The following is a 47,405-nucleotide window of genomic DNA, read 5'->3' as shown; positions in this document are numbered from 1 at the left end:
AACATTAAAGAGTCTCTAGTGGAGAATGTTCAAAAAGTATGACGGACTGCTACGGGAGGTTTCCCCAGATGAAGCCGTTCCTCGGGTTCAGCCTTAAGGGCCCCAGAGGAACACGGTGAGAGTCCAGAAGGCGGGTATTCAGAGTCCGAACGCCCCGCCGCTGACCAGGATGATGGCTCCCAGGGCAATGAGCGCAGTCGGAAAGAGGATGCTCTCCCAGCGCTCGAGGGCTTCAGCGATGGGTCGTCTGGATGTGATCCATCGGGCAGTGAAGACCAGGGCAGCGACCAGGATCAGGAAGACGATGCAGAAGGCAAGGACTGCAGACCAGCTGATACTGACAAACACCGGTACGTAGACTCCGATATTGTCCCCGCCGTTGGCGAAGGTCACCAGCGCCACGGTGCCGACAGAGACCCGCTTATCCTTCAGCTGGAGCTCGTCGTTGTCTTCCTCGCCGCGATTCCGCCATGACCGCCACGCCGCCCAAACGCCCAGGCCTAAGGGGATTAGTCCGAAGTAAGGCAGTAGTTCTTCGGGTAGAAGCACGTCTGCGCCTATGGCTATCAAGACGGCAGCGCCCAGAATGGCGATGAACCCCAGGTATTGGCCCATCAGTATTCTCCGGGTTGTCCCTGGTTGGCCCTGGCCTCGGCCGAAGAACAGGGACAAGATGATGATGTCGTCGATATTGGTGGCGATGAACAGTACAACGGCCTGGGCGGCAGTCAGCATCAGTGGTTTAGATCTTCCGGTGCGCAGTCGGGAAGTGGGCACTGCGGGTCGATGCAGGCAGCGTCCTCATTGACAGCCAGCGTGGTCTCCAACAGAGAGTTCAGCGCCCGGGCAAGATGGATATCTGCGATCTCATATCGGGTTTGACGGCCTTGGGGTTCAGTGCTCACGATCCCGCAGTCTCGGAGACAAGCCAGGTGGTTCGACACATTGGTCCGGGTCAAGCCGAGGTCGCGGGAGAGTTGGGCTGGGTAGCCGGGAGATTCAAGCAAGGAGAGCAGGATCCGGGCGCGAGTTGTATCCGCCATAGCTCGGCCGAGGCGGTTCATCACATCAAGGCGAGCAGCAATAGTCAGCATATGCTGACTATACAGCGAACGCTGAACCATAAGAAAAAGCCTAAGCGAGTTTCGTCAGTGATAATAAGTCCATGAGGGTAGGTGAGCTCGCGGCGCAGACTGGTGTGAGCGTTCGATCTCTGCGTTACTACGAGGAGAAGGGGCTGCTCGCACCGGAGCGCACTTCTGCCGGCCACCGTGTCTACTGCGCCGAAGATGAAACGCGTGTTCTCCAGATTCAGGAACTCTTCGAGGCAGGCTTTTGCAGCTCGGTAATCCAGGAACTGTTGCCGGCACTGGTCGATCCGAACAGAAACGACCAGGCTCTGGCGGCGTCGTTGGCTGCGGCGCGAATCAGACTTGAAAGTGAGAAACAGGCTATCGACGCCGAGCTGGAAGCTCTTGAACAACTCAGCGCCAGACTGGGACTTGCACCTCACATGCACGTCAGGTCTGATGATGGGCCCCATGACTCAACAAGACGCCCCCAAACAGCTCCGTTTGATCATCGAGACAGACGACTTCGATGAAGCCCTCCGGTTCTACCGTGACGTACTGGGCATGCCGGAACAGCCTGCCTTCGCCACCGAGGGGGAAGATCGGGTGTCCATACTGCACGCAGGAATCGCGACGGTCGAGCTTGCGACCCCCACACATGTCCGCGCCATCGACGCCATTGAAAAAGCTCCCACCCCTGAAGGTCCGAGGTTGCGGATCGCGCTGGAAGTCCAGGACACGGAAAAAACAGTCCGTGCGGTTGCCGCCTCCGGGGCAGAACAGCTGTCGCCCGTGGTCCACACTCCGTTTCAAACCTTGAACGCGCGATTCTTAGCTCCTGGTGGTTCGCAGGTGACGTTCTTTCAGGAGCTTGAGTCGCTGGATGAACGCACAGCAAGGGAGGGTTTCTCGACGGATGATCAGCGCGCCCGCTCGTGAAGGTCCCTGAGGGTTAACTCACTTGAGTCTGCTGAATCCCTCGGTCTGTTTGGCGGGTCCGGAAACAAGAACGACGTCGTCGGCCGCGAGCACTGTCTGCGGAGTTGCCGGTGCCCAGGAGCCTTCTTTCCGCACGGCCGTGATCGTCACTCCGTGTTTGGTTGTCGTGTTCAGCTCGCCAAGCTGCTTACCGACGAGCGCGGTGGGAGGGTTTGTTTTCGCCAGCGCAAAATCTTCGTCAACCAAGACATAGTCTTGCAGACTTCCACGAACCATGTGCGCCACGCGACGGCCCATGTCCTGTTCCGGAAACACGATATGCCGGACGTTGAGCTGGGCGAGTATGTCTCGGTGGGCCTCGCTGGTGGCCTTGGCCCAGACTTCGCGCACCCCGAATCGCAGCAAGAGCGAGGTAGTAAGGATGCTTGCTTCCAGATTGCCCGCTACGGCGACGACTGCATGATCGAACTCATGGACAGAAAGTTGACGAAGCACGTCCTCCTTGGTGCCGTCACCGGTTACCACGTGAGTCAGTTGGCCGTTGAGCGACTGAACAACGTCTTCGCGGTTGTCAATGCCGAGCACCTGGGTGCCGTGGGCCATGAGTTCCAGCGCCAGTGCACGGCCGAACCGACCAAGTCCGATGACGGCCACAGAATCCGGTGCCGCGACATCGGTTGGGCTGGTTCCGCCGAAGAGTTTGAAACTAGCCAATGATGGGCCTTTCTTTAGGGAGTTCGTAGTGCAGACGACGTTCGCGCAGGGCGAGTACTGAGGCGAAAGTGATGGGGCCGATCCTTCCGATAAACATCAGCAGGACCAGTATGATCTGCCCTGCCGCCGGAAGCTCTGCGGTGATGCCGGTCGACAGGCCGACCGTGGCGAAGGCTGAGAAGGTCTCGAAGAGTACCGCATCCAGTGGCAGTCCGGAGATCACCATGAGGGTGCCGGTGCATCCGGCGATGAGTGCCATGGCGAGCATCACCACAGTGATGGCTTGGCGGTGTACCGCTCGGGAGAGTCTCTTTCCAAAGACGTTGACTGCAGCCTCTCCACGCAATTCGGCGATGATAATGAACAGCAGGACTCCGATAGTGGTGATCTTGATACCCCCAGCTGTGCCTGCTGGCCCACCGCCGATGAACATCAGAAGGTCCATTCCAAGCCAGGTGGTCGCCTCCATCTCTCCTATGTCTACGCTGTTGAACCCGGCAGTACGAGTCTGCACGGATTGAAAGAACGCAGCCAGCACCTTATCTGGCCAGCTCAACGGCCCCAGGGTTCTAGGATTTGACCATTCCAGAGCTGTGACCAGAGCAGTGCCCAAGAAAAGTAGCAATGCGGTACCCACAAGTACCAACCTGGTATGCATTGACCATAACCGGGGCGTGCGTATGTGCTTGCGCAGCTGGACGATGACGGGGAAGCCGAGACCGCCCAGAATGATAGCTGCGGCCATGGGCAGACAGACAATCGGGTCCGAGACGAATCTCATCATCGAGTCGCTGAAGAGCGCGAAGCCAGCGTTGTTGAAAGCGGAGACGGAATGGAATACCCCCAGCCAGAGCGCGTCACCGAAGGTCTCTTCGTAAGTCAGCCAGAAGCGCAGCGTGAGGATGAGGGCCAGAACTGCCTCGATCGAGAGGGAGATCTTCACGATCCCGGTGACTACCGAGCGCATATCTTCCAAGCCTGCGCTTTTGGACTCGGCTGCCGCGACGAGTTTCCTCCGGAGGGAGAACTTTCGTAACACGGCCAGACCAATGACGCTGGCGAATGTCATCACCCCGAGTCCACCGAGCTGGATGAGCACGAGGATGACGGCCTGACCGAACCCGGACCAGTAGACGGGAGTGTCTTCGACGATCAGTCCCGTCACGCACACAGCTGAGGTTGCGGTGAACAGTGCGGTTAAGAAGCCTGCACTGACCCCGTCCGCAGTTGCCTCCGGCAGCATGAGAAAGCCAGTTCCTGCGCAGATGACTAGGAGGAAACCAAGGAAGATTGATTGAGCTGGGCGGAGCCCTCTATTTTTGACTGCCCCCGCAGGAGAAGGGCCTTTATTTGGCACTCGCGAAATCGTAGACCTGTAGAACACCTTTGGCAAGACCAGCATCGACCTGTCGCTGTTTGCCGCTGTGGCCCGCGCTATGAAACTGTCTGCGCCTTCGTGATGAGGCGGCTTGATGAGCATGAAGCGCATCGAGAGACTGTCTACTCCGTGGGAGCGGGAGCAGTGGCCCCAGAGGCCTGGCCATCGCCGCATCAGCTGGGAATGACAACCACCTTCCCAGCAACCCGACCGGTGTTCGCTTCGGCATGAAGAGCAGGTAACTCTGCGAGCGATATCCGTCGCGTCACCTCCACGTGAAGTTCCTTCTTATCCACGAGTGAGACGAGCTCCGTCAGCCGCTCTCGATTGCTCAACACAAAAACCGTTGCCGACCGTACCCCACGAGTCTCGTCGCTGGGCGTAGTCATCCATGCGGTAGTGCTCACAACGACTCCGCCGTCGCGCACCAGCCCGACCAAAGCGGCAAACTGTTCCGGCTCGATCGGAGCGAGATTCAGCAGAACATCAACCTGTTCAGAGACGGCGTCGCGGACGTTCGTCTCCGTGTGATTGATGATCTCGTCTGCGCCCGCTGCGCGCACTGCACTGTTGCTGCGCGGACTCGCCGTGGCGATCACATAGACCCCGGCGCGCTTAGCGAGTTGAATGGCATATTTGCCGACGACGCCTCCCGCGCCGACGATCAGGACGCGCTGTCCTGCTGATAACGCTCCATCGTCAAACAGCGCTTGCCAGGCAGTTAGAGCCACCGACGGCAATGCTGCCGCATCGGTCAGCGGAATGCTCGCAGGAGCAGGTGCGATCGCACTTTCAGGAGCGACGACGTACTCCGCTGCACCCCCGTCGCGTTCCATGGGGAGGAAGCCAACCACCGCATCACCGATAGCGAATCCTTCGACACCTTCCCCGATGGCGTCGACCGTACCGGAGACGTCGTAACCGGGCACATGAGGCAGTTCAATCGGGATCGGCAGGAAGCCAGCTCGCATGCCGTCGTCGGCAGCGTTGAAAGCTGAGGCTGCGACCCGCAGTCGCACCTCTCCTGCTGCCGGGGTTGGTTGGTTGATCTCTACTAGGCGGAGGACCTCTGGTCCACCCGTCTCTTTGAACTGTGCTGCCTTCATGTCCATCTCCTCTCTTAAAGTGCTTCGAATTCGAAGCAAGTAAGAGAAATGTAGCACTACTTCGAATTCGAAGCAATCCCTAGAATGGGAGCATGACTGATACCCCCGTTTCCTTGACTCCCACCCAGCTCAGTGCTTACTTCGCCTTCACAGAAGTGAGCAGCCTCTTGCGGCCTGCTGTTGAGAAACAGCTGCGTGACGTTGGGGCGCTGAGCTACGTACAGTTCCAGCTGCTTGCACGTCTTGGTGATTCACCGGATGGCACGCTGCGTATGACCGACCTCGCCGATGGAGTGGTGTACAGCCGGAGTGGATTGACCTATCAGGCACAGCTCCTCGAGCAACGTGAGCTCATCACTCGCTCTCCCTCACCTGATGATGAGCGCAGCACTGTGGCTGCTATCACGGGTGCTGGCCGGGAAGTGCTGCAGGAAGTCTTTCCCGGCCACATCCGGGTGGTGCGTGAATTATTGTTCGCGAGCCTCTCGGAGGCTGATGTCGATGATCTCGCGCGAATCCTGGGAAAGGTGGCTGGGCACCTCCGAGCCGCCCCGCCGCGCTCAGCCGCACCTCGTCGCCGACGATGAAGTGCCGGGCGCCCCTAGGTGCCTATCCGCGGATCTCGAAGAACAACTGGAGGTGGGTGTGGATGGCCTCCAGCATTTCGGCCCTCGTGAATAACCGCGAACGCTCCTACAATCGAGACATCGAAACGCAAGAAAGGACGGGCTGATGAGCTCGGCTCCGGTCATTGAGTGGCTGATGAAAGGTGATCCGGCAATTCGGTGGCAGGTGATGTGTGACCTGTTGGATGTCCCGGAGAGTCAGTGGTCCGCAGAACGGCTCAAAGTAGAGACGGAGGGCTGGGGGATGAGGCTCTTGGCTCTCCAGGATGAGGACGGTCAATGGGACGGGGGATCGTTCCTCCCGCAGGGATTCACATGGGAGCGGATGCGTCGTGAAGGACAGCCCTGGACCTCCACGTGTTGGGCGCTTACCCAACTCCAGGACTTTGGACTCGATCCAACGTCTGAGGGTGCTCAACGCTCGGTCCAGCTGGTAGGTCAAAATTCGCGCTGGGATCACGCTGGGCAAGAGTATTGGTCGGGTGAAGTCGAGGAGTGCATTAATGGTCGCACGCTGGGGCAGGGGGCCTATTTCGGTGTCGAAGTGGAAGCAATTGCGTCCCTTCTAGTAGGACAAAAGCTGGGAGACGGTGGATGGAACTGTGAACGTGAGAGGGGTTCGCAACGTTCGTCTTTCGACAGCACCATCAACGTCTTGGAGGGGCTACTCGAATTCGAGCGGGCCTCTGGCGGCACACAAGCCTCCAAACGGGCCCGTTTGAGCGGTGAAGAGTACTTGCTGAGCCGCCATCTGATGTACAGACGCACAACGGGGGCGTTGATAAAAGATGAATATCTCGAGCTCAGCTACCCACCGAGGTGGCACTACAACATACTCAGGGCGCTGGAGTACTTTCGTATGGCAAATGCTCACGACGGCACCGAACCAGACGTGAGAACTTCCGAGGCGGTGGAACGCTCAGGTCATTGCAACGTGGTGATGGCAGGTGGTGCTTGGGAAGTAGCTACCGAGGCCGTAGCTGGTTCCCGATGGATTCTGGACCGGGGAAGCCTTCGAGATGGGTGACGCTGAAGGCACTTCGAGTACTCTGGTGGTGGGACTCCGCACAGTAGGCAGGATGAGGGGTCGTCTCAAGGCGGAGTCTGAAATCCCCGGATTGCCGGGCCATCTTCCCGGACTTCCCTCCGGAGTCCCGCACAGCCTCTCATGCACTCCAGTCGCGCACTCGAACCTGAAGGCGTCATTGAACGACCTCGCGCAGAACTTGGGAATGTCAGGGTTGGCCGATGTGCGCCAGTCGGTGCATAAAGGCTGATACTGCTTCAGCCTCCTCGGCCTTTAGATGGCGCCCGAAGTGACGTTGCAAACCCCGCAGGTGGGTGCCCGCTACTTGCCTGAGAGTTGCCCGCCCTTTGCTGGTCAGTACCACGTATGTCACTCGCCGGTCAGAAGCGGAGGCGGTACGTTCAATCAAGTCGCGGTCTTGCATCCTGTCGATCAATCGAGTCAGTCCCCCGGTTGTGTAGAGCAGAGCCTGGGCCAGTGTTGACATGCGTAAGGGGGTATCCGCAGCTTGCTCCAGCCGGTGAAGCACGTCGTACTCAGCCAGTGTGATCCCATGCCAGGATTTCAGGTCGCGCTCCAATAGGCGCATCAGCCGCGTGTGTGCTTCCAGGAAATTCGTCCACACCTCCAGGCTCAGAGCGTCAATACGCTCCGAGTCATCGGGGTCGACGGTCGGACCAGGTGCCTCTGTGTGATCAGTCACGACATAGATCTTAATGCTTGGAACAAGAAAAAAGATCGTCGATACAGTATCTGTAGGTACAGATAAAATATCCAGGAGGATTAAATGGTCGATTCCACCCCGTCTGCTGCGCGGACTGATGCTAAAAACGCTCTTGATCGTCGCTCGTTTCTGCTAGGAGTGGGGGCGACTGCCGGAGTCGGCATTCTTGGTACGGGAGGCTACGCAGTTGTGCGTGAACGCCAGGCCGATCCCGCTGCCCGGTTTCAGGAGGGCCAGGCTGTGGTGTTCCGCCGCGCCCACGTCGTGACTCAGGACCGGGATCTGGGCACCATCGCTGACGCGGACGTCCTCATCCATAACGGCGTTGTTCAAGCTGTGGGCCCGGGGCTCAGTGTCCCTGATGACGCGGCAGAGATCGACGCCGCCGGGGCTGTGCTTATGCCCGGAATGATTGATACTCATCGCCACATGTGGCAGTCCGTATTGCGCGGGGTCGGTGCCGACTGGACTATCACGAACTATTTTCAGTGGATCTACCAGCAATGGGGTGAACTGTGGCGCCCCGAGGATGTCTACGCCGGAAATTACCTCTCTATGGTCGAAGCCCTCGACTCCGGTGTCACCACCAGTGTGGACTGGTCCCATGGTCTGCGGACCCCGGAGCACGCCGATGCTGCAGTCGAAGCTCTCTTTGATTCCCAGGGACGCGCCCGCCTGGCGTATGGAAACATTTTCGACTTGCCCCAGAACTGGGTTCCTTCCGGAGATATCGACCGGATGCTCGACCAACACTTCCCTTCTGCCTTCAACAGCACTGAAGAGTTGGTGACGTTGCAATTGGCTTGGGACGGTGGAGGTGAGGATCCGGAGTTCCCCGAACGGCCGGCTTGGGAGTACGCCGTGGACCGTGGACTACCGGTGACCCTGCACGCCGGAGTGTGGGGCTACCCCCTCGATGTGGCGATCAGGAATCTGCACGACAACGGTTTCCTACTGCCGACCAATACCTACGTACATGCCGCCAGCCTGCAAGCGGACTCTTATGAACTGCTCGCTGAAACCGGGGGCAATGTCTCGATCTCTGCTGAGTCCGAGCTCAACGCGGGACAAGGCTATCCGCCTACCGGGGAGGTTCGATCGCATGGCATACCGATCTCGCTGTCTATGGACACCTCGCTGTGGTGGAGCGCAGATATGTTCGCCGCGATGCGCGCGACACTCAACGCCGAACGAGGTCTTGCCCACATGGAAGCCCACGAAGAGGATCGCACAGTCATCAACAACGAACTCCGGGTCAACGATGTCCTCGGCTTCGCCACCCAAGGCGGTGCTGACGCGCTACAAATGGGAGCACAACTGGGATCCATCACCCCTGGCAAAGCAGCAGACTTGGTGATGCTGCGCGGTGAAACGGCGTCGATGTCTCCTATGTCTGAACCAGAGCACCACATCGTCTTTCAGGCGCAGCGCTCAGAGGTCGATACGGTGATGGTCGGAGGCCGGGTCGTGAAACACGAGGGACGTCTGGTGGAGCAGGAAAGCCTGGACCGGGCCCGCCGCCTGGCCGGGGACTCCCTGGACTATCTGCGAGAACAGATCGGGGAGGACGCCTGGGAGGAAGCAGTCAACCCGCCTGCGTTCGAAACCGAGGAGGCCGACCACTCAGTGGAGTGACGGCAGAAGACCGTCCTGACGGTGTAGGGATACTACGCCGACGAAATGTGCCAGGTTGTAAAAGGTAAATTGACCAGGCACCGGAAGCAACTTTTCGCCGCGGCTGGCGATACATGTGCAGTACCCCTGAGCTCCTTCTCCATGGATGGCGTTCTGCCCCATAACGTTCCTGGGACGCGGCTCGTTCTCCGACCCAGCCTCAGGCTCCGTGGTGAAGATATACCTCGCCGACCTCTAGCCTCGGGTCAGTCCTCGTGGCGGGAAACTACGCTGCCTTCATCACGCGGGTCAGGCGCGCGCTGGCAGGAGGAGCCTGTAGGGCGATCCAGGACCGTCTCTTGAATCACGCTCGAGATGAGCTGTAGTGCTAGGTCGGCCACGTTGAGGAGCTCATCCCGGGAAGCACCCAGCTCGGCTCGAGTCGAGAGCCCTTGCCAGATCGTCTGTATCAATTCTGCTAAATCGAAGGGATTCACGGTCTGCGAGAGAGAACCGTCCAGGGCTGCTTGTTCGAGGCGATCGCGCAGGCGTGCTTCGTCTGCACGTTGCAGATCGGCGACGAACGCGCGGACGTCCAGGGTTGCCGAAGTGTCGGACATGACGCCACTGTTGGTGAGGCAGCCGGGGTGCCCTTCATTGGTTCGCGTAAATTCAGCCACTGACTCAAGGAGCAAGCGTTGGATCACGCTAGTCACCGTGGACTCGCCCAGCGCCCGATCGTAGATTGCGCTGTAACGCAGAGCGTAGGCGCGGACCGCCTCATCGAAAAGTTCGGCCTTCGTTCCGAAAGATGCGTAGAGGCTTGAACTTGAGATGCGCAGCGCCGCGGTGAGCATGCGAGTCGAGGTGCCTGAGAAACCGTGTAACCAGAACAGGTGGGCCGCCTGTCGCAGTGCGTCGTCTCGATCGAACTCGCGGGGACGGCCGGGAGGGCGTGGTGCCATATTGACTATTATAGATCGATTGCTCCAGAATAATATTATGGAGCGACCGATACAGAAAGTTATTGAGGTTGAGGGCAGCTGGCTAACGGTCGATGTGTACGGGCAGAAAGACGGGCCGGCGATTATCCTGATCCCAGGAGTCATGGCGGACGCTGCCGGATGGGCTGCGGTGGCACAGCACCTCAAGGGGTGGGGGACCATCGCCGTAGTGAACCGACGTGGACGCCACCCAGCCGGCCCGCTGACCAGCGGCTACGACATCCACACCGAGGTGCGTGATGCCGAGGCTGTCTTGGGCGAGTTCTCCGATGTGCGCACCATCTTCGGCTGGAGCTACGGCGGCCTCATTGCCCTTCATCTCGCAAGTGCAGTCCCGGTTCCACACCTGATCGCCTACGAACCCATCATGGCTCCTTTCGGAGCATCCGCATTGTCGGAACTTAAGCTCGCTCAGGACACCGGCGACCTCGACCAGAGTGTCGAGATCGCGCTCAGGCAGGTCGCAGGCATGCCCGATGAAGTCATCGAATCGCTGAGATCCGATACCGTGCTCTGGGCGGGACTGAGGGACGTGAGTTCTCCGATCTACAGCGAGACGCATGCGATCAATGATGCGCCAGTGCCGACGGAACTAGCTCGAGCAGCCTCACGAGTCGACTTCATTGTGGGGGAACGTAACCGAGGTCGGGCGCCGTATGGCACGACCTTCGACAACGTGGTTCGCCACGTTCGGAGTGGCACGGTCCACGAGCTACCAGGGCAAGCCCATTTGGCGCACCTGGAAGCACCGGCTCAGCTTGCCGGGCTGGTCAATCGCCTAAGCACCGCTGAATGACTTGATCGACCGACACGAAGACTTTCAGAGGTCTATCGGGGCGTTGCCCTACGCTAGCGGAACGTTGGTTCGAATGGAGAGTTCAATCAGCGTTGAGGACAGAGGTTTGGGCTGGCACTGTCGCCCACGTGGCGAGGACCGGGAGCATGTGGGCAGTATGAGATCCCGCTTCGACGGTGTACACGACGAGCCGTTGATCCGGGTCCTGGGGGCTGATGACGGATTCGATGTTGAAACTGAGTGAGCCGGCGACGTCGTGCCTGACGTGTTTTTCCAGAGACGTGCGAAAGCTGACGCGTTGGTCGTTCCACCAGCGCTCGGCATCTTCATCGTTCTCACGGAGTTCATTGATGAGCTGGATGAGGTCTTGGTCCTCGGGTCGGCGACCCGCCTCATAGCGGATCGACCCGATGGCGGCTGCAGCGAAATCTGCCCAGTTGGTAATGCGGTCTCGAGCAGCAGGGTCGCGGAACAGCCACCGGATGAAGGATGTCCCCGATGTCGCTTCCCAGCCCAGGACCTCGCGCAAAAGACCGTTGCTGGCAAGGATCTCCGAGCGTCGCCCGAGGAGCAGCGTCGGTACATGATCGAGTGTGACCATTAGACGCGCCATCCCCGGGTCGATCCGCGGAAAGGGGTCGGAGGCAGCCGCGCGACGCTTTGTGGACGGGGCTGCCAGATGGCGGAGGTGCGCCGCTTCCAGCGTGTCCAGCTGCAAGGCTCGGCATAGCGCTTCCACCACGTCATCGGTGACATTGCGCTGCCGGCCCTGTTCGATTCGGCTGTAGTGATCTGGACTCAACCCAGCGATGAGTGCCAGTTCCTCCTTGCGGAGACCAGGCACCCGCCGCGGCCCAGGGAAGGTCACTACACCGGCCCGTGCAGGGGAGAGCCCGTCACGCCGGGAACGCAGGAAGGCCCCTAGGGGAGAACGGTCTAAGGCCATGCCACCAGAATACGCAGTGGATCATGGACCCTGTGGTGGGTGTGGGCGTGCGAAACCTAGGCACGGCGTGCCCTGGTTGCGGTGGCGAGGGTCTGGTGAACTGTCGAACATGACCTCAACCAACTCACCAGGCAGTGTCATCGTCACCGGTTCTACGAGCGGAATCGGTGCAGCTACTGCTCGATCTCTCGCCGCTGAAGGGTGGCACGTCGTCGTGACCGGACGTGACGGCGAACGAGGGGCCTCCCTCGTCGACGAGATTGTCGCCGATCGAGGCCACGCGGTCTTTGTGCCTTCCGATCTTGCTGCGGCGCCAGAGGAACTGCGGCGGTTCGCGGCCACGGCGGTGGACGCGGCGGAGGGGCAGATCGATGCGATCGTCCATAACGCGGCAGTGTGTCCGCCGGTGGACACGTTCTCCCTGACCGATCATGACTTGGAATCTGCCCTCGCCGTCAATCTCCGGGCACCTCACGTGCTGACCGCTGCACTGGCACCAGCCATGGTGGAGCGGGGTGCCGGAAGTATCGTGGTGATCGGGTCCTGGATGGCGCATGTAGGTCATGCGTTTGTGGGGATGTATTCGGCAACGAAGGCAGCTGAAATTCAGCTGGCCCGAAGCTGGGCCGCTGAGTTCGGGCCCAGTGGTGTCCGAGTAAATACCGTTTCTCCCGGTGCCACCAGAACTCCCATCAACGCAGCAGATGACGATGTGATTGCGCGATTGACGGCGCCGACACCAGCCGGGCGCCCTGGCACGCCGGAAGAGATCGCCTCAGCGGTGACATGGCTCCTCTCCGATGATGTGACGTATCTTCATGGTGCAGAGTTGGCTGTAGATGGCGGGATCACTTCAACCCGATAGCACTGCGAGGTCGTAAACGCGCTGAGAGAGCCTATCGCAGACCCTGGGAGTGCCCGCTAGACGAATCCGCCCATCCTCTAACGTGCACTCTGGTGGTCAGCGAAACGGCTCCTCATCTCAGTGAGAGGAGCATCGTGTCCGAACTGCCGTTGCGCCCTACGACTGTGAAGCCTGCACGGGCGTAGAGGTGCCGTGCCTGGTTGCCGTCCTCGACGCTGAGACTGATACCGGGGAAGTGGAGGCTGCGAGCCTGGCTGATCAGTTCCGACAATAGGGCGCTGCCGATACCCTGGCCGCGTGAGCCGGAGAAGGTCGTGATGCTCAGTTCGGGGGTCTCTGCGTTCACGAATCCGTATCCGGGGTCCTCCTCTGTGAGGAATACTAACCAGGCCACGGCTCTGACGGTCTCTCGGTCTTGGTCGGCAAGTCCGAAGTCGCGGCCGGAGGGGAAGTTTGTGAAGTAGTGGGAGATCTCAGGTGCCGCGTCGACGTCGTCGAACGTGAACTTGGGTCCGTTCCAGTTCATGTTTGCGAGCGTCGCTTCCCGCAACAGCGGCCGGTCCGCCGAGGAGAGCCGCCGAATCTTCATGACTAAAACTCTAGCGATCCTCCACTCGCATCGTTCAAGCCTTCCATATGTCCGGTTATATTAATCAGGGATCGGATGCAACTTTTTCGCCCCTGCGGGCGACTCATGAGCAACAACACCGTGGTGGTTTCCACGGAACGAGCAATGAGATGAGGACCGATGAGACGAGAGCACCAGACCATCACGATCCGCGCCGCCGCACTGACAGCTGTTCTGGCCCTGGTGGCCTGCGGTTCTGAGGAGCAGGCAGAGTTCGAGGATGTGGATACCACGGCCAGCCCTGAGGCTGTCGAAGAGACTGGGCAGGCTGGCGAGGACGAGGCAGAGTCCCCGGACCCTCAGGACGACACAGACTCCCCGGATCCTGAGATGTCGGAGGCGGAGGGGGTCACCACGACAGCTACCTTCCTCCCGCATTACGCATCGGTCCGGGCCTCAGGTGAGGTGACGCTGGAGGCCACCATAGGCCCGGTCATCCGCGACGGGGACCTCGCGTCCCTCTCTATGGAGTTTGACTACTTGGAGGGTGAGGAGGAGTTGAGCACTATGAGCTTCCTCCAAGGCCTGGCCGGAGTAGCTGATGGCAACTTATCCGGGGGACAGGTGCGGTTGATCGACCCGGAAGCGATGAGTGTGGCTGAGCTGGCCAGGGTGGATGGGGGCGAAGGGAGCATAGCTGCGGCGTCTGGCTCCTCCGGTGACGGTTTCGGAGACCGGGCTGAGACTGGCGAGTCGCTGAATTGGTTTGGCATCTTCGCCGCACCCGAGAGCGACACCGCCAGCGTGTTGCTTCCGCACTTCGGTCTGGTCTCCGACGTGCCGGTAGTGGAAGGTGACCTGGACGAGACCAACTCCACGGAAGAGCGCTTCGACTATTCCGATATCACCGGGGCGAGTCATGAGCTGGTCACCTGGCGTGACACCCCCGAGTACACCATCGAGATCGAAGGGGATGAGACGACCGTCAGCCTGCCCTCGGACGTGCTCTTCGACGTCGACTCCTCTGACCTGTCCTCCGAGGCTGAGGATGCGTTAGAGGCAGCAGCACAGGAGATGGCCGGCACCGACGGCGGTGAGCTGCGCATCGTGGGGCATACCGATGACGTGCTGGACGAGGAGTACAACCAGACACTGTCAGAGGAACGAGCGGAAGCGGTGCATCAGCGGCTGCAGGAGGTGGCCGACCTCGAGGCGTTCGACGAGGTATCCGTGTCAGGGGAGTCCTTCCGCGAACCCATCGCAGAGAATAATTCAGATGAGGGCCGTGCCATGAATCGGCGAGTGGAGCTGCACTTCACCACGGTGACCAATCCCGAGGAGCAGGTGATAGAGGGAGAGCTGCCGGAACCCCAGGGACCAGTGGGGACCGCCGACGAGAAGATCACCGTCAACGCCGGTGACGGCGGACCCTATGCCAACGAAGACGTCATTCTCAGCGTGGAATCCCTTGAACGGCACGATGGTCTCATTGTCGCGGGGATTCGGGCCGAGTCCACTGAGGAGGGCGCGAATATTAATTGGCCCTTCGCTTTGGGAGCCGGGGGAGCGCACCGGGCTGGAGTGAGCCAGGTCAGTTCGGTGGACCTGCCCTACCTGGTGGCGGGAGACCATTGGGTCGAACCGCTGCGGTATTTCGTCACCGATGTCGAGGTCGATGACGAAGATCCCGAGGAGTCAGACATCTCAGGCAGGGACTTCCACCGGCTCACTGACGTACTTTTCGGATCGTACCGGGACTACAACGAAGGCGATTCGGCGGTGGCCTATCTGGTCTATCCCGATATCGGCGGCGAGGAGCTCACTCTGGAGTCACCGGGCGAACATGAGGGCACAGACTGGTTCCTCCGGCAGATTGGAGTCAACCCTTGGCGCTTCGAGGACATCCCTGTCACAGAAGCCGGCTCTTGACGCGTCCCCCTCAGCGCATCCCTAGCCGGTTAGGGGGTTGCCCAGGCGTCGTCGGAAGGCTGATAGCCCAGCGCATGTTCGGGCTCACCGTAGCTTGCCTTGCGGTATCGGTTGGCTGAGATGCCGTTGATGACGGTAAATCCCGTCACTGGTCCCTCCACTGAGGCGCGCACCAGCTCTGCGCAATCGCCAAAGCTTAGCCATGCGGCTCGATCACGCGGGGTCACATCCGGCCCAGTCGGAGGTTTTTCGGCGAAGTAGCCGATCCGCATAGCGACCACCTCAATTGGCGAAACGGATGTCACCCAGGAACCGATGGCTTCGGCCCATGCCTTAGTCGCGCCGTACAGGTTGGCAGGTCGCGGAGGATCGCTGGGCCGCACTTGAAAATCATCAGGATAGGCAGAGACTGCCTGCAAACTGCTGGCGAGCACGAGGCGCCGCACCCCGCTGGCAATGGCGGCACTAGCCACGCTGTGCACGCCGAGGACATTGGCCGGAAGGAGGTCCTTCCATTCCGCGTCTGCGTTTGGCACGGCAGCTAGGTGGACGACCGAATCGACCCCAGCTAATGCCGCACGGCAAGCCTCGGTATCGGTCACATCCAGGTCTTGATACTTCGTTCCCGCGACATCTGTGGCAACAACATTCCATTGTTCCGATAGCCGGTCCGTGACCGCGCTACCGATGCGCCCGGCGGCACCAGTAATCAATACCCGGCGTTTGTTGGACATAGCGATACCGCCTAGAACGAATATCTCAGCGCACACACGGACACGTCTCTGTCCACGGGCACGTTTGAACAGTGTGCTTTTTTGTTGAAGGTGCGGGATCGCTCAGCTCGATTTTCCGAGCAGGTGCAACGCTATTGCGTCGTCATGAGCGATCCCGCCCGCCCATTGGCTACCAGTAGGTACGCCTTCCTCCGACAGCGCGGCCGAGTGCACCCATGATCGAAAGGATGGCACCTACAACCACCAGGATGATGCCGATGGTCCAGAGGATGGGGATGTCGATGACGGCTCCCAGAATCAGCAGAATGATGCCCAGAATAATCACGAGGTAGTTCCTTTCTCTTTTGGAGCGCGGAATGCACCCCTTGCCAGTTGAGGTTACCGCCGTAAGTCAAGTGGAGGAAGGGGCAATCAACACGGGGTTACCCCAGGAGAGCGGGATTGAACTCTCCGGCGCCGGTGATCCGCTGATATTTATGCGGGCCGGCAGGTGCGAAACCCGGGTGGCGATCCGTGCTGAGTCGCAGCTCTAGAGCGTCGCGGGGGCACACCGCCGGCGGCGCGGCAGGGCACTGTCGGGTGATCGCGTCGTCTGCCCACCGTTGCTGTGACGGCTCCGACGTAGACGGAGCGCTGCTGTAATCCGTTGGTTGTCCAGCCGAACCACCCGCACCGCTGGAGCTGGCCACGACCATGAAGCGAGACCCATGCCCGAAGAAGAGTCCGAAAAGATACGGGACGAGTCCCTTGAGAACTACACGATCGGCCACTACCTGTGGACCGGCTGGCCGAGCTGTTCGGTGTGCCCGGAGACTTCAACATTCATTTTCTAGACCATATGTTGGCCCACCGCATCATCCGCTGGATCGGCTCCGCTAACGAGCTCAACGCCGGTTACAGCGCTGAAGGATGCGCTCGCATTCGCGGCATCGGCGCGTTCCTGGTCACAAGATCGACCGTATCCCGCGCGAGGGCGGTTCCATCGCCGGTTCGGTCTCGTTTTCCTTCCAACGGTTTATGGCCGATGATCCGAATGGCGCTGGTGAGGCCATGCAGTTGGCGACCCAGGGTCAGGCCCGCAGCTCCTTCGCCATGTTCCTCTTAGGCTCTCTTGGCGTGATCGCGATCAGCGCAAACTACTCCACAGGAGCTATACGATCAAGCGCCACTGTTGTGCCTCAGCGATCTCTCCTCTTGAGCGTCAAGGCGGCCGTGGCTCTCTTGGTGTGGGCTGCGGCGGTGGCCGCGATTCTTGTCGTGATGAGCCACCGGATGACGAGCTTTATTGCTGGGCCGTTGAGTCCGGGGGACAAGTTCGATGGTGAGATCGCTGCGATGTATGTCGCGCCCCGGGCTACAGTGACGCTGACGGCGTTACTGGGCTTCGGCTTGGGAGTGCTGTTGTGGAGCTCGGCCGGAGTCATCGTAATGGTGGCTAGTCGTCTTGTTTGTGAGGCAGATCGAGACGTCCACCCTTTACGACGTCCCTGGTGGCGCCGCCTGGGTAGAGACACCGTTGCAGGTTGATAACACCACTCTGGTAGATGTCCTCGTCAATCCGAGTGCTGGCGAGCTCAGCGTGGTTCCGACCCTAGAGTCCTGATAGGCCGGTATTGGACTGCTGATCTGGGTGGCGATCCCGCTGAGACTTGGAGCGCTGCGCTACACTCACCGCGATGCGTGATGACATAGGTAAGAGCGTGACCACGCCGGGTCTTGGAGCATACCGCTTCAGAGGGCGGTGACGCGGTCTCCTCTCCCTCGGGTTCAGAGTTGGCACTCCTGAGAGGCCCCCGCAATATTCCGCCGATGGGATGAGCTCGGCGTGGTTCGCCCGTTGTATGCTGAAGCACTGTAGAGCGCTCTGCGCCGTGACCGTTGCATTGGGGATTCCTCCGAACGCCGACGGGGTCCTCGGTCTGAACTGGACTGAGTGTGCACTGAGAGGTATGTCAAGGGTTTGTGTGGAAAACCACCGGTGGCGGGCCCGGGCCGGTGTCATGGGGGTGGTGGGGAGGAAATGCAGCGCCTGCACGGTACAGTGCCCAGATCTGACCAGCGTGGTCACCGGCGCATTGGGTCCGTAGCCTCCGGCCCTGCAGCGAGACTCATTCATCATTTCCTACTCGTTGATCCAAGAAATGCTGCCCCTAGAAGACAGAATACTGGCGAGTGTCATATCGACCGGCCTGTGGCACAGGAGGAAGGTCATGTGTGTGCGTCGGGGCGTAGGACATATCCGGCGTGGTGTAAGACACCGCGGTGGTATTGGCCGAACGCCCAGAATCCGGTGTCGTCGAGATAAGTGATGCGGTTATCGGTGAGCCAGAAGCGTCCGGTGTAGGCGTTACGACGTCCGTTGCGGGTTTCGGTGTAGCGCCCCTCGCGGGTGAGGTATTGAGTCATGTGCCGTCTAGCGTCCGTCCAGGCGCCTAGCCGTGGGTCGGCGGAGTCGAGTTCGTCGGCACCTGCTGGCCTCGTAGGTCTACCTTGGTAAACGATGATTTCTCCCTCGACGACGAGGGCAATCAGGTCCTGTGGTTGGACTATCAATGTCTGTCTGATCTGGGTGCTGCTGACAGGGCCTTTGATCACTGCGAAGGTGGCAGGATGACCCGGTGCCAGATCGAAGGCCCCATGTGCTGGCGGCTCTGGGTCATGGAAAACGGTGTTTACCAGCAGGGGCACGACTGAGGCTCCCCCGGCATTGATCAGGTAAGCGGAATCCTGAGCGATTTCATATGGGCTAATATGTCTGCCCTCCACTTGCAGATCAGCCAATGAGTTCTGCTCTGGGCTGGTATGGATTCGGGCGCCGGTGATGATGAGTGAAGATGTCAATATTTCCTGTGCTCCTTGCGCTGCTTTGGCTGGCGCTGTGGTCTGTTGCCCGGTCAGATGCCCGGGAGTTGTACGGCAGTGTTTTCTGCCCGTTCTTTTTGATTGGTCTGGGTCCATCCGCTGAGGAAGGTGAGCGCCTCTGCGGAGCGTGAGTTCGGCTCAGCGGTATAGATAAGCAACGTTTGGTCTTGCGTTCCGCGTACATCGAGGACTTGGAAGTGTAAGGAGAGTTCTCCTGCGGTGGGGTGGAGGAAGTGTTTGCGCCCTGAGCGTTGGGCGCGGACCCGATGCGAGGACCACCAGTGGCGAAAGTCCGCGTCCTTCATAGAGAGCTCGCCGATGAGCTGCGCGAGCGCTGGGTCCTCTGGATAGCGTCCGGCATCCATCCTGAGGAAAGCTACGCACTCCTTGGCGACTTTTTCCCAGTCCTGGTAAAGACTCCGGACTCGGTCATCGAGGAATGCCAGCCGGATGTGGTTGCGGTGCTGCGGGGCGAGAGCGTCGAAGTCTACGAAAAGTGCTGCCCCGAGGGCGTTCCAGCCGATGATGTCCATCCGTGGGCCCAGTACAAGGGCAGGTACGCCGGTCAAACTGTCCAGCAACACTCGGGTGGCTGTAGATACACGCTGCGCCCCGGGCGGAGACTTCTTCGCACGTGAACCCGGTGAGTTGGTGGCTCCAGCTGCGCTTCGGAGCAGGTATTCCTCCTCGTCAGGGCGTAGGTCGAGTGCTTGTGCCAGTGCGCGCAAAATATCAGGTGAGGCCGACTTCGCTCTGCCTTGTTCAAGACGAACGATGTAGTCCACACTGACTCCTGCCAACATAGCCAGCTCTTCCCGTCGTAGCCCTGGCACCCGGCGGTGACCAATGCTCGGTAATCCGGCGCCCTCAGGGCTGACCTTGGCCCGGCATGCTCGCAGATAGTCACCCAGCTCGGTCATGGTGTCTCCTTCGTCTTCTTCGTTCTTCTTCCCAACGTGCGTGGGCTGTGTGTGCTTCCCGTTGTGGCGAAGACGGCTCTAAGGTCGCCGCCCGCCACAACGGGAAGCACTGTGTGCTGGTGTCAGGAGTGTGTCTTCTTAGACCAGCACGTCGTCGTGATCGGTGGAGAGCGCCAGATCCCGCCAGGCCTGGGACTCAGTGCGCAGCTGAGTGATCTTGGTGTCCAGCTCTTGGAGGCAGTCGCTGCCGAGTTGGGCCCGCACCGGCGGATTCTCGGCGTCGGCCAGCGTCAGTACAGCTGCGGCTCCTTTGACTGGATCCCCGGGCTGGGCGTGATTCAGGCCGGGGACTGCTCCACGAACTGCTCCAGCGGTGTTCGCGTAGTCCTCGATCACGGTACCTTCGGTCCTCAAGCTCCGGTCGTCGAGGAAGTCGGTACGGAAATAGCCTGGTTCGACCACTGTGACAGCGATACCCAACCCTGCCAGTTCGGCGTGCATGGCCTCAGAGAGGCCTTCGACAGCGAACTTGGTCGAGCAGTAAATGCCGAAGCCGGCGGAGCCGCTGAAACCACCCAAAGAACTGAAGTTCAAAATCCTGCCTGAGCGCTGGGAGCGCATGATCGGCAGCACCGCCCGGGTGACGTTGAGTAGGCCGAAGACGTTCGTGTCATATATTGTGCGGGCTTCAGCATCGGAGGTTTCCTCCACCGCACCTAGTAGCCCTCGCCCAGCGTTGTTGACCAGAACATCGATCGAGCCGAAAGCCTCCACGGCTGAAGAGACGGCCTCGTGGGCCTGTGACTCGTCAGTGACATCTAGTGCTACCGCTAGCAGTCGCTTACCGTAGCCTGGCAGTGCTTCTTGCACCGCCTCGGGCTTGCGGGCAGTCGCCACGACATTGTCGCCGCGATCAAGTGCCTGACGAGTGATCTCCAGGCCGAAGCCGCGTGCGGCACCGGTGATGAACCATGTAGTCATGAATGTACTCCTTGGGTTGTAGGGACTATGCGTCCCATTGTGGATATCCACCGTGTAGGTGAGTCTTACTTATGGTGGCTGGCCTGGAAGGACTCAGCCAGGGAAAGAAATGCATAGGAAGTATCGGGTGCCGGTGCCCCGCCGCCTTCAGCTTGTGCTGACAACGGCGGGGCACCGGGCTCGAAAGAGCCAGGAACTCAGGTCAGGCTCCGCGCAGCACCTTGGTCTCCAGGTACTCGGCCATGCCGTCGGGGCCGAACTCGCGGCCGTTACCGGACTGCTTGTAGCCACCCCAGGGAGCTGACCAGTCGAACTCGACGTCGTTGATCAGCACCGTACCGGCCTGGATCTGCTCGGCGACGGCGCGCGCTGCCTGCAGATCCTCACCACCGACATAAGCGGCCAGACCGAAGGGGGTGTCGTTCGCGATCTCGACTGCTTCCTCGACCGTGTCGTAGGTGATTACCGACATCACCGGCCCGAAGATCTCTTCCCGAGCGATGGTCATGGAGTTGTCCACGTCCACGAAGACTGTGGGCTTCACGAAGTGACCGGCCTCCAGTCCTTCAGGCTTTCCGAGCCCGCCGGTGACCAGGCGAGCGCCTTCCTCAATGCCCTTGTTGATGTAGCCCTGCACGGTGTCCCACTGCTCTGCAGAGATCAGTGGCCCCATGGTGGTCTCCTGGGCCCGAGGATCGCCCAGAACGATGTTCTCCACCGCAGGCACCAGCACGGCGAGGAACTCCTCCAGCCGTTCCCGGGGCACCAAGGTGCGGGTCGGGGCACTGCACAGCTGACCGGTCATCGCCATCAACCATGTCATTGCAGTCTCAACAGCGATGTTAAGATCAGCATCCGGCAGCAGGATGTGCGGCGACTTTCCGCCCAGCTCGGAGACCACACGCTTGGCAGTAGGTGCGGCCGCCATGGCCACCTGGGTCTGGGCTGCCAGCGAGCCAGTAAATGAGATGACTCCCACGTCCGGATGCGAGCTCAGCCGAGACCCTATAACCGATCCTCGGCCGTTGACGAGGTTGAATACCCCGGCCGGAACGCCCGCGGCATCCAGAATCTCGGCGAGAATAATTGCAGTGTAGGGAGTGCTCTGGGCAGGCTTAAGCACCGCAGTGCTCCCGGCGGCCAGGGCGGATACGGTCTTGCCCACAGGCTGAAGCACCGGGAAGTTCCACGGTGTGATCAGGCCGGCGACCCCGAGTGGCTCCTTACGGACCTCGGTGTCTCCGCGCATCTCAGTGAACTCATACGACTTCAAAACCTCGATCGCGGTGGCGATCTGCACCCGACCGGAAGGCACGTGCGCGCCCCGGGCCAGCGCCAGCGGTGCACCCAGTTCCTCGGTCACTGCCTGGGCGAGGTCCTCGGACCGGGAGTCGTATTCGGCCAACACCCGCTCAAGTAATGCGATTCGATCCTGCGGAGTCGTCTGTGAGTAGGAGGTGAACGCGCGCTTCGCGGCGGCGACCGCGGCATCAACATCCGCCTCACCACCTAGAGAGATCCGGGCGTTAGGTTCCCCAGTAGCCGGATCTGTCAGTTCTAGGACTGATGGCTCCAGCGGGGCACGCCACGACCCATCGATATACAGTTCATGATGCTCACGCATGAGGTGAAGAACCAACTTTCATTGACAGGAACAGAGCCGCGCCACGAACCTATTGTCCAGCGCTTCCAAACCCTGATCTGACTCCATTCTGAAACTTGTCCAAGTTCCCAACCAGAGAGAGCATTTCCCAGGCACCGGCTGCGTAGGAAACCCCGTACCACCTACGCTGCCGGGGATGTCCAGGAGCATATGAACCGAGCGCTGCACAACGCGCATCAGTGCCACCACTGGGCTCCCACGCCTTTGACCCGCCCAACGTCGTGAGCACTTGTTAGGTGCCGCGGTCATTACGGAACCATCCCGCCAAGCTCATGCCCGGCGCGTCAGGCCGGAAACACCGCGAAACCCGTACGAATGTGGTGACTCCAAGATTTCGTATACGGTCTCCACTGGCTGCGCCAAGGAACGAATGGGTATGCGGGTGTCCATTCATGGCGGTGACCAACGGTGCGGGGTGCTGGGGTGGGAATAGGATATTAATAATGTCGCTGATAGGTGTCCTGTTGGGATCGCCCCTGTGTTGGAGGGATTGGAAGACAAGGTCTGGGCTGGTCAGGCAGACGACTCCGGCGGTGATGCCTAGGTCACCCAATGCGTGTTTGGCTGCGAGCACTTCGGGCATCAACGCTCCGGCGCCGACAAGCGTAATGTCCTCGGCGCCAGGGGTGTAATCGTTGATGCGGTAGCCGCCGGCTATAGCATGGCGTCGACGTCGTTCACGCAGGTGTCGGTCTTCAGGGATCTGCGCCAGGTCCGGGTCGATGGGGCGGGTGGAGAGCCGGAAGTAGGAAGAAGTGCCCCTTGGTTTGCCGATACTGCTCATCGCATGTAGCAGAGTCCATTCCAAGTCCTGGGGAAAAGCGGGTTCCCAGGCGACGCACCCTGGATGTTGGAGTCCGATGCCCGAGGTTGTCACTGATTGGTGGCACTGCCTTCGGGTGCCAGAGTCACACCGGAGGGGGCGCCCACGAGGATTGTTTACCTCCGGCGTAGATCCCGTAGGACCAGGGTTCTAGAGCTCGGCCGAGAAAAGTGTCGTATAAAACCCCGATGGGATCAACCGCTGTCTCCAGCGGCTCCAGGTAGTTCGTATTTCCCCGAGCAGGCCAACGAAGTTGATCTCAGCTATTCCTAGCTCGATGTGTTGTCCGGTGTAGGTCTCTGTCCATTTCAGGAGCCGTTGGGTGTCATCGGCAAACCAATCCTGGCGTTCGGCCGCGGACCAGACACCGTTCTTGTCTATCCATCCACCAAGGTTGGTGGTGGAGGAGATATCTGGACTGCAGGTAACGACCCTGGCAGCGCTACGCGGCGTGTCATGGTTCAGAGCAGTCAGCAAGCGGCCCAATGCGGCCTGTGTGGAGAGGGGTTTGCGGTAGGTTCGTCCCAACTCTTTGGGAAAGTCAAGCTTCTGCGGATCCCCTGCAGGTTCACGCTGCAGTGCCTGCGCTCGTTGAGCGAACAGCTTGCCCGGGCTCGTTATCCGGGGCGAATCGCTGCCATGGTTCCTCCAGCGCAACGCCGCAGTCGTGGGCGCGTTGATGCATCTGCTGCTCGGTGAGCAGCGTGGAGTAATTATATGGATGTCCCTGTGTGGGCAGACCCTTGCCTGTGATGGTGTAGGCGAAAACTACAGTGGGCCGTTGATCATCAGCCTGGGCGAAAGACGCCAGGAGCTGTTCCATGTCGTGCCCACTCAGGTCTCGGATCGCGACTGCCAGTAGGTTTGGGCCGAGCCGGCTCAACAACTGCTCGAATTCCTTGCGCTCATAGTCGTCTTCCACCTCCTCCACCAGGTGCAGGGCTAGATGATCCGCTTCCAAGCGCAGGAGCCGCTGGTACTCCTCATTGGGCATGGTCTCTAAACGATTCCGAAGGTGATGACCACCTGCCTGGGCAAAGACCTCGTTAATTAGTCGACCCCACTTCAGGGTTATCACTTGCCAGCCGGCAGCTTCGAAGATGCCTGCAAGACGCTGGGTCGGTATGTCTGGTACAACGCGGTCCAACGACTGCCGGTTCAAATCAACTACCCAGAGCAGCTCTCCTAGCTGGGGTACACCTGGGTCTGCCACTGCTTCCCAGATCGCACCCTCGTCCAGCTCTGCATCACTAAGAAGACTGATAAACCGTCCTGCTTCTGGTGTCTGAGGGAAATGCGCCCGGGCATAACGGTGGGCTATTGCCGTCCATATCGGAGCTGTTGCCCCTATGCCTACTTATCCGGTGGAAAAATCCACCGGATCCGGGTCTTTGGCCCGGCTGGGATAGGATTGTAGTCCGCCCAGAGACCGCAAGGTAATGAGATACGATTCATCGAGCTCCCCCAGTAGGTAAGTGATGGCGTGCAGCACCGGAGAAGCGTGCGGCGTCACAGATATTCGGTTCGTGGACCTAAGCTCACGGAACCACAGAGCGACCGCAATATCGACCATCGAGGCTGAGGACGCCTGGTGGCCCCCCACTTTCGACCCCGACTTATTGGGTCGGACCCGATTAGCATGGTCCACCATCGCGGTAGCCAACCACAGCACACGCTTTGAGACCTCAGAAAGTACTTCTACGTCTTCCGCGTGCGTAAAGGTTGGAACGTCACTTTTGAACTTCACTTACTTCTCCTATAGCAGCGAGAGTCATGAGACGACACTCCCGGGTTTGCTGACTGGGGGATGGGCATCTTCATTGCAGGGTCGTCCTTAGTTGTTTGGTGTTTCTTGCCTGACTGAAGGTCCGTTCAAGATCACGCTGATCGACTTCTGCTTCGAGTAGCTGTCCATTGTCTCTTTGGCGTGTTCGTGCCCCGTGCCGGAGTTTTTGTACCCGTCGAACGGCATTGCTAGCCAACGCTTCTCCGTTTCGTTGATCCAGATATATCCCGACCCCACTTCTGATGCTGTGATAAGCGGAGGGGGTCTGCGGTCCTCGATCATCCAGAAGCATCCGGTGTACGTGGTGGGGGCGCCCAATGCGTGCTTGGATCTGAATGAGCAGACTGACTATTCAGTGCGCGAGGGGCATCTCGTTTCCCGGCAGCTTAGGGGGACGATCCGCCGGCAGGTGGTGAGCAGGCTGAGACTGGCCCACGCTGGGTCGGAGAAGGCGAGTAGACACAATGTCAAAGAAAATCTACTCCGCGGAGTTCAACCTAATGCGATGATTATCTACGCAGACCACCCGGAGCTCTCCGAGGCGGCAAGCGCAGACCCGGTGGTTGGACCTGTGCTGGCCGCCACTCACGAGTCACCTTCTCAGTAATGGACCATTGATCTGCTGGTTGGTCAGGCTCATGTCTCACGGGCCACCTTGGCACGGCGGCTCACCGACTTACTGGGCTAGCCACCGATCTCCTATCCGACCAGCTGGCGTTATGCACGATTGCCGATCTCCTTGGACGCCATGACGCCACGGTCGAGTTCGTCGCACGCGATGTCGACTATTCCAGCGCCTAGGGCCCGGGGCAGAACTTGCCGCCGCGAGTGCCGCGTGCGCACCACTCAATACCGTTAGGCGCCTAGCAGACTGCGGCGTAGGCGATTATGAACCTCGGGTGCGTCGAGCATGGGTGCGAGCTTTCATCCTGTTGCCGCAGAGCGCCATGGAACACCATTTCGCTGTCCCGGGCCGGCTGTGATCGATGAGGAAAAGGTTGCATTCGATGTTGGCGCACGCGCGAAGACGCCCAGGCAGTTCCTCCATGACGTGCGACCATGCCATCACAGTCCGTACGCCGAGCCGTTCGTCGGAGGGGGCGTTGAGCTGCCATTGAATACCGTCGCTCGTGACCTCTGGCAGCAGCGCGGCCTTGCTCACGACAAGGTCGAGGTGCTCCACAGCGTCATCCTCCTCGCGGACCATGCTTTGCAGAGCACCGCGGGTTCGCCGTAGGTGCAGACGTTCGGCTTCCGTGCCGGTGCCCCCGAACCAGCTGAGGAGCTCACTGCCGGTCGAGTCGTCGAGCTGGTCGGTAGGCTTCCCGTCGACGACTGGGGCACTGTTGAGTACCGCCATCAGCAGATCTTCGTCCTTGATTACCCTCACGATGCGCGCCGACCCTTCTCTTGGTTTCATCGCTTGTGTGGACCATGCTACCGTTGTGATAACTATCAAAAAAATTTTTAGGGGTTAGTCATGGCACTTGTCCAACACAGCACTGTGTCCATCAATGGGCTGGAGGTGTTCTATCGTGAAGCAGGACCGCAGGACGCCCCGGTGATGCTGCTGCTCCACGGTTATCCCACGAGCTCTCACATGTTCCGGCACCTGATTCCGGCACTGTCTGATCAGTACCGCGTCATCGCTCCCGATCACATCGGTTTCGGTCGCTCGTCGGCTCCCTCTGCTGACGACTTCGGCTATACCTTCGATGCTCTCGCCGAGGTGACGGCCGCGTTCCTCGAGGCTCTCGGTATCACGAGGTACACGGTGTATGTCCAGGATTACGGGGCCCCGATCGCCTGGCGTCTGGCCCTGGCGAACCCGAGATCGATCGAGGGTGTGATCTCTCAGAATGGCAACGCCTACGAGGACGGTTTCGTCCCTGAGTTCTGGGAGCCCATCTGGGCCTACGGAGACAACCCGACAGAGGCCAATGAGGCGGCCCTGCGCCCAGCCCTGGAACGGGAAGCCGTGGAATGGCAATACACCCATGGAGTTCCGGACCCCTCCACTGTCTCTCCTGACACATGGGAGCATGACCTTGCGCTGCTGGCCCGTCCCGGTGTCGACCGGGTGCAGCTTGCCCTGTTCGCTGACTACGCGAGCAACCGCGCTTTATACTCCGAGGTGCATGACTGGTTGCGGACCTCCGGGGTTCCTGTGCTGGCTGTGTGGGGGAAGAACGATGAGATCTTTGGGCCGGCCGGTGCCACAGCGTTCGACCGTGATGCCCAGAAACCACGTATCGAGCTGCTTGATGGTGGCCATTTCCTCCTGGAGTCCCATCTGGATGAAGTCGCCCGAATCATTAGAGACTGGCGCGAAACCATATGAGTTCCTCGGGTGCCTCTTTGGAGGCGAGACAAGGGGCTCAGAGGTGGAAGAACACGCACAACATCATGCATCGCGGTGGCAACAGGCCGAGAATGCGCTGATCGCAATCGGGATCACTCTGGCTGTGGTGGTCTGGAACCACTCGTGGTGGGTGCTGCTGCTGACCTTCCTTGTCTTCGACCTCTCGGACTTGGGTATTGCAGCTCAGTGACGTGAGTGTCGACTGGATAATGATGCTGGCTGCCTGCTGGGGTTTCCATGTTGCCATAGACCGTGCCTTGGGCTTCGGCCTGAAACTCGGCCCCTTTACCCACACCCACCTCGGTATCATCGGAAAAGCCCCGCGCCCGGCTCATTAGCGGACACTCTGCGCTGAATCGGGTTATGGGCGTTGGGCGTCGAGATCGAAGCCAGACATTCCCTCATGAGCCGTTCAGGTCCCTCCGAAAGTCGAGGCGCGGATCAGACGCGGAGGCCGGAGACGAGCAGTCCCACTAGCCGGCGAGCATCGTATCGAGAGTCTTTGTCGGCGAAGATGCAAAGATTGCCGATGCCGCGCATCAGCTCATATGCGCCAACGTCCCTCCTGATCTCACCAGCAACGACCGCCGCCTCGAGCATCTGTTTACACACCGGGACAAGGCGATCGATGAAGTAATCATGCAGCGTCGCAAAGCTGGCTTGATTACTCCCCAGAGCCACAGCGAGCCCATGCTTGGTGACCAAGAAGTCTACGAAGAGATCCACCCAGCGGCCAAGCGCCTCATACGGTGAGGCGCTCTCTGCTAGCAGACCCGGACCTGCTTCGGCACAAGCATCGACCTGGTGACGGTAGACAGCCACGATGAGATCTGCGCGCATGGGGAAATGCCGGTAGATCGTCCCCATCCCCACACCCGCCTGCGCCGCGATCTCGCGCACCGGCGCATCGACACCCGAGCTCACGAAAACCGCGGCAGCGGCATCCAGCAGCGCCTTCTCATTTCGCTGGGCATCGGCCCGTTTCGCACGAACAGGCGACTTCTCGCTCTCGTCCACAGAACCTCCTCATGGCAATCTTGCATATACGGAACACTGTTCCACATATTTGATTCGGAGCAATGCTCCACTTTCATTATGTCAGAGGGAGTGCCCTCACTAGAGAACCGCAGCCCACCGGAAGGAACCTCGCTCATGCAGTACCGCACATTCGGACGCACCGGCGTCCAAATCAGTACCCTCGCACTCGGTGCGATGAACACCGGCCGGATCGGCCGAACCAGGCAAAAATACGTCGAATCCATCATCAGCTCTGCCGTCGGAAGCCGGCGCGACGATCCATGGACGATCTCCCTGCGGAGCTCGTCCATGGAGGGCCAGCGGCGCTTGTTGAGCACGTTCTTCTGCAGGGAGGCTATATCCCGGTCGGTCGTACACGAGCTGGACACCTTGGCGCGAACACAACCGACGTTTCGTCTCCCTACTTAGCTTTGCAGCTTCGTACGCTTCAGCACCGCCGAAGAACGTCAGCGACCGGTCATGCTGCGGCCCTTGATACTCGACAGCGATCCCAACTCCGGGATGTAATCATCGAGGTGCTGCCGCCCAAGCCGCGCTGGCGAAGCGTGTTGTTGAACGTCGAGGTTCGCGAGATAACAACTCCAATCCGATGGTTGTGGCCTGATTAGTCCACGATGCTGGCTCCGGGTCCGGTTTGACTCAGTATCCGCCGAGAGTCTGAGCCGGTTTGCTGGATAGTTTGGTGCGTGCCCGGACTAGACCAGGAAGACTGAGAGAGCCCAGGGCTGAGCCCGCCGGTCATATCTTAAAGGGCATGATGTGCGGGAGAATATGCTTGCAGCATTGAAAATGCCTGGGCCGAATTGGTGCCGGGCTCGGCGTCGTAGACTATGAGTTGTTGACCAGGTGCTTCTGGGATGTCGAATGCCAGATATTCCAAGGTGAGGTCACCTACCCCGGAGTGGTGCAGGTGCTTGGCGGCATGGGTCTTTCCTCTGACCTGTTGCCGCTCCCAGAGGAGGCGGAATTCGTCGCTGGCCTCGGCGAGGTCGCGGATGACCGGTGTGAAGATCGTTTCAGGCACTCGGGTTGAGTTATGTCGGAGGGCGGCCACTGTGCTGTCTGCCGCGTAGTCCCATTGCCGGTAAAAGGTTCGTGCGGCAGGATCCAGGAAGATCATCCGAGCGAGATTGTCTTTCTCGGTGAACGAGTGGAAGAGCGCTTGAGCGAGTGGGTTCGGCGCCAGAATGTCCAGAGTCCCGGAGAGCACAAAAGCTGCTTGGTCTCGCCAACGTCCCATTTGTCGGGCCAGTTCAGGTTTTACTTTGTCTGCGGCTGTTCCCGCCGGAGGGCTGTACCCGGCTAGGCGGAACAGGTGCTCTCGTTCATCGCCGGAAAGATTCAGGCCCCGTGCCAATGACTCGATGATCTGATGGGAGGGATGCTGTTCACGTCCCTGTTCGAGTCTGGTGTAGTAGTCCACGCTGATCCCGGCAAGCACCGCGACTTCCTCTCGCCGCAACCCTGCGACACGCCGCTGGCCGCTAGATGGAAGACCTAAAGCCTCAGGACTTAGCCGGGAACGCACGCTGCGCAGGAAATCGCCGATCTTCATGTGTCTAAGACTAGACGAGACAGCGGTGCTCTTCCTGGCCCTAGCGCACCCAGGTTCATCCCGGCCTGGCTGAAGTCGATGGTCTCAGTCAGCCTGGAACAGCTGCCTCAAAAGAGCCAGCAGACTAGAGTCCGAATACACCATGAGGGAGACATCATTATGACTGAGCAACACTCTGCAGCCGAGCAGAAGATCATCCTGATCACCGGAGCATCTAGTGGTATTGGTTCGGCGACGGCAACGCATCTCGCAGCCCAGGGACATACCGTCATTCTGGGTGCGCGGCGCACTGACAGGCTGGCCGAACTCGTCGATATCATCGAGGAAAACGGCGGCACTGCCAAGAGTACTTTCTTGGACGTCACTAACTTGGAGAACGTCACTCAGTGCGTGAACACGATCGTTGCTGAATACGGTCGGTTAGACGTACTTGTCAACAATGCAGGGATCATGCCGATATCACCGTTGGCTGAGGCCAAGGTCGAAGAGTGGAACTGGATGATCGATGTCAACATCCGTGGTGTCCTCCATGGAATCGCCGCCGCTCAGGCGGTGATGCTGAAGCAGGACCGTGGGCATATCATCACTTTGGCGTCCACCGGTGCGCACGAGGTAGTTCCCACCGGGGCTGTGTACTGTGCAACTAAATACGCCGCCTGGGCCATCAGTGAAGGCCTCCGCATCGAAAGTGATCCGAGTCTCCGGGTCACTACCATCTGCCCGGGGGTGACCGAATCTGAGCTTGCCGACACCATTTCGGACCCCGCCGCTCGGGAGACCATGCGTACTTACCGCCAGAGCGCCTTGCCACCGACTGCTATTGCCGATGCAATCGCCTTCGCCGTCAATGCCGATGCGCACGTCGACGTCAGCGAAATCATTGTCCGCCCCACCACACAACGCCCCTGACAGTCCAATAGTGCCGAAGCCGGCGGCTCATTACATAGGAAAGGAATTCTCCAATGACCCATATGCGCGCATTCGTCGCTTCACCCGAGACGCCTACTCCAGTTCTCACAGAGCGCGCTCTCCCTCAGCCTGGCGCCGATGAGGTTCTGGTCCGGGTTGAGGCTGTCGCGTTGAACAACGCAGACCTTGCTCCAGTCACCGCCGAACAAGTGGCTGGCTACGAGTTCGCCGGAGAAATCGCCGACGTCGGCTCCACGGTCGACAGGGCGCTGATCGGCAACCGTGTGATGGGGATCAGCAGTGGAGCGTTCGCCGAGTACGCCACCGCTCACCACACCCATGTCGCCCCCATTCCAGACCGGCTGGACCCCACCAGTGCGGCAGCTCTGCCCATCTCACTGATCACTGAGTACGGAGCACTGCGTGCCGGCGGCCTGCGCTCCGGAGATACCGTACTGATTACCGCCGCCAGTTCGGGCATTGCCGCACTGGGTGTCCAGATTGCTCGCGCCCTCGGGGCTGGGGTTGTCATTGGTACCACACGCAGTGCTTCCCGCACTGGTCTGCTGGAGCGCGCCGGGGTCGATCACGCCATCGTGACTGACGGTGGCGATTTAGCCGAGCAGGTCAGCCACCTCACCGGGGGCCGAGGCGTGGACCTGGTGCTTGATCACGTCGGTGGGAGGTTCGTTGACCCGTGCATCCAGTCCGCGCGCATCGGTGGTGCGGTGATCAGCGTCGGGCGATTGGCTTCTCCCACTGCGGAAGTCAGTCTCTTCCCGCTGGCCAAGCGAGAAGTTCTGTTGAGATCAGTTTCCTACGGGCTCACCCCTGCCACCGTGATGGGTGGATTGTTCTCCGCGGTCAGCACGCACCTGCTGCCTGCCATCATCGATGGACGGGTCACCCCCGTCCTTGACGGCGGCACCTGGAGCTTTGCACAGCTTCCTGAAGCACTCACCCACCTACGCGAGGGCAGAGCCGAGGGAAAAGTCATCATCAGCGTGAAATCGCAACCCCACTTCGGCTCCACCTCACACTAAGAAAGAAGGTGCCCTGTCCGGCCCGTCCGGCGCGCGCCGCCAAGAGAGCGGCCACGGCTTCGATCACCTGAAGCATAGGTATCGGCGTCATCAATGCGTCGATCTCGGACTGCACCATGTGGGTCAACGTCGTACTACTTCGATCCAAAAGGAAGTGAGGAACTGCAGCGGTCCTAGTTCTTGGGACGCGAACCACTACTGGGGGAGCGTGGGCGATTCATACCATCTGGTCGGTCTCTGTTTTGCCGCAGTGAGCCAGATCGGCTCGAATTGGAATCCCTGTGAGGCAACTGTAAGTGGGAATAGCAGCGCGCAGGAGAGCGCCAGAGCCCACGCTCGATATCGCGATTACACCCCCGTGAGTACGCAAGGCTGTCCTGGCACAAGGCATACAAAGCGTTGGAAGGCGAAGGCTTCCTCACCGCTCGCACCAGCGGAGGCACCCGCGTGAGCCGCAGCGCGACCACGACATCCCAGCCGGTGCTGAATGCTGCTCGACAACTTGCCGATACCAGCACCCAAGCTGGCACCAACCTGGAAGATGCAATCCGCATACTGCGCGCCGTCTGGCCCCAACCAAGAATCCCCACCAGAGAATCGGATACGCACCTCGAATCTGCCACGGGAGACACTTCGGAGAATCACGCTCAGGTCCCTCCCCCAACACATTTGGCGCTAGATGGAGAACGATCGACGGGATACCTTCCCGGAGTGGAGGCCAACTAGAGCTAACAGGGCCGCATGAAGGTGCCCGCAAAAGAATCGCTTTGCGGACTTGCTGAGTTGGTTAGGCGTCGAAGCGAACGAACGCTCGCAGAGAACCAGTGCCGTGCTCTCGGACCTCCTGGTATCCCAAGGCCTCGTAGAAGGCGCGTTGACCTTGCTCGTCATCCGTAAGCAGAACCTTCTGACGCACGGAGTGGTACGGCTCCAAGGCGGCGACGACGAGGGTACGGCCAATACCGGCCCGCTGGGCGTCAGGGTGGACCAGCACGTCTTGCAGGTAACAGATCGTGGCTCCGTCAGAAATCACTCGTGCCAGCCCGACGAGGCGCCCATCGCGCCGAGCCGCCACGACGTGTGAAGAGCCGGCCAACGCTGCCTCAAGTGTCACGGTATCATCGGCGTATGTCGTCCACCCCACCTCGCGGTAGAGCGCTACGACTTCGTCCATGCTGAGCACGGGAGACGGCTCAACGGTGAAACCTTCGGTCTGCATGCTAACCACAGTAGGCGAGCGAACGTGAACGGGTTGAACGACCGATGGGTAACCGCGCCGCAGTATGGAGAACCCCACCGGACACACCCGCTGCTGACCAGGAGCGTCGAGACCATGCAGTCAGGGGTGGCCGTATAGGGGGTCCGGCTACTTGTCCGCTGGCGGGAGATAACTGGCACACGGTGGCAGGCTCGTGAGTGCTTGGTGTGTCCGACCGTTGGAGGTTTTGGGTGACTTGGCAGGGTCTTGCGACAAGCACGACAGTCAAGACATGAAAATGAGAAGACTGACATGAGGGTGACACGAAATTGAGAATATGACATGAAAACCGAGAACCTACACGACAAGTGTAGGATCCTACGGATCTTGTCATACGCGTCAGTCGCTGACATGGGATGTGACATATCGGTGAGACGCGGCTTGTTTCACTAACTTGTCGTAATCCTCAGAAATGGGCACCTGCCAGCGACCTGATGTGTCAGGTGCCCTCAACCGCGCGGGCATTGAAGTTCAACGGGTTGAGGTGAGATGTAGCACCCGGTCGAGCCGTTGCAGGGTCTCACGCCGGTGCGAGGCAATGAGTACCGTGCCTTTATAGTCCGCGATCACGTCAGAAATGATGCGCTCGGTCTCCGAGTCCAAGCTGGCAGTCACCTCGTCAATAAGAAGGACCTGCGGTTTCCGGACGAGGGCGCGGGCAAGGCAGAGCCGGGCTTGTTGTCCCCCGGAGAGCCGCAGGCCGCCTTGGCCGACGTGGTCCTCAAGCGTGACCCACTCCGAGGCCTTCACCCGATCCAGCACTGCCAGGAGTTCGGTGTCATGCATTGGACCGGCACCTCGTAGAAGGTTCTCTCGGACTGTTCCGTGGAACAGGGTGGCCTCTTGGTCGACAACGGCGATGGCTTTTCGAAGGCTGGGATCTTCGATGTTTCTCAGAGAGATCCCCGATCCCGAGTCGGAGATGAGCTCTATGCCGCCATGGGAGGGATCCCAGAGACGAGCAGCCAAGGTGATCACGGTGCTCTTCCCCGACCCGGAGGGGCCGGCAATGCCGACATGTTCCCCGGCCGTGATCTCTGCACACCAGGACGAGAGCACGTCGGTCTGGTCGTCGTAGCTGAAGGATACGTGATCGAAGCGCAGTCCAAGCGGCCCCGAAGGCAGGTTCTCGGACGCCTTTGAGGGGTCGACGACAGTGGGCCGATGGATGCCGCGGGCGACTCGGTCGGCGCTTGCTGTGAGCGGATGCAGCTGTGTCACCGTGGTGGTCGCTTCAGTGACCGCAGAGACTCCGGCCAAGGACACAACGATCAATGCCGGAAGTGCGGCTGCGGTGAATCGAGGTTCGCCCGGATCGTTGAAGAGGCCAGCGGCCAAGGCGCTGGTCGCGATGACCCCTATGACGACGGCAGTCACGGTGAGATCGCGGATCGCTGTGGTCAGTTCGGCAAGAAGCGCCCGTTTGCGGCTGATGTCCGTGGCACGGTCAGTGGTGGCGAGAGCTTCAGCGGTGATAGGGCCGATGAGTCCGAAGCTCAGGACTTCTCTCAGTGCTCCGAGCGCGTCGACGAGCTCAGTGGAGAGCGTGCTGCGGCAGAGCTGCTCTTTGCTCCCGAGGTCGCGCATGCTGCGTCTGCCGAGCAGTGCAGTTGCAGCGATGCTGTTCGCTCCGACGGTCATCACCAGTCCGGCTTCGGGCAGGAGGAACGTCGCGGTGACAAGGGTGGTGAACAAGACGGTGATCGAGGTCGCAATCTGGGCGAGGGTGTGGGCGTAGAAGAATTCCAGCTTTTCGATATCGTCCATGACCACGCTGGTGGTCTGCCCGGAGTGTTCTCGGCGTCGAGACGGAACGCTGTGCGAGTAGGAGTCGAACAGTGCCATGCGCATACGCGCCAAGACTCGGTATGCCAGCGCATGGGAGATGTCCATCTCTTTCCACGTCAGGATCGTCCTGCCCAAGACCAGTCCGATGAGTGCCACCCACATGAATGGATCAGGAAGGCTCGCCTCGACGATGGCGTGTCCTACCACCCAGGCGGTGAGTACTGTGATTGCGGTCAGCGTGAGTGCACTGGCGGTGCCGATGAGGTAGCTGGTGATCATGCCCCGTCTTTCGGTGCGCAGCACCGGGAGCAGCGTGAAAAAAGCGTTGGGTGACGAGGGTGGCATCACCGGACGATCCGATCTGGACGGTCGTTGTCCAAGTACAGGACGGAGTCGACGTCGAGAAGACTCTCCGGACGGTGGCTGATCATCAGGACGATCCGGTCGGCTGCGACCCGGTGCAGGGTGTGGATCACTTCAGCGGCCCGGACGGCGTCTAGCGCGCTGGTGGGCTCGTCCACCAGCAGCACTGGTCGTCTGGCAAGCAGCGCTCTGGCGAGGGCAAGTCTCTGACGTTGTCCGCCGGAAAGGCTCAGCCCGGCTTCGCTGACCTCCGTGTCGAAACCCTGCGAGCACCCGAGGATCTCGTCAAGGATTCCGGCTGCCGCGCAGGCGGCTTCGAGTTCGACCTCGGAACGCGCACCGGTGACGATGAGGTTCTGGCGGATCGTGCCGGTGAACAGGACCGGCCGCTGAGACACCACAGCGATGTCGCTGCTGTGCAGTGTGTGGCCATCGAGCAGGATCTCACCACTCTCAGGGACCAGGAACCCCAAGAGGACATCGAACAATGTCGACTTGCCGGCCCCAGATGTGCCCACCACGGCGCTGAGGGTCCCGCGGCTGAACGTATGGGTCAGCTCCTTGAGCACCGGGTGGTCTGCGCCTGGGTAGCGGTAGGTCACCGTCTGAATGTGGAGCTCTCGGGCGGTGGTTGGAGATTCTGCTGCGTTGGGGATTTCGGGTGGGGCGTGATGGGCGGAGCTGTCGAATGCGCCGAGCCGGACCATTTCGGGCACCGCTGTTAGGCCCATGAAGCCTGCGTGCCAGTGTCGGGAGAGCTCGCGGATCGGACGAAACGCCTCTGAAGCCAAGAGGAGAACCAGATACGTCTCCAACGCCGGCGGCTGACCGGTGGCTGCGTGGAGGGCCGCTGTGGTTCCGGCTGCGACTACTCCGGCCTGGACGGCGAAGTCCGTCACTCCGGTTTCAGCCAGAGATACTCTCATCACCCGTTCTGTCGCGGAACGCAGTGCCTCCGACCGGTCGTGGAGACGACGCCGTGTCCCCGGCACGGCACCTAGGACGCGAAGGGTGGCCATGCCGCGCAGGGATTCCAGAAGATCTGCACTGAGATCTTCATAGGAATCCCAATGATCCAAGCCACGCCTGGATGCGACCTTCTTCCACAGCAAGGGCCCTGTGAGTGCCAGGGCGACCGCGAGCCCTACCCACGCCCCAGCCCAGGGGTTGAGGATTGCCACGGTGATAACGACCAGGGGGCAAGCCAGGACTACTTGGGCGGTGGCCGGGATGTATTTCGCCACGTAGGCGTCGGTGCCATCGATCCCATCTACGAGGCTGGCTCTGACGGCGCCATCCCGGGCAGTGGTGTCGTGGAGCCGCGGGGCTAAGAGAGCCGCGGGGATCGCGTGTTCTCGGAGGCGGCGTCGGACGAGTCCTCCAAGTCTGGCCGCCGAATCGGCTTGCGCCAGAGACAGCAGCAGGCGGAGCACCGCGATTCCGAGAATCATGCCTAGTGCGAGCCACACCTCGTCGGCACGCCCGCTGATCACACTTGCCAGGGTCCAGGCGATGGCGAGGGCTTGAGCCACGTGTGTCGCGAACACCAGGACAAGCCAGATGATGGTCCAGGCAAAACGAGCGCGGAACCTCACAGCCTCCCGCCAGAGTTCAGGGACGATCATCATGACCGGGTAGTCCAGGGACGCCGTGCGTTCCGCCTCCCGCACTCCCGTCGGCTCTGCTGCACGCAACCCGGCTGAAATCGTTCGGGCGGAGGCGGATTACCGCACGGAACCAAGGGCTTGGCTGGCACATCAGCCCTGCTCACTGAAGAGTCTTGGCCACAATTGCTAACGAGAAGCATTTGCCATACAGTAACCGAGTGTTTCTTCACCTTCCAACTCGCACCGCCCGAAACTCTTTTGGGGTGTCTCTCGAAACCAGCGCTCAGTGATGAGTTCCCCGAGCATTAAGCTCCTTCGGAGGAGTAACGGAGTTCGACCAGAGGTCTCCTTGGAAGGTAAAAAACCCGACACGGATCGTCGGCCTCGAGGGGGTCAGCTGGCCACAAGAATCCTTGTCCCGACCCTCACCATCCTCCTGGTCGCAGTCGTAGTGGCCTCCACCAGCGTTGGAACAATCCCGGTAGCCCCCATCGAGGCGATGAAGATCATTGCGGGGCACCTGATTCCAGGAATGCCTTGGATGAGCGACGGGAGTCTGACTCCACTGCAGGACAGCGCCGTGTGGCAGTTCCGGCTGCCACGGATCCTCCTGGCGGCCCTGACCGGAGCGGCCCTGGCCCTGGCAGGGGCTCTGCTGCAGGCCGTGGTGCACAACTCCCTGGCGGAGCCCTACATCCTGGGAGTCTCCGCGGGGGCAGGAGTCGGGGCGGTGTCGTTCATCGTCCTCGGCGTCGGAGTCAGCTCCTTAGGCATCGGGGCATCAGCCTTCGTCGGAGCCCTCATTGCGACAGCTGCGGTATACCTGTTGGCGCGGAAGAACGGCCGGATTGCTCCGCAGCGTCTGATCCTCGCCGGGGTGGCGCTGGGGTCGCTGTTCAGCGCGATCACCAGTTATCTCACGATCTCCACCGACGCTCAGAACGTCTTCAGCATCATGTTCTTCCTTCTGGGATCAGTCTCGGCCGCCACGATGCAGAGTCTCGCCCTGCCTGTCGTGGCCCTGGTCGGGGTAGGAATCTTTACTGCCTTGCGCGCCCGGGCGCTGAACGCGTTGCTCGTCGGGGACGACGCGGCCAGCTCTTTGGGCATTAACGTCAACAAGCTCCGCACCACGGTGCTCATCGCAGCGGCCTTGCTCACCGGCGCCGTCGTCGCGGTATCGGGTGGGATCGGATTTGTCGGGCTGATTATTCCTCACATCGCCCGCATCATCGTCGGTTCGGACCACCGCAGGATGCTTCCTGTCGCGGTTCTCTCCGGGGCGGTGTTCCTCACCACCTGTGACCTGCTGGCCCGGACGCTGGCAGCTCCGTCGGAGATCCCACTGGGAGTGCTCACCGCCCTGGTCGGAGCGCCCTTCTTCCTTTGGCTGCTGCGCCGCGACCGTGCCGACAACGTTGGGACCGGACGATGAAGGTCACCGTTGATCGTCTCGACGCCCACCGCGGCGGGCGCAGAGTCATCAAGGACGTCTCCCTGACAGTTCCCTCTGGCGCGGTCCTTGGTCTCATCGGACCCAACGGCAGCGGAAAATCCACGCTGCTGCGTGCCCTGTGCGGCATAGACACCCCATCCGGGGGCACTGTCCGGTACGACGGCACTCCGATCGCCAGTCTCGGCCGGCGCCAGCTGGCCCAACGGGTGGCCTTCATGACCCAGGAACACAACGATGAGTTCGACATGCCGGTCCTGGAACTCGTGCTTCTGGGGCGGATTCCTCATGGCAAGGGTTTCGGGCGGGACTCGGATGCCGATATTGCCCACGCGCAGCGTGCCCTGGATCAGGTCGGGGCCCGGCACCTGGCCCATCGATCGTTCTCAGTCCTCTCCGGTGGCGAGCGGCAACGTGTCCTCTTCGCCCGGGCCTTGACGCAGGACACCCCGGTGCTGGTCCTGGATGAACCCACGAATCACCTCGACATTGCGCACCAACTCGAGCTCCTCGATCTCATCCGCGCCACCAACCGGACGGTGATAATCGCGCTCCACGACCTCAACCTCGCCGCCCGCAGCTGCGACGAGATCGCAGTGCTGGCAGATGAATCACTGGTCAGCCACGGATCTCCCGAGGCTGTGCTCGGCACGGAGCTCATCCGTCGGGTCTTCACGGTGGAATCCACCGCAGTGGCCCACCCCGCAACGGGCCAGCCCCACTTCCTCTTCGACGCCCGCACCCCGCGATTCGAACCCCAGCAGAGCAACGCTCTGAACACCACCCCGAAAGGACTCCACACACCATGAACACCGTCCCCGACATCGATTCGCGATCACCACGGTCCAGGGCCCTCATTGCCTCCGCCGCGCTGGCGGCGCTGCTGCCGTTGACCCTCACCGCGTGTGGGGGAGGTGTCTCCTCGGACGGTGCGGAAACCTCTGAGGCCACGGCTGCCGGTGAGACCGTCATTGTTGAGAACTGCGGACGGGAACTGTCCTTCGAGGCCGCACCGACCAGCGTGGTCGGGATGATGCCCTCCCAGACAGAGCTCCTTCTGCGCCTCGGGGTCCCTGCAGATTCGCTCGTGGGCCAAGCCCAGACCGAGACCTCCGCGCTGCCTGAGGAGGTTGCCGACCAGGCCACCGATATCCCGGTGCTCAGCACAGATATGCCACCAGGACGAGAGGATCTGTTGGCGGCCAGCCCTGACTTCGTCGTCTCACCGACGGAGTATGAATTCACCGCCGAACAGGGCTTCGCCAGCCTTGACCAGCTCGCCGACAACGGTGCACAGGCTTACGTCGCGACCGGCGGTTGTGCCGAACGACGCAACACCGCAGAGGTCACCGACGTGATGACTGACATCACCAACCTGGGCGAGATCATGAGCGTCCCGCAGGAGGCCGCGGCACTGAACGATGAGGCTGAGGCTCGTCTGACTGCGGTCGAGGACGCGATCGAGGATCAGGACCCGCTCAGCGTCGCGCAGGTCTATGTCGAAGGCAACTCCCTGGGCGCCATCGGGGCAGGGGTCGAAGCCGACATCATCCTCCAAGCCGGGGGAGAGAACGTCTTCGATCCCGAAGCTCCTGAATTTGAAGCATTCTTCGCCACGGAGATCAACCCCGAAGAGATCATCGAACGAGACCCCGAAGCGATCGTCTTCGGCACCTCCGGGCCCGAGAACGAGGCACAGACACGGGAGTACCTCACCACCACCTTCCCCGATACCCCCGCGGTAGAGAATGATCGGCTGATCGCAGTAGATCAAAGTGATCTCTACCCCGGAACTCTGGGAAACATCGACGCCGTGGAGACCATCGCCGCCGAGCTCTACCCGCAAGCCTTCTAAGCTCCACAACCCGTGGTCCTGACCGCATTGCCCGTGGCGCACTCACCGCCGTTGGTCAAGGCGGTCAGGACCACCACCGGACAATGAGTCCACGCCTGTCAGGCGCGGTTGCCATCCGCATGACAGCTGACGCGTCGATTGAACAGGTGGTTCTGCCTGACAGGTAGGGGAGTGGCCTTCCCTCAATGTGCGAGATGAGGATCAGAAGGGCACGGAGTGGCGCTGCGGGAACCCGAAGACTCCCTGGTCTCATCGGGCCCCACAGGCTCGCGTCCCTCAACGGGCCTTGACGACAAGTGCGACTCGTTCTCATGTATAAACATGTTGCGATGCTGATCACGAGCACGGGCTCTTCCCACGAGGGAAGTGAGGAAGAACGACTTGAGCCTGAACGATCACCGATCGCATCACTACGAGCGGTCGCGGCGTGAGCAACTGGAGTGTGATGATCCCGGGAGTGGGCCCACGCGTCATGAAAGTCGCGGGTTCTTAAATGGGCGTAGATTTCAGCGGACTGAGCCGGGCTCCCGTACCTCAGCGCTGAGTGGCGTCTGCTCGTGTTGTGCTTTTTCTTCCAACCAATGGTGGTCACGCGGGCATGGGTCGGGGACCAGAAACTGGTAATGGTCAAGCACGCGTCCCGTATCTGTTGGAGCCTTCGGATAGGCACGCAGTCACCCTCGCCGCGCGGCATGAGAACAAGAAATTCCGATGCCACCAAGTGTTCCTGTAGAGCGGATCGATGCGTGGATGCTTCGCAGAGGTAGTCGCAAACTTCATCCTCGGTGGGATCGTAGACGCCGCGAGGGCTAGCAAGGAAACTTGCCCTGAGTCGGCTCATTCGCGCAGTTTAGTGCCGTATCTGGCCCGGGTTGGCCTTGCATCCAGGGGCTACCCATCCGGTCATTATCCACGTTGTCCGCCGCGCCACAGAGAGAACAGTGCTGGACCGTGTCGTATCGATTGTAGGATCCCGGGGATCTTGTCACTTGCGACAGGCGCTGACATGGGGAGTGACATTTTGGTGAGACGCGGTCAGTCTCACTAACTTGTCGGAATCCTTAGGCTCGTTTGCGACTACGTCCCGACGACCTGAGAGTGAGGGCACAGCAATCTCACTATTTCGTGAGGAGCCGTAAGTGCGGAGGTAGGTGTAGCAGCTAAGGCGCCCTGCGGGCTTTTTTGTCGGGCGGGGTAAGCGGGCATTTCTGTGAAGGCAGTGGCACCGGAGGACTATTAAGTGGATCACGCGCGGTCACCGACCAGCTTGCGGTCGGCGTCATGCGCAGGAGTGTAGTCCTCAGTGAACTCAACGACGTTCGAGTTGTGGAGAATCTCCTATCTGTACTTCGCTGTACGGGACAGGTGGACTGTTCATAGCTACAGTGTTTGTGAATCTCTGGGTATGGCCGTGGGGTGGAGGCGAATTTCTGGAGGTCCTCGACGGCTCAGTGAAATCTTCGCAACGGGGGCTGACTTGCCGTCCGGGAATTCGATGGAAACTCGTCTGGGATGCGTCGAAAGTGAATCCCGTAACTGAGCCGCGGTGGGACCACCGTCTGTTGTTTGATCCTTATTGGCGGCGTATACGACGGTTTCTTCGCCGCGTTCGGCTAGGGTGCGGATGCGAAGTGGCCGGACTTGGCCTCTGCTGATTCTTACTGGGAGTTTCTCGAGATCGATATCTTGTACATCTGGGAATGACGGTCTCGGGAGGTCTGATTCGAGCATCGTCACGTACGTGTCCACGTCGTCTACTGAATCGAGTCGATATCCGGAAATGCCAAGGTTCTGGAGTGTTTCTAGAGGGCCGCTGGGATGCGGATTCACTACCGTAATTTGGGAAGTAGTCTCAGATAGCTGCTCCCCAAACATTCCCGCAGTAACTAGGTCCGTTTCTGGGAAGCTATATCCAATCAGGCTTACTTGAGACGCATTGCTCAGTGCAGTTGAGGCGTCCATCCATAACTGTCGCGTGAGCGGGTTTCTGTAAAAGGGCGTCTTAGTGGCGCTGGGAGGGACTATAAACGGTTCGCGACCGGGAAGAATCTCTTTACGCTTGGCCGCGGTCCCCGCCCATCTTTGGATGGTGGACCCGGTTGCGTCACCCTTGACCCAGTACGTGTCTATTGACCCGTGGAGCTTGATGAGTCGCAAGGTTTTCGAGTGGGGCATCCCGAAAGTGATACCACTCGTCGGAGGTTCTGCGCGCATGGGCATATTCCGAACTGCCGAATCTATCGTGACCCTGGTTTCGTGGCCGTCCGGCCCTTCGCCGGACAAGCCGCTGGACCTTAGGGCCGTTTCAAACAAGGTGTCGTAGTTGAAAGTGAGCACCGTTGCCTCGGCAAAGTGAAGGCAGCCGATGAGTCGTTGAGTCCACCAAGGTATGCCTTCGTTTTCGGCCACCCTTTGTTTCTCGGTGATGATTTCGTAGATAGCGCGGGACATCTCACTGAAGAGCGCCGCGTTGTGGAGATTCTCGACACTCCCTAGATCTGGCTGGGGTTCTGCCAAGCGGGAGAGCCACGTCTCGAACCTTCCGAACCGGTAGGACCGAGGGCGCTCCACGGTCCGTCCTGTTGCTTCGATTCGTTCTACTACCTGGTCGCCCAAAGTGTTAGTGAGGGGGAGGTGTTGTGAGACAGCTTTTGAGAAGCCAGCACCTAGGACGACCACTAATGACATGGACCCAGGCTATAAGCCCCGCGCCTTCGAAACCACACCGCTGGACCCGAATTTAAGGATGACTGGTGGGCACAATTGATGGGCCGCGCCTGTTCAACATGTAGGTACATTTCCTATGCGCGGTGAAGATTGGTCCAACGTGCAGGGCCCGGCCTGGTTCACCCCCTAGATTAGAGTGATGAAGGTGAATGCGAGATTGCCAAGTGTGCTGCGAGATGCCTACGAAGAAGGTGCGACCCTAGGGCCCACGGTGGATTACCAACGACGACTAGGGTGGCAGCGTTTTCCGCCTCCCTACATCGAACTCGGGACGAACAAAGAATCTTTCCGGTATATCTGAAAGAGAATGCACATAGAATGCACATTGCGTTCGATCTGCCTGACCCTCGTGGCTTAGTAGACCTCAGTCAAGGGCTGGGCGAACTGCAGAAGCTACGCCGCTTTGTTCAGACAGCCAGAGAAATAGCGTCGTTCCCCGCTTTGAACCACGGCTCCGCACTCACGACATTATTCGAAGCATCTAAGGGGATCACGACTGAGACTAAGTTTCCGCCGCGACATGACCAGTTAGCCTTCGCCATCCAAATGCGGCAGCTGCACGGCAGTGACGACGCCGCCTTCAACAGAGTCAGTGGCTTGCTGATGAGGCTCGCGAACCATGCCCAGGACTCCCAGCGCGAGAAACGTGTTCGAGCACTCAAAGCCTGGGGGAGGACCAGGTCAGAGATGCTGAAACTCTCGCTTCAGGACCGACTGGAGGGGGTCGCCCTGGCCGTGGATGCCGACCTGAACATGGTGCCCAAATGGAAGCTGAGAGGTCCATCGCCCAAGCAGCTACCCCTGGCATCACCATTTGGGTCGAAGCCTTCCCACACGAGAACGGACTCAGTTGAGGGTTCTTCTAAGGCTGGTGGCTCAACACTTGCCTGCTTGGTCGGGAGTTACCGAATCCTCGCTCATAAGGTGAGTGAAGAATGCTGATTTGGGTTGTAGGCGCAGTAGAGCTATACAGAACGACCTAGAGTAACTCTCGGATTCGTTGAACCGCTAGAGTCGGTTGAGGAGATCTGTCTTCTTTGAAGTGAACTCTTCGTCGGACAGAACACCTGCGGCATGCAGCTCACCGAGTTTCTTGATCTGTTCGATTACGTCACTTTGTTCACCTGTAGGCGCAGGGACCACGGCAGGTGTTGTTAAAGTCGGTGCCAATGCGGGCGCCGCCAGTCCGCCCAATACACCCCGTCCGGCAACCTCTAGTCCCAGCGCTACTCGGTCTTCACTGCGCCCCATCCCACCTGTGGTCTTTAGGGTGTGCACCCGCCTTTCGGTCACGAGCGTAAGGAAGACCGTGCGCTTCTCTCTCGAACCGAGATAGTTGACTCCACCCGTCATCAAACCAACCATCGCGCGACCGCCAGCGCTCTTGTCCTGCACCTGAAAAGAATGCTTGATGGACTTCAACTTTTCGTATGGAGTCGAATCCGAGACGAACACGGCGACACGGACATAACCACCGTCGTAGATTTCGATCGTCGAGCCAGCGAACCTTTGTGTTGTCACAAGGTTCCCTGCTGTTTCGCGCGCCTGCATCGCACGCGCTTTGGCTTCTTCAGCCGCCTTCTTCCCATCAGCGATCGTTTTCGCCCAGAACCCCTGCTTCATACCTGAATCGGGGGTTGCATCATTGTTCATGGCACTATTATGCCTGTAACGACGAGGTTCGTAACTGTCTGGCCGGGTAGTAATGGAAATGATCAAGGGGAATCGGGGGACCACTCGCAGAAGACCAGCGCCAAGAGGTCACCGTGCGTCGACTGGTCACTGAAGGCTCAGACCTCGCTGTCTTCGATTTTCAGGGGGAGCTGCGAGAGAAGATTCTCAACGATCTTCGCGAGAGCTACCTGACGACCGGGAGCTATGTCCCGGGTGCCATCGCGGTGTCTCCGCAGGGCGCAATGTCCATCGCTGTCGCCGGTGCGGCGACTGGTGCGACGGCGGTCTCGGGGGCGTTCTCCTCGACGCTCTACATGGCCACGGCGAATCCCGCCACGCTCATGTCTCTGGGTAACGGTGTTGGCAGTGCGGTGATGGGCGCTGGCGGGATCGTGAGTCAGGCGCCATTCATTCCTGTGGCGAGTTCACTGCCGATAGTCGCGCCGGTCCTCGCCATTCAGGCGCTGAATATCGCAGTGATGATGCAGCAGTTCAAACAAATTGATCGGAAACTCGACTCAATCAAGACCACGCTGGACGAGGCTATCGCCAGGATCGAGGTGACCCACGTGGGCGAGCTGTTCGCGGCATCCAGGGTCGTCGACGACGTGTACCGTCAGTACGGCCTCGAAGGGTCGTTCTCGAACGATATGCTCTTGCGTTTGGCGTTGGCGGAGCGGGACATTGGTGGGTTGGCCATGAGGTCCCGCCTCCTGGTTCAAGCGCGAGATGTCAGCATCATTGATAAGCCCACCAAGTTCGAGCAGGTGAAGTACGACGACCACAGTGCGATGCTGGCCTGCCTAACTCAACTGCGAGTTTCCTATCTCCGCGTTTGCGTCGACATGCGAGAGAACCCGAATTCAGTTAATTCGTCCGTGGATGAGCTGAAGTGCAACATCGACGAGGGGATAGAATTCTGGCAATTTCTGCTAAATAGGTCACAGAATCTTAAGAACAAGTTGGACGAGCTCCGGGAACAACTTGAGAGCATGAGCTGGGGCCAGCGCAATGTCCCCGGCCGGGAGGGCTCGGCTGTCGCAAGAGACCTTGCCAATCTCAAGGAGGCCTACAACTCCACCGTGGTCGGTGCATACTGTCGCGCCGGAGAACGCCGCGTCGCTTAAGGTCGTTGATCGCTGCGGGGGAGTAGCGGACGGGGTCAATGGCGAGGGGGAGTGCCGATTCTGGGTCGACACATCAATAGGTGCTGATCCCGGTGGCTTTAGACGGAAATTCTAGCCCGGGGATTCGAGAACTTCCGTTCAAGGGCGTGACGCCCTCAGTTGGACTCAGTGGCCTGGATTCGCCGTGGCTCATTTGAACTGATGCACCAGTGCGGTGAGGAAGTGACCGGGTTCTTCGTTCATGAGCATATGCGCTGAATCTTCGAACCATTCGATCTCGGTGCGGGGTGCATTCACACCTGCCATCCAACGGGTGACGGGTTCGGTCGGTGTCAGCTGGTCGTGGCGGCCGAGGAACTGAATGATCGGAACATCGAAACTTGTCAGGTTCGTGAGGTCTGCATTGAAGAGCTGAGGGAGAATCACTTCGAGGCTGAGCTGGTTCCCTTCGGTGGTAGACCTGCGATTCTCGCCCTGGTAGTCCAGGGAGGTGACCTCGCCCTGGGTGTAATAATCGCAGTCGCTTCGTCCGGCGGCGAACCCACCATAGCGCTCCACCCACTTGCGGTGGATCGACATCTTGTCCCAATTCAGCGGTTGTTCTCCTGGGTAAGGAGCGAGAGCGTCGAGTTCTCTAATGGCCTGATCGTCGTCGCGTGAAGCGGCTTGGTTGCACAGCCATGAGTAGCTGGATGTCTCGCCGGCGCGGAAGTCGATGACCTGTCCGATACCGAGATACGCCTCCACAAGGTTGGGGCGCTGGTGAGCCAAGGTGGTGGCGATGACGGTGCCCCAACTGTGCCCTACAAGGATGACCCGGTCGATGCTGAATTCGACTTTGAGCCATTCGACGAGTTCCGCGGCGTCCTGGACGTACTGGTTGATTGTCATTGCTGGGCGGACTACGTCGGGCTCAGCGATCCGGTAGCTGCGCCCCGCTCCGCGCTGGTCGTAGTGGACTACCGTGAAGAACTCTTCGATAGGGCGCTGCCACATCCATCCCGTCGGCGCTAAGGGAGTGCCTGGGCCCCCGTGGAGGAAGAGCAGCACCGGGTTGACCCTGTTTCTCCCGCGGACTGACACCACTTGGGGCACGCCGCCGAGCGGAACGATGGTGGTCAGGTCGATCGCATCCGGTGTGGTGAGTCGCTGCAGGCTGTGGATGATCTCGGGCGTGCTCAACGGATCGGGGTTCATCCTTCGATCCTAGGATTTGCCAATTTTCAAACCATTGAACCCAGTGAGCCGGCAGGGTGACTGGTTCCGTGGAACGTCCTCCTGTTGGACAGAAACCTACAGCTGACCGCCCGCTGAAGGATCTCTCAGCGTGCATCAAGACCTCCACGCGAGTTTGAGTGCCCGCAAGACGGACCCTCCGCGAGCACTTACCAGATGTAGCAACCCCAAGCCTGGGGCCAACTAAATCGTCAGCAGACCCGGGCGACAAATAGAGAAGAACTGACCTTCAAGAGCGCCCCGACCTGCGTTGATAGCGTTACAACATGACTAATTCCGACCTAACCCATGTCATAGACCAGTGTCGCGCACTCATCGAAAGACGATTCACAGCA

The 47,405-nt window shown here is 60.1% G+C and carries 51 protein-coding genes and 1 pseudogene (1 of these 52 only partly in view); 22 read left to right on the top strand and 30 right to left on the bottom strand.

All coding sequences use genetic code 11. The features are described from left to right. Positions 1-138: 138 nt before the first annotated feature. The gene (locus tag FH975_RS08615) at positions 139-735 is read right to left on the bottom strand and encodes a cadmium resistance transporter (protein WP_162320975.1); all 597 of its coding nucleotides are present in this window, start codon (positions 733-735) and stop codon (positions 139-141) included. Then, positions 735-1,094, bottom strand: coding sequence for a Cd(II)/Pb(II)-sensing metalloregulatory transcriptional regulator CmtR (cmtR, locus tag FH975_RS08610; RefSeq protein ID WP_162320974.1), 360 nt, complete (start codon positions 1,092-1,094; stop codon positions 735-737). The genes FH975_RS08615 and cmtR overlap by 1 nt, the downstream gene beginning before the upstream one ends. Before the next feature lie 71 nt (positions 1,095-1,165). Between cmtR and FH975_RS08605 the strand changes: the two genes are divergently transcribed. Further along, positions 1,166-1,603, top strand: coding sequence for a MerR family transcriptional regulator (locus FH975_RS08605; protein WP_162320973.1), 438 nt, complete (start codon positions 1,166-1,168; stop codon positions 1,601-1,603). Beyond that, complete coding sequence (locus FH975_RS08600) at positions 1,542-2,009, top strand: VOC family protein (RefSeq protein WP_162320972.1); 468 nt, start codon at positions 1,542-1,544, stop codon at positions 2,007-2,009. Before FH975_RS08605 ends, FH975_RS08600 begins: the two co-directional genes overlap by 62 nt. 18 nt (positions 2,010-2,027) lie before the next feature. Here FH975_RS08600 and FH975_RS08595 read toward each other — a convergent pair whose 3' ends face one another. The 3 genes from FH975_RS08595 to FH975_RS08585 form a co-directional block, all read right to left on the bottom strand. Then, on the bottom strand, positions 2,028-2,723 hold the full coding sequence (locus tag FH975_RS08595; protein WP_162320971.1) for a potassium channel family protein: 696 nt from the start codon (positions 2,721-2,723) through the stop codon (positions 2,028-2,030). Then, a complete protein-coding gene (locus tag FH975_RS08590) occupies positions 2,716-3,966 on the bottom strand; it encodes a TrkH family potassium uptake protein (protein ID WP_328821836.1) in 1,251 nt (416 codons plus the stop codon). Before FH975_RS08590 ends, FH975_RS08595 begins: the two co-directional genes overlap by 8 nt. Positions 3,967-4,274: 308 nt before the next feature. Further along, positions 4,275-5,207, bottom strand: coding sequence for an NADP-dependent oxidoreductase (locus tag FH975_RS08585; RefSeq protein ID WP_202923114.1), 933 nt, complete (start codon positions 5,205-5,207; stop codon positions 4,275-4,277). A gap of 92 nt (positions 5,208-5,299) precedes the next feature. On the opposite strand from FH975_RS08585, the gene FH975_RS08580 reads away from it, so the two are divergent. Then, on the top strand, positions 5,300-5,794 hold the full coding sequence (locus tag FH975_RS08580) for a MarR family winged helix-turn-helix transcriptional regulator (RefSeq protein WP_162320969.1): 495 nt from the start codon (positions 5,300-5,302) through the stop codon (positions 5,792-5,794). 145 nt (positions 5,795-5,939) lie between these two features. Further along, positions 5,940-6,860: a hypothetical protein gene (locus FH975_RS08575; protein WP_328821835.1), complete on the top strand. Its 921-nt coding sequence runs from the start codon at positions 5,940-5,942 to the stop codon at positions 6,858-6,860. 208 nt (positions 6,861-7,068) lie between these two features. Here FH975_RS08575 and FH975_RS08570 read toward each other — a convergent pair whose 3' ends face one another. Beyond that, positions 7,069-7,563, bottom strand: a complete 495-nt coding sequence (locus FH975_RS08570; RefSeq protein WP_162320968.1) for a MarR family winged helix-turn-helix transcriptional regulator — start codon at positions 7,561-7,563, stop codon at positions 7,069-7,071. Between the two features lie 84 nt (positions 7,564-7,647). Here FH975_RS08570 and FH975_RS08565 point away from each other — a divergent pair, with 84 nt between their 5' ends. Further along, the gene (locus tag FH975_RS08565) at positions 7,648-9,219 is read left to right on the top strand and encodes an amidohydrolase family protein (RefSeq protein WP_162320967.1); all 1,572 of its coding nucleotides are present in this window, start codon (positions 7,648-7,650) and stop codon (positions 9,217-9,219) included. A gap of 245 nt (positions 9,220-9,464) precedes the next feature. On the opposite strand, the gene FH975_RS08560 is transcribed toward FH975_RS08565, so the two are convergent. After that, the gene (locus FH975_RS08560; protein WP_162320966.1) at positions 9,465-10,163 is read right to left on the bottom strand and encodes a TetR/AcrR family transcriptional regulator; all 699 of its coding nucleotides are present in this window, start codon (positions 10,161-10,163) and stop codon (positions 9,465-9,467) included. 37 nt (positions 10,164-10,200) lie between these two features. Between FH975_RS08560 and FH975_RS08555 the strand changes: the two genes are divergently transcribed. Beyond that, positions 10,201-10,998 (top strand): alpha/beta fold hydrolase, encoded by a 798-nt coding sequence (locus tag FH975_RS08555; protein WP_162320965.1) that lies wholly within the window; start codon positions 10,201-10,203, stop codon positions 10,996-10,998. 82 nt (positions 10,999-11,080) lie between these two features. On the opposite strand, the gene FH975_RS08550 is transcribed toward FH975_RS08555, so the two are convergent. Continuing rightward, positions 11,081-11,944 (bottom strand): helix-turn-helix domain-containing protein, encoded by an 864-nt coding sequence (locus tag FH975_RS08550; RefSeq protein ID WP_162320964.1) that lies wholly within the window; start codon positions 11,942-11,944, stop codon positions 11,081-11,083. A gap of 109 nt (positions 11,945-12,053) precedes the next feature. Here FH975_RS08550 and FH975_RS08545 point away from each other — a divergent pair, with 109 nt between their 5' ends. After that, entirely contained in the window at positions 12,054-12,809 is a 756-nt protein-coding gene (locus tag FH975_RS08545) for an SDR family NAD(P)-dependent oxidoreductase (RefSeq protein WP_162320963.1), read from the top strand. 112 nt (positions 12,810-12,921) lie between these two features. Here the strand turns inward: FH975_RS08545 and FH975_RS08540 are convergent, their stop codons facing one another. After that, positions 12,922-13,398 carry a GNAT family N-acetyltransferase gene (locus tag FH975_RS08540; protein WP_202923113.1) on the bottom strand — a complete coding sequence of 159 codons (477 nt, stop codon included), beginning with the start codon at positions 13,396-13,398 and terminating at the stop codon, positions 12,922-12,924. Positions 13,399-13,557: 159 nt separating this feature from the next. Here FH975_RS08540 and FH975_RS08535 point away from each other — a divergent pair, with 159 nt between their 5' ends. Then, positions 13,558-15,306: an OmpA family protein gene (locus FH975_RS08535; protein WP_162320962.1), complete on the top strand. Its 1,749-nt coding sequence runs from the start codon at positions 13,558-13,560 to the stop codon at positions 15,304-15,306. Positions 15,307-15,335: 29 nt separating this feature from the next. On the opposite strand, the gene FH975_RS08530 is transcribed toward FH975_RS08535, so the two are convergent. Beyond that, positions 15,336-16,040 (bottom strand): NAD-dependent epimerase/dehydratase family protein, encoded by a 705-nt coding sequence (locus tag FH975_RS08530; RefSeq protein ID WP_162320961.1) that lies wholly within the window; start codon positions 16,038-16,040, stop codon positions 15,336-15,338. Between the two features lie 169 nt (positions 16,041-16,209). After that, positions 16,210-16,365 (bottom strand): DUF6131 family protein, encoded by a 156-nt coding sequence (locus FH975_RS16310; protein WP_202923148.1) that lies wholly within the window; start codon positions 16,363-16,365, stop codon positions 16,210-16,212. Between the two features lie 513 nt (positions 16,366-16,878). On the opposite strand from FH975_RS16310, the pseudogene FH975_RS16945 reads away from it, so the two are divergent. Together FH975_RS16945 and FH975_RS08520 are read left to right on the top strand one after the other, a co-directional pair. Beyond that, a pseudogene (locus FH975_RS16945) lies at positions 16,879-16,932 on the top strand (hypothetical protein); the annotation flags it as partial. 17 nt (positions 16,933-16,949) lie between these two features. Further along, positions 16,950-17,567, top strand: a complete 618-nt coding sequence (locus tag FH975_RS08520; RefSeq protein WP_235928616.1) for a hypothetical protein — start codon at positions 16,950-16,952, stop codon at positions 17,565-17,567. 681 nt (positions 17,568-18,248) lie between these two features. Here the strand turns inward: FH975_RS08520 and FH975_RS08515 are convergent. The 10 genes from FH975_RS08515 to FH975_RS08480 all read right to left on the bottom strand — a co-directional run bounded on the left by FH975_RS08515 (position 18,249) and on the right by FH975_RS08480 (position 26,465). Next, on the bottom strand, positions 18,249-18,881 hold the full coding sequence (locus FH975_RS08515) for an Atu4866 domain-containing protein (protein WP_162320959.1): 633 nt from the start codon (positions 18,879-18,881) through the stop codon (positions 18,249-18,251). A gap of 53 nt (positions 18,882-18,934) precedes the next feature. Then, positions 18,935-19,822, bottom strand: coding sequence for a helix-turn-helix domain-containing protein (locus FH975_RS08510; RefSeq protein WP_162320958.1), 888 nt, complete (start codon positions 19,820-19,822; stop codon positions 18,935-18,937). Between the two features lie 138 nt (positions 19,823-19,960). Further along, complete coding sequence (locus FH975_RS08505; RefSeq protein ID WP_162320957.1) at positions 19,961-20,803, bottom strand: oxidoreductase; 843 nt, start codon at positions 20,801-20,803, stop codon at positions 19,961-19,963. A gap of 202 nt (positions 20,804-21,005) precedes the next feature. Continuing rightward, the gene (locus FH975_RS08500) at positions 21,006-22,427 is read right to left on the bottom strand and encodes an aldehyde dehydrogenase family protein (RefSeq protein WP_162320956.1); all 1,422 of its coding nucleotides are present in this window, start codon (positions 22,425-22,427) and stop codon (positions 21,006-21,008) included. A gap of 271 nt (positions 22,428-22,698) precedes the next feature. After that, positions 22,699-23,250 carry a hypothetical protein gene (locus FH975_RS16595; protein WP_235928570.1) on the bottom strand — a complete coding sequence of 184 codons (552 nt, stop codon included), beginning with the start codon at positions 23,248-23,250 and terminating at the stop codon, positions 22,699-22,701. A 189-nt stretch (positions 23,251-23,439) separates the two neighbouring features. After that, positions 23,440-23,817 (bottom strand): hypothetical protein, encoded by a 378-nt coding sequence (locus tag FH975_RS16590; RefSeq protein WP_235928569.1) that lies wholly within the window; start codon positions 23,815-23,817, stop codon positions 23,440-23,442. Between the two features lie 40 nt (positions 23,818-23,857). Next, on the bottom strand, positions 23,858-24,553 hold the full coding sequence (locus tag FH975_RS16585; RefSeq protein ID WP_328821841.1) for a thiamine pyrophosphate-dependent enzyme: 696 nt from the start codon (positions 24,551-24,553) through the stop codon (positions 23,858-23,860). A 93-nt stretch (positions 24,554-24,646) separates the two neighbouring features. Continuing rightward, entirely contained in the window at positions 24,647-25,036 is a 390-nt protein-coding gene (locus FH975_RS16580) for a thiamine pyrophosphate-dependent enzyme (protein WP_235928568.1), read from the bottom strand. Positions 25,037-25,123: 87 nt separating this feature from the next. Continuing rightward, positions 25,124-25,357: an aldehyde dehydrogenase family protein gene (locus tag FH975_RS17080; protein ID WP_407938627.1), complete on the bottom strand. Its 234-nt coding sequence runs from the start codon at positions 25,355-25,357 to the stop codon at positions 25,124-25,126. A gap of 604 nt (positions 25,358-25,961) precedes the next feature. After that, a complete protein-coding gene (locus tag FH975_RS08480) occupies positions 25,962-26,465 on the bottom strand; it encodes a CGNR zinc finger domain-containing protein (RefSeq protein ID WP_328821834.1) in 504 nt (167 codons plus the stop codon). Between the two features lie 90 nt (positions 26,466-26,555). Between FH975_RS08480 and FH975_RS08475 the strand changes: the two genes are divergently transcribed. Genes FH975_RS08475 through FH975_RS17075 form a run of 3 tightly spaced genes read left to right on the top strand, consistent with a single transcriptional unit; the run spans position 26,556 to position 27,775 of the window. Further along, positions 26,556-27,416, top strand: coding sequence for an alpha/beta fold hydrolase (locus FH975_RS08475; RefSeq protein WP_162320953.1), 861 nt, complete (start codon positions 26,556-26,558; stop codon positions 27,414-27,416). Between the two features lie 43 nt (positions 27,417-27,459). Beyond that, on the top strand, positions 27,460-27,627 hold the full coding sequence (locus tag FH975_RS16305) for a DUF4260 family protein (protein WP_202923112.1): 168 nt from the start codon (positions 27,460-27,462) through the stop codon (positions 27,625-27,627). Between the two features lie 19 nt (positions 27,628-27,646). After that, entirely contained in the window at positions 27,647-27,775 is a 129-nt protein-coding gene (locus FH975_RS17075) for a DUF4260 family protein (protein WP_407938626.1), read from the top strand. Positions 27,776-27,878: 103 nt separating this feature from the next. On the opposite strand, the gene FH975_RS08465 is transcribed toward FH975_RS17075, so the two are convergent. After that, positions 27,879-28,454, bottom strand: coding sequence for a TetR/AcrR family transcriptional regulator (locus FH975_RS08465; protein WP_162320952.1), 576 nt, complete (start codon positions 28,452-28,454; stop codon positions 27,879-27,881). A 135-nt stretch (positions 28,455-28,589) separates the two neighbouring features. Here FH975_RS08465 and FH975_RS16295 point away from each other — a divergent pair, with 135 nt between their 5' ends. Then, positions 28,590-28,883, top strand: a complete 294-nt coding sequence (locus tag FH975_RS16295) for a hypothetical protein (protein ID WP_202923110.1) — start codon at positions 28,590-28,592, stop codon at positions 28,881-28,883. Positions 28,884-29,220: 337 nt separating this feature from the next. Here the strand turns inward: FH975_RS16295 and FH975_RS08455 are convergent, their stop codons facing one another. Further along, a complete protein-coding gene (locus FH975_RS08455; protein WP_162320951.1) occupies positions 29,221-30,030 on the bottom strand; it encodes a helix-turn-helix transcriptional regulator in 810 nt (269 codons plus the stop codon). Between the two features lie 159 nt (positions 30,031-30,189). Here FH975_RS08455 and FH975_RS08450 point away from each other — a divergent pair, with 159 nt between their 5' ends. The 3 genes from FH975_RS08450 (at position 30,190) to FH975_RS08440 (ending at position 32,708) form a co-directional block, all read left to right on the top strand. Then, positions 30,190-30,939, top strand: a complete 750-nt coding sequence (locus FH975_RS08450; RefSeq protein ID WP_162320950.1) for an SDR family oxidoreductase — start codon at positions 30,190-30,192, stop codon at positions 30,937-30,939. 53 nt (positions 30,940-30,992) lie between these two features. Then, entirely contained in the window at positions 30,993-31,982 is a 990-nt protein-coding gene (locus tag FH975_RS08445) for a quinone oxidoreductase family protein (RefSeq protein WP_162320949.1), read from the top strand. Between the two features lie 447 nt (positions 31,983-32,429). After that, positions 32,430-32,708: a hypothetical protein gene (locus FH975_RS08440; protein WP_162320948.1), complete on the top strand. Its 279-nt coding sequence runs from the start codon at positions 32,430-32,432 to the stop codon at positions 32,706-32,708. Between the two features lie 61 nt (positions 32,709-32,769). On the opposite strand, the gene FH975_RS08435 is transcribed toward FH975_RS08440, so the two are convergent. The 3 genes from FH975_RS08435 to FH975_RS08425 all read right to left on the bottom strand — a co-directional run bounded on the left by FH975_RS08435 (position 32,770) and on the right by FH975_RS08425 (position 37,085). After that, positions 32,770-33,201, bottom strand: a complete 432-nt coding sequence (locus FH975_RS08435) for a GNAT family N-acetyltransferase (RefSeq protein WP_162320947.1) — start codon at positions 33,199-33,201, stop codon at positions 32,770-32,772. A 510-nt stretch (positions 33,202-33,711) separates the two neighbouring features. After that, positions 33,712-35,373: an ABC transporter ATP-binding protein gene (locus FH975_RS08430; protein WP_202923109.1), complete on the bottom strand. Its 1,662-nt coding sequence runs from the start codon at positions 35,371-35,373 to the stop codon at positions 33,712-33,714. After that, positions 35,373-37,085, bottom strand: coding sequence for an ABC transporter ATP-binding protein/permease (locus tag FH975_RS08425; RefSeq protein ID WP_235928567.1), 1,713 nt, complete (start codon positions 37,083-37,085; stop codon positions 35,373-35,375). The genes FH975_RS08430 and FH975_RS08425 overlap by 1 nt, the downstream gene beginning before the upstream one ends. 262 nt (positions 37,086-37,347) lie before the next feature. Here FH975_RS08425 and FH975_RS08420 point away from each other — a divergent pair, with 262 nt between their 5' ends. From FH975_RS08420 to FH975_RS08410, 3 genes are read left to right on the top strand one after another with little or no spacing between them, the layout of a single operon-like run. Next, entirely contained in the window at positions 37,348-38,433 is a 1,086-nt protein-coding gene (locus FH975_RS08420) for a FecCD family ABC transporter permease (protein ID WP_235928566.1), read from the top strand. Further along, the gene (locus FH975_RS08415; protein ID WP_162320946.1) at positions 38,430-39,260 is read left to right on the top strand and encodes an ABC transporter ATP-binding protein; all 831 of its coding nucleotides are present in this window, start codon (positions 38,430-38,432) and stop codon (positions 39,258-39,260) included. The genes FH975_RS08420 and FH975_RS08415 overlap by 4 nt, the downstream gene beginning before the upstream one ends. Further along, complete coding sequence (locus FH975_RS08410; RefSeq protein ID WP_162320945.1) at positions 39,257-40,306, top strand: ABC transporter substrate-binding protein; 1,050 nt, start codon at positions 39,257-39,259, stop codon at positions 40,304-40,306. Before FH975_RS08415 ends, FH975_RS08410 begins: the two co-directional genes overlap by 4 nt. Before the next feature lie 64 nt (positions 40,307-40,370). Here the strand turns inward: FH975_RS08410 and FH975_RS17070 are convergent, their stop codons facing one another. The 3 genes from FH975_RS17070 to FH975_RS08400 all read right to left on the bottom strand — a co-directional run bounded on the left by FH975_RS17070 (position 40,371) and on the right by FH975_RS08400 (position 44,686). After that, a complete protein-coding gene (locus tag FH975_RS17070; protein WP_407938625.1) occupies positions 40,371-41,000 on the bottom strand; it encodes an integrase core domain-containing protein in 630 nt (209 codons plus the stop codon). A 686-nt stretch (positions 41,001-41,686) separates the two neighbouring features. Beyond that, complete coding sequence (locus FH975_RS08405; RefSeq protein WP_162320944.1) at positions 41,687-42,994, bottom strand: SIR2 family protein; 1,308 nt, start codon at positions 42,992-42,994, stop codon at positions 41,687-41,689. Positions 42,995-44,041: 1,047 nt separating this feature from the next. Continuing rightward, positions 44,042-44,686, bottom strand: coding sequence for an SHOCT domain-containing protein (locus FH975_RS08400; RefSeq protein WP_162320943.1), 645 nt, complete (start codon positions 44,684-44,686; stop codon positions 44,042-44,044). Between the two features lie 113 nt (positions 44,687-44,799). Between FH975_RS08400 and FH975_RS08395 the strand changes: the two genes are divergently transcribed. Then, positions 44,800-45,834, top strand: coding sequence for a hypothetical protein (locus FH975_RS08395; protein ID WP_162320942.1), 1,035 nt, complete (start codon positions 44,800-44,802; stop codon positions 45,832-45,834). 189 nt (positions 45,835-46,023) lie between these two features. Here FH975_RS08395 and FH975_RS08390 read toward each other — a convergent pair whose 3' ends face one another. Next, positions 46,024-47,031: an alpha/beta fold hydrolase gene (locus FH975_RS08390; RefSeq protein ID WP_162320941.1), complete on the bottom strand. Its 1,008-nt coding sequence runs from the start codon at positions 47,029-47,031 to the stop codon at positions 46,024-46,026. Positions 47,032-47,336: 305 nt separating this feature from the next. Here FH975_RS08390 and FH975_RS08385 point away from each other — a divergent pair, with 305 nt between their 5' ends. Beyond that, positions 47,337-47,405 carry the 5' end (the start) of a cytidine deaminase gene (locus FH975_RS08385; protein ID WP_162320940.1) on the top strand. Its footprint extends 357 nt past the window's final position, so 69 of the gene's 426 nt are visible here — the first part of the coding sequence; the start codon lies at positions 47,337-47,339; its stop codon lies off the right edge, out of view.

It is taken from the genome of Nesterenkonia haasae (assembly GCF_010119385.1).
Lineage (GTDB): Bacteria > Actinomycetota > Actinomycetes > Actinomycetales > Micrococcaceae > Nesterenkonia > Nesterenkonia haasae.
The sequence above is the reverse complement of the archived record's forward strand: the minus strand, read 5'-3'. Positions and strand labels throughout refer to the sequence as shown.

Coding starts and splice junctions, on each gene's coding strand:
- FH975_RS08615 (WP_162320975.1), bottom strand. CDS start 735: ATGCTGACTGCCGCCCAGGCCGTTGTACTGTTCATCGCCACCAATATC.
- cmtR (WP_162320974.1), bottom strand. CDS start 1,094: ATGCTGACTATTGCTGCTCGCCTTGATGTGATGAACCGCCTCGGCCGA.
- FH975_RS08605 (WP_162320973.1), top strand. CDS start 1,166: ATGAGGGTAGGTGAGCTCGCGGCGCAGACTGGTGTGAGCGTTCGATCT.
- FH975_RS08600 (WP_162320972.1), top strand. CDS start 1,542: ATGACTCAACAAGACGCCCCCAAACAGCTCCGTTTGATCATCGAGACA.
- FH975_RS08590 (WP_328821836.1), bottom strand. CDS start 3,966: ATGCTGCCGGAGGCAACTGCGGACGGGGTCAGTGCAGGCTTCTTAACC.
- FH975_RS08585 (WP_202923114.1), bottom strand. CDS start 5,207: ATGAAGGCAGCACAGTTCAAAGAGACGGGTGGACCAGAGGTCCTCCGC.
- FH975_RS08580 (WP_162320969.1), top strand. CDS start 5,300: ATGACTGATACCCCCGTTTCCTTGACTCCCACCCAGCTCAGTGCTTAC.
- FH975_RS08575 (WP_328821835.1), top strand. CDS start 5,940: ATGAGCTCGGCTCCGGTCATTGAGTGGCTGATGAAAGGTGATCCGGCA.
- FH975_RS08565 (WP_162320967.1), top strand. CDS start 7,648: ATGGTCGATTCCACCCCGTCTGCTGCGCGGACTGATGCTAAAAACGCT.
- FH975_RS08560 (WP_162320966.1), bottom strand. CDS start 10,163: ATGGCACCACGCCCTCCCGGCCGTCCCCGCGAGTTCGATCGAGACGAC.
- FH975_RS08555 (WP_162320965.1), top strand. CDS start 10,201: ATGGAGCGACCGATACAGAAAGTTATTGAGGTTGAGGGCAGCTGGCTA.
- FH975_RS08550 (WP_162320964.1), bottom strand. CDS start 11,944: ATGGCCTTAGACCGTTCTCCCCTAGGGGCCTTCCTGCGTTCCCGGCGT.
- FH975_RS08545 (WP_162320963.1), top strand. CDS start 12,054: ATGACCTCAACCAACTCACCAGGCAGTGTCATCGTCACCGGTTCTACG.
- FH975_RS08540 (WP_202923113.1), bottom strand. CDS start 13,398: ATGAAGATTCGGCGGCTCTCCTCGGCGGACCGGCCGCTGTTGCGGGAA.
- FH975_RS08535 (WP_162320962.1), top strand. CDS start 13,558: ATGAGACGAGAGCACCAGACCATCACGATCCGCGCCGCCGCACTGACA.
- FH975_RS08530 (WP_162320961.1), bottom strand. CDS start 16,040: ATGTCCAACAAACGCCGGGTATTGATTACTGGTGCCGCCGGGCGCATC.
- FH975_RS08520 (WP_235928616.1), top strand. CDS start 16,950: ATGCGCTCGCATTCGCGGCATCGGCGCGTTCCTGGTCACAAGATCGAC.
- FH975_RS08510 (WP_162320958.1), bottom strand. CDS start 19,822: ATGACCGAGCTGGGTGACTATCTGCGAGCATGCCGGGCCAAGGTCAGC.
- FH975_RS08505 (WP_162320957.1), bottom strand. CDS start 20,803: ATGACTACATGGTTCATCACCGGTGCCGCACGCGGCTTCGGCCTGGAG.
- FH975_RS08500 (WP_162320956.1), bottom strand. CDS start 22,427: ATGCGTGAGCATCATGAACTGTATATCGATGGGTCGTGGCGTGCCCCG.
- FH975_RS16595 (WP_235928570.1), bottom strand. CDS start 23,250: ATGAGCAGTATCGGCAAACCAAGGGGCACTTCTTCCTACTTCCGGCTC.
- FH975_RS17080 (WP_407938627.1), bottom strand. CDS start 25,357: ATGATCGAGGACCGCAGACCCCCTCCGCTTATCACAGCATCAGAAGTG.
- FH975_RS08475 (WP_162320953.1), top strand. CDS start 26,556: ATGGCACTTGTCCAACACAGCACTGTGTCCATCAATGGGCTGGAGGTG.
- FH975_RS17075 (WP_407938626.1), top strand. CDS start 27,647: ATGATGCTGGCTGCCTGCTGGGGTTTCCATGTTGCCATAGACCGTGCC.
- FH975_RS16295 (WP_202923110.1), top strand. CDS start 28,590: ATGCAGTACCGCACATTCGGACGCACCGGCGTCCAAATCAGTACCCTC.
- FH975_RS08455 (WP_162320951.1), bottom strand. CDS start 30,030: ATGAAGATCGGCGATTTCCTGCGCAGCGTGCGTTCCCGGCTAAGTCCT.
- FH975_RS08450 (WP_162320950.1), top strand. CDS start 30,190: ATGACTGAGCAACACTCTGCAGCCGAGCAGAAGATCATCCTGATCACC.
- FH975_RS08445 (WP_162320949.1), top strand. CDS start 30,993: ATGACCCATATGCGCGCATTCGTCGCTTCACCCGAGACGCCTACTCCA.
- FH975_RS08435 (WP_162320947.1), bottom strand. CDS start 33,201: ATGCAGACCGAAGGTTTCACCGTTGAGCCGTCTCCCGTGCTCAGCATG.
- FH975_RS08430 (WP_202923109.1), bottom strand. CDS start 35,373: ATGCCACCCTCGTCACCCAACGCTTTTTTCACGCTGCTCCCGGTGCTG.
- FH975_RS08415 (WP_162320946.1), top strand. CDS start 38,430: ATGAAGGTCACCGTTGATCGTCTCGACGCCCACCGCGGCGGGCGCAGA.
- FH975_RS08410 (WP_162320945.1), top strand. CDS start 39,257: ATGAACACCGTCCCCGACATCGATTCGCGATCACCACGGTCCAGGGCC.
- FH975_RS17070 (WP_407938625.1), bottom strand. CDS start 41,000: ATGCCGCGCGGCGAGGGTGACTGCGTGCCTATCCGAAGGCTCCAACAG.
- FH975_RS08405 (WP_162320944.1), bottom strand. CDS start 42,994: ATGTCATTAGTGGTCGTCCTAGGTGCTGGCTTCTCAAAAGCTGTCTCA.
- FH975_RS08400 (WP_162320943.1), bottom strand. CDS start 44,686: ATGAACAATGATGCAACCCCCGATTCAGGTATGAAGCAGGGGTTCTGG.
- FH975_RS08390 (WP_162320941.1), bottom strand. CDS start 47,031: ATGAACCCCGATCCGTTGAGCACGCCCGAGATCATCCACAGCCTGCAG.